A 57,671-nucleotide genomic window follows, 5' to 3' on the forward strand; every position below is an offset into this window, starting at 1 on the left:
GACTCATTTTATACTATATAATGCGATTTATTGTCTTGTAATTTTTGGTTTATACTTGAAGAGTAAAGGAGTTTTTAAAATTGATAAAAATGTATAATTGTTGGTGTAAAATTTTTTAATGAGTAAAAAAAATCATATTTAATTGTCATTTTAATTATTTGTTAACAGTATAACGTTGTAGTTGAGCTTTAAAAAAATGTAAGGTAATTTGATAACGTATTTTTTATATTTTTAAGAGAAATATGATATTTTGATATTTAACAGCCTGATTAATTTGTAGTTGCAAATGCGAATAAAAAGGCTGTAAAACTAGTTGCGCAACTAGGACCGAAATAGAAATTGATGTCTTAAAAATAGGATTTTGGAGAACAAAAAGCGGAAGCCGAAAAGCTAATGAGTAGGCTACTTTAACTCATTAAAAATGAAAAAAATTAGTTTGAAGAATATTCATGAAGGAATGAAAAGAGAAGAAATGCGAATGATACAAGGTGGATCTGGCTGCGGATGTGGTTTAGGTGGTCCTTGTATTACTGGAAGCCCGGTGTTTAATTGCGCTGCTCCTTTAAGATGCGTTTCTAAGCCATTATTTCCCGGAGATACATTTACAGCAGTTTGTTCTTAAATTATTGTTTTAAAGTAAACATGTGTTTTTAAATAACCAAAAAGCGGAAGTCGAAAAGCTAATGAGTAGACAAACAAAAAACTTAAAATTTATTAAAATGAAAAAGATTAGTTTAAAAAATATTAGTGAAGGTTTAAAAAGAGATGAAATGAGAATGATCCAAGGTGGTTCTGGTTGCGGAGCGCCAGCAGGAAGTCACTGTTATCTAAATCATGGAATTTTTAATTGTGCTCCGGCTTTAAGATGTGTTCCTAAACCAGAATATTCAGGAGATATTTATAACGGAATTTGCGTATAAACTATTCTTTGTTCAATAAAGAAAGTGTGTTTTGAATTGACAAAAAAAGACAGTTCAAAAAACTAATAAATTAAAGACTATGCTATAAGTGAAATTATAGTATAGTCTGTTTTTTAATCTCATCACATGAATAAAATAGTATTACTAAACTGTTATCTGGGAAAACTGCCGTGGTATTTTGATTTTTTCCTGAAATCCTGCGAATCCAATCCAAGTGTTGACTTTATTGTTTTCTCAAATGATGAAGAAAAGAGAGTGCTTCCGGGAAATGTGAAAATGATAAAATTTTCATTAGAAACTTTTAATTCTCTTGCCTCACAAAAGCTTAATCTGGAAGTGAAGATTACGAATGCCTATAAGATTTGTGATTTTAAACCAGCCTTTGGAGTAATTTTTCAGGAGGAAATTTCGAGCTATGATTTTTGGGGCGTTTGCGATATCGATCTTGTTTTTGGGAGAATCAGAGAGTTTATGACAGAAGATTTACTTGATAATTATGATGTGATCTCGGTCAAAGATTCTTTTCCGTCCGGATATTTTTTGCTTTTTAGAAACAACGAGATTATAAATAATCTGTTCAAAAAAAGTAAAGATCATAAACTCATTTTTACATCAAATGAGAATTATTGTTTTGATGAATGTGGAGGAGCTTATGACGAAGTAATTTCAGGAATAAATATTCTGGATGTGCCTACAAAAACAGAAAGTATTCATCATGTTTTAGCTAAAGAACAAAATAATATCAGAGTTCATTTTGATTTATTTATAATCGAAGGAACACCGGGAAAAATAAAATGGGAGAATGGGATTTTAAGTTATAAAAATGAGTACGAAGTTCTATTGTACCATTTTAGCAGTTATAAGAACAACGTTTTTTCGAATATGAAAAAATGGAAAAAAATACCGGATTGCTTTTACATTGATAAATACAATATAAGAAAATATTCAAATTACAATATCTCCGCCAAATGGACGGACAGTATAAAGCCAAATCTTAAAAAATTTCTTTTGAGATAGATATGTCTTGTTCTAAATTTTTGAATATAAAACCAATGCTAACTATAGAAAAAGGCAAATATTCATATATGAATAGAGATATTTTTATTGGCAAAAATGATAAAGAACAAAATTATGTATGTTATCAGGATAATGGTAATCAGTTTGATTTAATCAAAATGATTTTTCATGCTAAATATTTTTTTAATGCACATACCAAACAATATTATAAAGATGAAAAAAATAGTTTCTCCGAGGTATTGCTTGACGGAAACTTAATTAAATACTCCAAATCATAAATTTAATGAAAATAATTCAATCATTTTGGTCGCAAAATCTGACGGATCCATTAGCAGAAAATTATGGATGGCTTTCAGAACCCCATAATTGGCTAAGCTGGATATTGAGTGCTAATCAATTAGCTAAATTTTATAAAGTAGAATTATATACAGATCAAAAAGGATATGAAATATTAATAGATAAGCTACAATTGCCTTATCATAAAGTTCATGTTGTTTTGGATGAACTCAATCATTATCATAAAAGTCTTTGGGCAATGCCTAAAATTAAGACTTATAGTCTTCAAAATGAACCTTTTTTGCATGTTGACGGAGATGTATTTATTTGGAAAGAGTTTTCGGATGATTTATTAAGTGGTGATTTTATTACTCAGAATTTAGAAATTACAACCGAATACTATGAAGAAATGTGGAAGGATATCTATCCTAATTTAGTTTTCGTTCCCAATGAAATGAAAGATTATATTAATAATCATAATAATTATGCCTACAATATGGGTATAATAGGAGGTAATAATTATGATTATTTCAAGAAATATGCAGCCATTTCTTCTGATTTTGTGGATAATAATAAATCAGTTTGGAATTCGATTAACGGGTTTAATTTCAATATTTTTTTTGAACAAGTATTGTTTTATAACATGGTAAAAGAGTCTTCTGAGAAAGTTAATTGCTTGTTTTCGGACACTCCAAATGATAATAATTATATAGGATTTGGAGATTTTGACAAAGTGCCTAATCAAAAAAGCTATCTGCATTTATTAGGGACTTATAAAAAAAGTGTGAGTATTTGCAATAATCTGGAAACTTATGTGATCAAAGAATATCCGCAATATTTTGAACGCTTAAGAAAATTGTTTCCTTCTCATTTTTCGCATTATGATATGTCTTTTGATTCGTCTAAAAATCTGGATTTGAAAAATGAATTCAAATTGCAAAATGCGTTCAATACAAAACAAGAATTTTCAAGTGAGTATATTATAGGAAGAAATTTTATGGCGTTAGAATTTCCACAAGAATTTGATGATTTAATTGCTCAAAACAGAGCTTTTGAATTATTAAAATTATCGGAGGTTGTAATAGGAGATGTTTTCAACGAAGAATTAAATGAAAATTTAAGATCTGTTATTGTACCTGAATTGGGAGATCTGATGTCGCGTTTAAGCATAGACGAAATTGATGAATTGATTTTACAGGAATTAGACAAACCAATACTTTACGACAAGCTTATTGTTCATATGACTGCTTATTTAGAAGAGGATGTAGACGAACACGGAAGAAAGGATTTTATTGAATTGATTCAGAATCGAATCCGATTTTTTCTAGTGGAGAAAGTACTTTTTTTAAAAATAATGGTTGAAGAAACAGATTTAATTCCATCAAAATGACAGACTTTTTTTATTTAAAAAAATATCTTCAGGAACATAAATATTATCAATTCGAAGAGAAAATATTATTTGAATTAGAATCACATCCTGATTATCCAAGTTTAGTGGCAATTGTTGATGTATTCAATTATTATGATATCGAAAATATTGCGGCAAGAGTAGATCAAAGTGAGCTGATAAATTTGCCTGAAACGTTTCTTTCTGTTTTTTGCACCCATACGGGAAATGAAATTGTTTACACAAAAAAAAGAGGACAGAATTTTGAAATTCAATTTGCAAATGGTTTTATTCAAAAGCTTTCCAGAACGGAATATTTTGAAGGATGGAACGGAATGATTGTGGCTATTGAAGAAAATGAAAATAATGAGATAGAAAATAATGTCTTTTCTCAAAATATCCGTTTGTTTCTATTTGGTATTTGCATCATTGCGTTATTGCAGATTTACAGTATAAATTTATCAAACCTGGTTTTGTCAATCAGTTATGCCTTAACCTCTTTTGCGGGATTATTGATCAGCGTTTTTTTAGTTAGAGAAGATTTAGGTTTTAATGATGTGTCGGTTTCAAGAATATGTCAGGCGTCAAAAAAAACAAGTTGCAAAGAAGTACTGTCGTCTAAAGGAGCAAAAATATTTGGCAATTTAAAGCTAAGTGATGCATCACTAATTTACTTTTCTGTTTTAGCAGTTTTTTCTGTTTTTACAGTATTTACAGATAGTTTTGTTGTTTATAGCTGGTTAGCATTGTTTAGTATTCCCGTGTTGTTTTACTCCGTTTTTACTCAATATTTTATCGTAAAAAAATGGTGTGTTTTGTGTTTAGGTATTGCAATTGTATTAATACTTCAGATTTTATTAGTTTCAATTTACGGTTTTAATACAGCAATCTTAAGTTTGACAGTTTTAAAGAAAGTCGTTCCATTTTTGTTTGTTTTTGCATTGGCAAGTTTTGCTTTTTTAGAATTTAAAAGATTGATAAAACAAGGTTTGGTTAATAAAATTATCGAAGTAAAATACAACCAAATCAAACGAAAATATCCTGTTTTTAAAGCATTGGCAAATAATGACGAAAGTATAAATCAATATACTTTAGAAGAGATGGAAGCAATTGTAATAGGTCAGGATAATGCCCCAATTGAGCTCAATGCAGTTCTTAGTGCTTCTTGTATACATTGCCACAAAGTCTATCAAAACCTAATAAAATTGTGGAATAAAAATCCAGAGCAATTAAAAATAAAACTTGTTTTTAATATAAACGCAGAGAATGTAAACAATCCCTATAATATTATTTATAAGCAGGCGGTTGGCTATTATCTTTCCGGAGATCATGACAAAGTGATGGCGTTATTGCATGATTGGCACGTAGATAGAATAGATTTTGAAATGTGGAAATCACGATGGATAAATGATCAATCTGAAATAGGAACAGAAATAATACAACATCAATATCATTGGTGTCTTGAAAATAAAATTTTTCACACTCCTGCAATTATTTTAAACGGGCAACTGCTGCCAAACGAGTATGAAGTCCACGAACTCAATTTTTTTATTGATAATTTAATAAAAGAGAAAACCCCAGTACTTTGAAAATAAAACCATTCCCTTTTTATAAACAGCCCGATGCTAAGGATTGCGGCCCAACTTGTTTACGAATTATCGCAAAATATTATGGAAAAGTAATTGAACTTCAGCAAATACGTAATCTTTCTGAAACTACTCGTGAAGGCAGTAGTTTACTGGGATTAAGCGATGCTGGAGAAGCCTTAGGATTTAGAACTCTTGGCGTAAAAAACAATTTTGAAACTTTAAAAAATGAAATGCCTTTACCTTGTATTGTTCATTGGAATAACCAACATTTTGTGGTGGTTTATAAAATGAAACAAGACAAAGTTTATATATCTGATCCTAGTCATGGATTAATAGTATATTCTAAAGAAGAGTTTATTAAGTTCTGGATTGGCAAAAATGCACATGAAAAAACGGAAGAAGGTATTGCACTTTTATTAGAACCAACACCGGAGTTCTACAAAAACGAATGGGATGCCGAAAATTCTAAAAGAAGTTTTAGTTATTTAACAAAATATCTGTTTCGTTATAAAGGTTTAGTAATTCAGTTAATAGTTGGATTAGCGGCCGCAAGTTTATTTTCGTTATTGTTTCCGTTTCTTACCCAAAGTATTGTTGATGTAGGGATTCAAACTCAGGATTTAAACTTTATTTATTTAATTCTTTTAGCTCAATTAATGCTTTTTGCCGGTCAAACAGCGATCGAAGTCCTTCGTTCCTGGATAATGCTGCATTTGAGCACGAGAATTCATATTTCATTGGTTTCTGATTTTTTTATAAAACTCATGAAATTACCAATTAGTTACTTTGACAGCCGTATGACTGGCGATATAATGCAGCGAATAGGAGATAACCGCAGAATTGAACAATTGCTAACCGGCAGCTCACTCAACGTAATGTTTTCACTGCTAAATCTAGTGGTGTTTAGCTTCGTTCTGGTTTTTTATAATCTTCAATTGTTTTTGGTGTTTTTAGTAGGCAGTATCGTTTATCTGGCGTGGATTTTATTTTTTCTGAAAAAACGAAAAGAACTGGATTATAAGCGTTTTTCGCAAGTTTCAAACGAACAGTCAAAAGTCATGGAACTTATAAACGGAATGCAGGAAATTAAAATGCATAATGCCGAAAAACAAAAACGCTGGGGATGGGAATTTGTCCAGATACGTCTTTTTAAAGTCAACATGCAATCGCTTACGCTGGAACAATGGCAATCTGTAGGATCAAATTTTATTAATCATCTTAAAGATTTACTGATTACTTTTTTTTCGGCAACCTTAGTTGTCAAAGGAGAATTGACACTAGGAATGATGATGTCTGTTCAATACATTATTGGGCAGCTAAATAACCCGTTAATGCAAATGGTAAGTTTTGTACGCTCGCTTCAGGATGCCAAGATAAGTTTAGAGCGTCTGGGCGAAATTCATGATAAAGAAGATGAAGAAGATTTATTGAATCCTAAGATCCATGATTTAGGACATTCAAATATCAGTATTAAGAATTTATCTTTTAGATACACCGGAAATCCTAATTATGTTCTGGAAGATTTAAACTTATTTATACCCAAGCAAAAGACCACTGCTATTGTAGGAACCAGTGGAAGCGGGAAAACAACTTTGCTAAAACTTCTGATGAAATTTTATGAACCTAATATGGGTGAGATTCTTCTTGAGAATATGAAATTCAATACTATTTCGCCAAGTGCCTGGAGAGGAAAATGCGGAGTTGTAATGCAGGATGGATTTATTTTTAATGATACAATTGCCAATAATATTGCGGTAGGTGATGATTATGTAGATAAAAAAAGACTTCTACATGCTATTGAAACCGCCAATATTAAAGATTTTATCGAAAGTTTGCCATTGTCTTATAATACACAAATTGGAAACGAAGGAACCGGAATTTCCGGAGGACAAAAGCAGCGGCTTTTGATTGCCAGAGCAGTTTATAAAAACCCGGATTATTTGTTTTTTGATGAAGCAACTTCTTCTTTAGATGCAAATAATGAAAAGGTAATCATGGAAAATCTGAATCAATTTTTGGTTGGTAAAACGGCAATTATTATCGCGCATAGATTATCTACAGTAAAAAATGCAGACCAGATTGTGGTTCTTGAAAAAGGAAAAATCGTCGAAATAGGAACGCATAAAGAACTTGTTCAGGCTCAGAAAAACTACTACGAATTAGTTAAAAATCAATTAGAATTAGGGAATTAAAAGCTCCGTTAAATTAAATCAAATGGCATCAAAAAATGTTTTAGACGATATAGAATTACGCTCTGAATCAGTTCAGGAAGTACTGTCAAATCCGCCTGCGTGGATTGTTCGTTATGGGATTTCCATCATTTTTGTACTAATAGTAGTGTTTGTTATTGGTTGTTGGTTTGTAAAATATCCTGATATAATAGCAGCAAAAGCGGTAGTTACGTCAAATTATCCGCCGGAGCGATTGGAATCTAAAGTAAATTCCAGAATTGTCAAGCTATGTGTTTCTAACTCTTCAAAAGTTAAAAAAGAAACCATAGTCGCAATTTTAGAAAGTACAGCAAATTTTGAAGATGTTTTAAAACTGGACAAAATTGTAGCCTCAATTTCTTCTAATTATCAAACGTTTTATTTTCCCTTTAAGGAAATGAATAATTTAGAGTTAGGTGATATTCAATCTTCGTTTAGTCAGTTTCATAAAGCGTATATTGAGAATGAACTCAATCAGAAACTTCATCCTTATTCAGAAGAAATAAATGTGGGCAAAAGCTCGCAAACAGAAAACGCAAATAGATTAGCGTCTTTATATGAACAGCAAAAATTGGAAAAAATAAAGCTGAATTTAAGCGATGTTCAATACAAAAGATCTTTGCAATTATTTGAGAAAGGTGTGATTTCGAAATATGATTTAGACATTCAAAAAGGAAATAATCTGCAGGCTAAACAAAGTTATGATCAGACGAATTCGGCAATTTCACAACAAAAAGAAGCTATAAATCAAGCTAGAAAACAAGTTGTAGCAAGCCAGATTTCGCAAGAAAAAGCAGATGTTACTACTTTAAGTTCTTTGTTTCAGGCATTAGACGAATTGAAAAAAAGTATCCATGTTTGGAAACAAAACTATTTGTTTGTGGCAACTTACGACGGAACTTTTAGATTTCAGAATTCTTGGAAAGAAAATCAACTTATAAAAACCGGAGATTTATTTGCAACAATATTACCCGAAAATCAAGGAGAATACTTGGGAAATCTAAAAGTGCCTTTGCAGAATTCAGGTAAAATTCAGATCAATCAAAAAGTATTAATCAAGCTGGATAATTTCCCATATCAGGAATATGGAATGCTTGAAGGACGCGTTCAGTCGATGTCAACAATAACAGATAAAGACGGGAATTATTTTATCGAAGTCGCAATGCCAAAAGGACTAAAAACGACTTATGGCAAAGAGATAAAATTTGATAAAGAATTAACTGGTTCCGCAGATATTATCACTGAAGAAATGCGCTTGATTGAGCGAGTTTTTTATCAATTCAGAAAATTAGTTCAAAGATAAATAACTATTTTTCAAATAAACAGATGTAAAAGAGTGAATTTAGGAATTCGTTTTTGTCTGAAAAATATCCTTTTTTAAGTAATTATCCTATTTTTAGAATAAAGTTTTTAACACTACAACGTTTGCGAAATGTCATTTCGAAAACGCTATAGTAGATTTACGATTTATAGGATACCTTTATTAATTATGTCATTTTTTGCTTTAATATACATTACTTAAATTATGAAAAAAACTTTACTTTTATTTTTCCTTTTGTTATCCGCAATTACATTTGCGCAACAACAAACGGTTACTTACAGTGTAAGTCCATCAACTTTTGAAGAAACTACTGCAATTACCATTACAATTAATGGAAACAGTGTCAATGAAAGTGCTTGGGGAGTTACAGATAACTCACTTTATTTGTGGGCATGGGCTTTTGATACCAATGATACCACTCAAAAAGGTACTCCAAATAATGGTGGTTGGGATGCATCCAGCGATGCGAGTAAATTTACATACAACTCAGCTTCCGATACTTATACAAAAACAATTACGCCAACAACCTATTATAATATAACAGGAATTGGTAAAATTGGATTTTTGGTTAAAGCAAAAAATGGAACCGGCGATAAAAAGTCACAAGATATTCTGGTTGAAGTAGGATCTTTTCAAGTAACATTAACATCTCCGGCAGAAAATAGTACTACAATTGTAGCTTCGGGAGCAAGTTTTAATATTGCTGCAACAAATACAAACGGAGTTGCAAGTTATTCCTTGAAAGCTAACGGAACTGTTATCAATACAAATGCGAGTACAGCAAGTTATTCTTATTCAGCAACTAATATTACAGCCAATCAAAGTTATGAGTTAATTGCAACTCAGGGAACAACGACAATCTCAAAAAAGTTTTCGGTTGTTGTAAATCCAAATACAGTTTTAGAAAACATGCCTGCGGGTTTAGTTGACGGAATTAACTATAATGCTTCTGATGCTACAAAAGCAACTTTGGTTCTTGATGCACCATTAAAAGACTTTGTTTACGTTGCAGGAAGTTTTAACAATTGGCAGCCTTCATCGGCGTATGCCATGAAAAAAGATCCAACTTCGGGGAAATTCTGGTTAGAATTAACGGGTTTAGTTTCCGGCGTAAATAATACGTATCAATATTGGGTAGTTGAATCTACTCCAATTGCAAATTCACCTTCATTGGTAAAAACAGCAGATCCATATTCAACTTTAGTTTTATCTCCTTTTGATGATTCTGGGATTCCTGCAGCTTCATATCCAAATATACCGACTTATCCGGCAGGACAAAATTTTGAAGTTACGGTTTTGAAAACAGGACAAACTCCATACAATTGGAAAGTGACAAATTTCACAAAACCTGCAAAAGAAAAATTAGTAGTTTATGAAGTTTTGGTTCGTGATTTTGATGCCAATAAAAATTATCAAAGTCTGATTGACAGAATCGATTATTTTAAAAATCTTAAAATAAATGCAATCGAATTAATGCCGGTTATGGAGTTTGAAGGCAATGAAAGCTGGGGTTATAATACTTCATTTCATATGGCTTTGGATAAATTTTACGGAACTTCAGATAAGCTAAAAGAGTTTATTGATTTATGTCATGAAAATGGAATTGCGGTGATTCTTGACGTTGCTTTAAATCACGCTTTTGGTCGTAATCCTATGGTTAGAATGTGGATGAATGATCCTGATGGAGACGGTTTTGGTTCGCCAACAGCTGAGAATCCTTATTTTAATACCGTTGCAAAACATACTTATAGTGTTGGAGAAGATTTTAATCACCAATCACTAAAAACACAAAATTATGTAGATCGTGTAATCAAACAATGGATTGAAGAATACAAAATTGATGGTTTCCGTTGGGATTTAACCAAAGGATTTACACAAGCTTGTACAGCATCAGACGAAGCTTGTACGAACAGATATCAGCAAGACAGAGTAGATATCTTAAAGAAATATGCTGATTATTCCTGGAGTCTTGATCCTACACATTATACCATTTTTGAACATTTAGGAACTGATGCCGAAGAGAAAGAATGGGCAAATTACAGAGTTACAGAAACGCCTAGTAAGGGAGTTATGATGTGGGGAAAAATGACAAATCAATACAATCAATTGTCAATGGGATACGCAACTGATAGCGATATTTCCAGAATGGCAAGTGCTAGTCGTGGTTTTACTGCAAACAGATTAATGGGATATGCAGAAAGTCATGACGAAGAGCGTTTGATGTATAAAAATGTTCAATACGGAGCTACAAGCGGATCTTATAACGTGAAAACATTAAATACAGCTTTATCAAGAATGTCTGCAATTGGTGCCGTTTCGTTATTAGTTCCTGGTCCAAAAATGATTTGGCATTTTGGAGAACTAGGTTGGGACAGTTCTATTTTTACTTGTAATAATAACACCGTAAATACAGATAATGATGCTGCTGCCGGAGATTGTAAATTAGATACAAAACCACAACCTCAATGGGTTAATAATTGGTTAGGAAACACGAATAGAAGCAAGATTTATAATGATTGGGCAAAAATGATTAATCTTAAAACTACAGAACCTGTATTTTTAGGAACTCCAACTATTTCAAGTCCAAATTCATTAAGTATCAATATCAAAATCAAGAATGATAATCTGACTTCGGCACAATTAAAAGACGTTGTGATCTTGGCTAATTTTGATCTTACGGCAAAAAATATTGCGACAGGTTTTCCATATGCAGGAACTTGGGTTAACTTAATGGATAACACAACTATTGTCGTTACGGATGTAAATGCAACTATAAGTATTCCAGCTGGAGAATATAGAATTTACGGTAACAAACAAGCGAATTTAGCAATTGAAGATTTCGAAAAAGGAAATTTAGTTAGTCTGTATCCAAATCCGGTTGCGAACTACTTTACTTTAGATATTGCAACAACCAAAGTTCAGGTTTATGCAATTTCAGGTCAATTGGTAAAAAGCTTTGCAACACATGGAAATTTAGATTTTCAGTTTGGAGTAAGCGATTTGAAAACAGGAATATATATTGTAAAAGCTTTTGACGAGAACGATAATGTTCGAGTAGCAAAGTTTATTAAAAAATAACTTTTAGAGTATAATCTGTATAGTCTGAAAAGTCTAATGTTTGGTTTTGTTTAGTAATTAAAAAGGGTTGTCTGGAAACAGACAACCCTTTTGAGTTAAAGTGTATTTTAACTTATTTCTTTTTGTGATTGTACTCGCCAATTACAGCAAAATAGCCAAAAGTTCCTAATCCTAAAACAATTAACGGAGTAAGAATAAAAAGAATAATGATGCCAAATACCAGGTCATCTTGTTTGTCTGAGAGTAATTTTGGTAACCCAAATTCAAAAATGCAAAAGTAAGTCGCGGCAATTGCGAGGAGTATCCATAAAACACCTAAAATTTGCTTAATCGTATTCATATTGTATATAGTATTAAAGGTGATTCGTTTTATTTTTATTATCGATATAAATCATTCCAATTACAAAGCAAACAGAAGCTATAATGATTGGATACCAAAGTCCTTCGAGATAAAATTCTGGTTTTCCGGCGTCTTTTGCATGTGTTACAAAATAGGTTGAAATCGCAGGAAGTAAACCTCCAAAAATTCCGTTTCCAACGTGATAAGGCAATGACATTGATGTATATCTGATTTTTGCCGGGAACATTTCTACCAAAAAAGCAGCAATTGGTCCGTAAACCATCGTAACAAAAAGCACCTGAATAAAAACCAGTAAAATCAAAGTCCATTCATCATTTGAATTAATATTTATTGACGTGCTAACCTGAGCTTCTTTTTTATTTACTACATACGATCTTTTTTCGATTAAGGATGTTCCGTCTGTAAATTCTTTTTTAATAGTGACAATCGAATCGTTGCTTTTTGTGATTTCTGTCGTTTGCTTTGTTTTTTCTATGATTTCAGTTTTGTAACTGACATCAGTTGTATTGTACATCATTTTATAGATAGGTCTGTAAAAGAAAATGGCAAGCAACATTCCGCCCATCATAATATATTTGCGTCCTACTTTGTCGCTCAGCCATCCAAAAACTATAAAAAACGGCGTTCCAATTAAAAGTGCAATTCCCAATAATCCATCAACTTGAGACGAATCTATATTCATTACAGTTTTCATGAAACTCATAGCATAAAATTGTCCTGTGTACCAAACAACGCCTTGTCCCATTGTAGCGCCAAACAACGCGAGTAATACAAATTTAAGATTGTATCGATTTCCAAAACTTTCTTTTAGCGGATTTGTGCTCGTTTTTCCTTCTTTTTTTGCTTTGGCGAAGACAGGAGATTCATCCATGTTTTTCCGAATCAAATACGAGACACCAACCATTGCAATAGAAACCCAAAACGGAACACGCCATCCCCAGGAATCAAAAGCTTCGGCAGAAAGAATATTTTTAGTAGCGAGAATAACCATTAATGAAATAAAAAGACCAACTGTAGCGGTGGTTTGAATCCAGGAAGTCCAATATCCTTTTTGTCCAACCGGAGCATGTTCTGCAACATAAGTAGCTGCGCCGCCATATTCGCCACCAAGAGCAAGTCCTTGTAATAAACGTAGAATTAAAACGAGTAAAGGTGCAAGAAAACCAATAGTTTCATAACTGGGAATACAACCAATTAAAAATGTAGAGCCTCCCATTAATAATAAAGTTGCCATAAAAGTATATTTCCGACCAATAATATCACCAAGTCTTCCAAAAAATAATGCTCCAAAAGGACGGACTACAAATCCTGCAGCAAAAGTGGCTAACGTAGATAAAAAAGCCGCAGTTGGATTGTCGCTTGGAAAGAATTTAGTGGAAATTACAACAGCTAAACTTCCAAAAATATAGAAATCGTACCATTCAATCATCGTTCCCATTGACGAGGCTGAAATTACTTTCCAAATGCCTTTTGTAGAATTTTTACTCATAAAATATTTTGTGTTTTTGATAATTAATTGAATAATTAAGTAACATTTTACGAATATATGAGATATTTTTTTATTTGTTCAATACTTTTTTAACAAAATTAGTTCACTTATTGACTTTGTTTTTCTTCTATCAGTAAATGCCTAATAATTCGAAATAAATTATAGATTGAAGATTATAGTGAGGGCTTCTAAATATAAAGAAGTGTTGTTTTCTTAAGAAAGAAAACACTAGTTTTGCAGAACAATTTTAAAACAGAAAATGGTTGTCATATTGAATAAATATTGACATTAAAAGGGAATTTGGTGTAACTCCAAAACTGTCCCGCAGCTGTAAGCTCATTAACTGAAACCCTTTAATACGTCACTTTTCATTTTTTGAAAGGGAAGGCTGGGTGTAGGGAGCAAGTCAGAAGACCTGCCATTTTTATAGTAATAAATAGCTTTCGGGGATTGAAGCTTGAATTAAAACCAATACTTTTTCACTCTATGTGATAATGGTATTGTTTGGTTATTCTATTCTCGTAAGCCATAAAAAGAGTTTATGAGATTTTTTTTCTGCAAATATGATATCGTAAAAACAATTTCCTGTTGGGTGTTTTTCTTTTCGATACATACTTTTTCTTCATTAAAAAAATCATTAAAACGTATCGTTGTACAAGATGTTTTGCTTTTTAAATAAAGGCAGACAGAAGCTTATTTTATAAAGCTTTTGCTGAAGATAAATTGTACATCGATTTAAAGATTTAAGTAATATAATTTTAAATATTTAATGATGAAAAACCAATTTTTTTCCAAGCAGTTAATTGCAATTGCTTCTTTAATGATCCTAACAGTTTCGTGTAATAATGATGACAATTTTACAGCTCCTCCAGCAATAAAAGGTCAGCAACAATTAAAAGACACTTTAACTATAGGAAAAGTACTAAAATTAAGTTCAAAATTAACAGATAGAAACAATGTTTCTTTCGAATGGGCCGTAGACGGAAAAGTTGTAGGATCTGATTCTACTTATGTTTTCAAACCAGAAACAAGAGGTGATTTTAAAGTTACAATGACGGCAAAAAATGATGGAGGAAAAACGTCTCTAACCTATAATCTTCTTGCATTAGGAGCTTATGAAAACGGTTTTTTCATGATCAACGAAGGTTGGTATGGACACGGAACAGGAACAGTTGGGTTTTATAGATATGATACAAAAAAAATCGAAGACAGTGTTTTTGTAAAAGCAAATCCAGGTAAAGATTTAAAACCGGAATCGTCTACATTAGAATTCGGAACGATCTTTAATAAAAAACTATACTTAGTTTCTAAAGTTGGCGGACCTGTTGTTGTTACAGATGCTTATACACTTAAAGAAGAAAAAAGAATTCCGGCTCAAGGCGGAAACGACTGGCGTGCGTTAGTTGGTATTGATCAAAATCAAGCATTATTGACTTCTGGGAATGGTATCTATAAGCTTAATCTAAATACAATGGCATTAAACGGACAAGTTGCTGGTGTTACAGGTCAGGTTGGAGATATTGTTAAAGTGGGTAATTATGTTTTTGCATTATCTGCTTCACAAGGAGTTATTGTTCTTAATGCTTCAACATTTGCAGTTGTAAAAACGATTCCGGCTATGGTTCTAGGATTTGCCGTTACCGATGATAAAAAAGTTTGGGCAGCGGGAGGCACAAACCTTATAAGTATAGATTCAAGTACGCTTGCAGTAACAGAAATTCCGTTAGGTTTTCAAGCTTATGGAAGCTGGGGAGCATGGCATCCGGGATCTATTACAGCAGCCAAAAACAATGTTTTTATTGCTAAAAACGGAAGTTGGAGTGGTGGTAAACAAGTTTATAAATATACTGGTACGGCTGCATCTTTGGCAACACCTTTTATTACTTTGACACAATCTAATATATTATATGGTTCAGGAATTGGTTACGATCGTCTGAAAAATACTTTGGTTGTAAATACAGTAAATGAAGGATTTGGAGCAAATTTCGCAATAAATAATCTTTACTTATTCAATGCTGATTCTGGTGTTAAAACAGAAACGGTAAGTTTCTCAGGATATTATTTCCCTGCAGTTTCTGTATTTCAACAATAATTTTTTTATTTCTTAACCGCAAAGCGCGCTAAGATTTACGCAAAGGTTCGCAAAGTTTAATTTATGACTTTGCGAACCTTTTTGCATATAATATTGTAACATAGCCCGAGGTTTCAACCTTGGGATACAAAATATATGCGATCATATACTGCGTCCCAAGGTTGAAACCTTGGGCTATGTTTTAAATACGGTTATCATTTTAGGGATTAAAACTTAGCGAATCTTTGCGGTTAAATAGATCAAGAGGAAATATTGTGGAGAAATATATAACCACAAAGAACACAAAGATTTTTTAAGGTAGAGGTTTTATAAAAACACAAAGTTCGCAAAGCGTTGTGTTGATCTAGCTTTGCGAACTTTGTGTTTGTTAACCACAATCCAAGACAAAAAATCTTAGTGAACTTTGCGGTTAAATCCGATGCAATTAAGCTTTTCATGAAAATATTTAAAAACAAAAAACCCGAATATTTCTATTCGGGTTTTGTGGTACCTCCAGGGATCGAACCAGGGACACATGGATTTTCAGTCCATTGCTCTACCATCTGAGCTAAGGTACCTTTGTGTGCTTATTGCGGGTGCAAAGATAGAATCATTTTCCGTTTATCCAAAACATTTTTTTAAAAAAATCAATTCGTATCTTCGCAGAGGTAAAAAAATAAATATGGTTTTAGCAATCGATGTAGGTAATACAAGAATTAAAGCTTCTGTCTTTGAGGATAATAATGTTTTGGAAAGTTTTGTTTTTGATAAAAATGAGCTCGAAAAAAATATTGAAAAAATTTTAAAAAAATTTCCAAATTGCTCTGATTTGATCGTCGCTTCGGTTGGAAATATCGAAAAACAATCTTTTTTAGCTTTCGAAAAAACACTAAATATTCATTTTTTTACACACGAAGATCTTTTTCCTTTCACAAATAAGTACGCTACTCCAAAAACTTTAGGAATTGACAGAATGATTTTAGCTTCCGGAGCAACTTTACAGTTTCCGGAACAAAATAGATTAGTAATTGATGCAGGAACTTGTATTACCTATGATTTCATCGACGAAAATGACAATTATTTGGGCGGAGCAATTTCTCCGGGCCTACGTTTAAGGTATGAAGCACTCCACAATTTCACAGCCAGATTGCCGTTACTGACTTTAGAGGCACCTGAATCCTATATAGGAGACACGACTGCACAAGCCATTCATTCGGGAGTTGTCAATGGCTTCGTCTATGAGATTGATGGTTTTATCGATGAATATCGAGCAAACTTTTCAAATTTTATAATAATTTTAACGGGAGGTGATGCAGAATTTTTGGCTAAACGATTAAAAAATACCATATTTGCCAATTCAAATTTCTTACTGGAGAGTTTGAACCAAACATTTCAATATAAAATCGACAATGATTAAAAAAATTATAGTAAGCGCTTGTTTGCTTATCTCGTTCGTTTCATTCGCTCAACAAGGAACTGCTTCTCCTTATTCTTTCTACGGAATTGGGGATGTAAGGTTCAAAGGAACTCTTGAATTCAGATCTATGGCAGGAGTTGCAGTGGAGCAGGATAGTATTCACTTAAACATTGAGAATCCCGCGAGTTATGCCAGTTTAATTCAGACAACTTTTAGTGTTGGAGGAACTTTTGGAACTTCAAACTTAAAAACTAGTCAGGAAACTGCAAAAGCACAAAGAACTACTTTTGATTATTTGGCGATAGGAATTCCGATGGGGAAATTCGGTGCAGCATTTGGTCTGATCCCGGTATCTTCAGTTGGATATAAAATTAGAAACGACAGAACGGATACTGAAGGAGCTACAAGTTCTCAGCTTAGTGGAACCGGTGGAATTAATAAAGTGTTTTTTGGTTTAGGTTATAAAATCAGACCAAATTGGAATATTGGTGCAGATGCTCAATATAACTTCGGAAAAATCACAACAACAAGTGTAGAACTTCTTACAGGCGTTCAAAACTCAACTGCAGAAACAAATGCAGCAGAGTTGTCAGGTCTTAGTTTTAATATTGGTACAATGTATCAAACTAAGCTTACTCAAAAATTACAGTTATTTACTAGCTTGAATTATACTTTTGCAACTAATTTAAGTTCAAATACAACAAGAACTATTTCTGTTGATGGAGATTCTACTCCAATAGTATTTGATCCGCACGGTGATGATTTGAAATTGCCAAACAAAGTGACATTTGGTGCAGGTATTGGTCAGGCAAGAAAATGGTTAGTTGGTACTACAATGGCTTTTCAAGGCGATGGACAATTTGCGAATTACTATAATTCAGAGCAAAATGTACGTTATGAAAAATATCAAAAATATGCAGTAGGAGGATATTATATTCCAAATTATACTTCTTTCTCAAATTATTTTAGCAGAATTACTTATAGAGCAGGATTGAAATACGAGAAAATTGGTTTAATAATCAATAATGAATCTATAAAAGATGTTGGTATGACTTTAGGAGCAGGAGTTCCAATTCCTGGATCTTTTTCGAATGTAAACTTTGGTGTTGAATTTGGAAAAAGAGGTACTGTTTCTTCAAACCTGGTTCAGGAAAATTATGTAAACTTTAGCGTAAGTTTCTCTTTTAATGACAGATGGTTTATTAAGAGTAAATATAATTAAACATAAAATCTTATGTTTTTTTAAGCACATACAATTTACTACATTTGGCAAATGAATTTACCAAAGAGATATATTATAAATACTGTCACAGTTCTCGCTGTGACACTGTTTTTTGGATGCGAAAGTAACTTTAAGGATGTTCAGAAAATTAACTTCTCTGAATTCGTTCCGGGCAGTGATGCTGATACGGTTAATATTAAATACACGGATTCAGGTCGTATAACAGGGGTTTTGATAAGCAGGAAGATGTTGGATTATTCTAATCTGGATTTTCCATTTACAGAATTTCCTTTAGGTTTGGATGTTACTCTATACGACAAAAAACAAAAACGTACCTTTATACGATCAAATTATGCAGTTTCATATAAAACTACTGGTATAATAGATTTGCAGGGAAAAGTAAAAATCACATCAGAAACTGGTCAGATGCTGGAAACAGAACAACTGTATTTTGATCAGAAAAACGAATGGTTTTATACCGAAAGAAAATTCAAGCTTACAGACGCTAAAGGAGTTTCATACGGACAAGGAATAGATTTTAGTAAAGATTTTAAAGTGATTAATTCGCAACGAGTAAGTGGCGAAATTGAATCATCAGAAGAATAAAAAAAAGACATTATGGGTTACATGAAATATACGCAATACGTTTATATTGCTTTTGCAGTTTACTTTATCTATGACGGAATTACAAAGTTAAATGAAGGAAACGACACTTCGACTTTGAGTTTTATAATTGCAGGAATGGCTGTATTTATGTTTTTCTTCAGAAGGAAGTTTGTGAAGAAATTTGATGATCGTAACAAAAAACAGTAAAAATGGAAATTAGTATTATAATACTATGTTTAATACTATCAGCCTTTTTCTCAGGAATGGAAATAGCTTTTATTTCCTCGAATAAGATTTATCTTGAAATTGAAAAAAAACAAGATAATTTTCTTTCTCAGATTCTAACAAAACTTACCGAAAACCCTTCAAAGTTTATCGCTGCAATGTTAATTGGTAACAACGTGGCTTTAGTTGTTTACGGGTTCTTTATGGGAGATTTAATTCTAAGATGCATCATAAGTTTAGGATTTCATTTTTCTGATTTTAGCAGTTTGCTGATTCAAACAATAACTTCGACTTTTATAGTTTTAATAACGGCAGAATTTCTTCCGAAAGTGTTTTTTCAGATTTATGCCAATACGTTGATTAAAGCTTTTGCGCTTCCTGCGTATTTGTTTTATCGATTGTTCTATTATATTTCAACTTTCTTTATTTGGATATCAGATTTTGTCTTGAGGAAATTCTTTAAAACAGAAGGAGATCAGACGCAGCTTTATTTTAGTAAAATAGAACTCGGAAATTACATTACGGAACAAATGAATTCTGTTGAAGACGATGAAGAAGTAGATTCTGAGATTCAGATTTTTCAAAATGCCTTAGAATTTTCCGGTGTAAAAGCGCGCGATATTATGACGCCGCGTACAGAAATTGTAGATGTAGATTTATTTGACAGCATAACAGATCTTAAGGAATTATTTATTGAGACCGGATATTCTAAAATTGTAGTCAGTCAAAACTCTCTGGATGATATTGTGGGTTATGTGCATTCTTTTGACTTGTTTAAGAAGCCAAAAACGATCAAATCAGTTTTGATGACGGTTGAGTTTGTTCCGGAAACAATTTTGATAAAAGACGCTTTGGATTTGCTGATTAAAAAGCGAAAAAATGTCGCAGTAGTTTTAGATGAATACGGAGGAACTTCGGGAATTATTACAATCGAAGATATTGTAGAGGAACTTTTTGGAGAAATCGAAGACGAACATGATTCAGAAGAAGAAGAACTGATCGAAGAAGAGTTAGGTGAAGGGAAATATTTGTTTTCGACACGTTTGGATGTGGAGTATTTAAATGAAACTTACAAGTTAATGATTCCAGAAGAAGATTCTTACGGGACTTTAGGTGGTTTTATTGTGAATCATACCAAAGAAATCCCTCAAAAGGGCGATGAAATCGTGATTGACAACTTTTATTTTGTGATTGAAGAGGCGACAAATAAGAAAATTGAATTAGTCAAAATGACAATAAAAGACTGATTTTTTAAATTAATAAAAAAAATTGTTGAAAATAAAACGCTAGTTGTATTGTTATTAACTAGATAATTGTATTTTCGCAAACTGAATATAAAATTAACGATAATAAAAATGGCAGTTTTAGCAAAAATTAGACAGCGTTCCGCTTTATTGATAGGAGTTATTGCACTTGCATTATTTGCATTTATAATACAAGATCTTTTCACTAGAGGAAGTTTCGGTCAAAGTTCAAAAGATGTAGGAAGCATCGATGGAAAAGATATTTCATTTGAAGACTTTAGAGTTAAAGTTAGTAATGTTGAAAAAAGTGGTCAAGGAATTACTTCCACTGAAGCTGCAAACAGAGTTTGGGATCAAGAAGTTTCAATCGCATTGTTATCTGCTCAGTTTGATAAATTGGGATTAAGAGTTGGTGAAAAACACTTACTTGAAGTTTTAAAAGCAGATCCAAATATTGGTAAAAACCCAATGTTCTTAAATGCAGCTGGATTATTTGATGTAGCTAAATTTAAAGAGTACTTCAAAACAAATCCTGAAGCAGCTCAATATCTTTCTCAAAAAGAGGATGATGCTGAATTGAACGCAAAATATCAAATCTACAATACACTTGTAAAAGCTGGACTTTATACAACTGTTAGCGAAGGAAAGTTGAAATATGAAATGGAAGCTAACAAAGTAAACTTTGCTTATGCTGCTGCATTATATTCTTCTATTAAAGATAGCGATGTTAAAATTTCTGATGATGAAATTGTTGCTTATATGAAGAAAAACGAGAAAAAATTCAAAGCTGATGAAACTCGTGAAATTCAATACGTTTTAGTAGAAGACAAAGCTTCAAAAGAAGACGAAGCTGAAATTAAAGCTAAAATCACTGCATTATTAAACGGTAGAGTTGAGTACAATACAAAAACTGGTAAAAACGATACATTACCTGGTTTTAAAAGCGCAACAAACATTGCTGAATTCGTAAACTCAAATTCTGACGTTCCTTACGATTCTACATATGTTCCTAAAAATGCTTTACCAGCAATCGATGCTGATAAATTATTTAGTTTACCTGCAGGAGCAATTTACGGTCCTTATGTATACGGAAAATATTATGCTATCTCTAAATCTTTAGGATTTAAAGCTGGTGTTAACGCAAAAGCAAGTCATATCTTAATTGCTTATGAAGGATCTCAAACTCCAAATGCTAAAGAAAAAAGAACTAAAGAAGAAGCTAAAGCTAAAGCTGAAGAAATTTTAGCACAAGTTCAGGCTAATCCGGATAGTTTCATGATGTTGGCATTTACAAGTTCTGATGACTCATCTGCACAACAAGGTGGAGATTTAGGATATTTTGGTCCAAATCAAATGGTAAAACCATTCAATGATTTTGTATTCAATAACGGAATTGGAAAAATTGGTTTAGTTGAAACTCCTTTCGGATTTCACATTATCAAAATTACAGATAAACAAGACGGAATTCGTTTAGCTACAATTGCTCAAAAAATTGAGCCATCTGAAGCTACTTCTGATAAAGTATTTACATTGGCAACTAAATTTGAAATGGACGCTGCTAATAAAGATTTCAATGCTACTGCAAAAGAATTAGGTTTAAAAGTAGCTGCTCCGGTAACTGCAAAAGCTTTAGATGAGCAATTTGGTCCTTTAGGAAACCAACGTAACATCATCAGATGGGCATATGACAAAGAAACAAGCAAAGGAGATGTAAAACGTTTTGAAATTGCTAATATTGGGCACGTAATTGCACAATACAAAAGCGAAAACAAATCTGGTTTAGTATCTGTTACTTTAGCTAGACCTTATGTTGAGCCAATCTTGAAAAACAAGAAAAAAGCTGAAATGTTAAAAGCTAAAATGACAGGATCTAGCCTTGAAGCTATTGCTAAAAGCGCTGGTGTAGCTGTTCAACAAGCTGCTGACGTAACTATGGATAACCCGGTATTACCTGGTGGAGTTGGACAAGAGCCAAGAGTTGTAGGTAATGCATTTGCTTTAGCTGCAAACAAAATCTCTGCTCCAATTGAAGGAAACACTGGAGTTTATGTAGTGAAAAACATTAGTACTGTTAAAGCTCCTGCTGCTGCTAATCACGCAGAATATGTAGCTAAAGTTAAAGCTCAAAGCGCATCTGATGCAAGCAGAATTTTGCCAGCATTGAAAGCTAACGCTAAAATTGAAGATAACAGATTGCAATTTAACTACTAGTATTTAGTAATTAAATTATCAAAATAAGAAACCCGAAATATTCAAATGAATATTTCGGGTTTTTCTTTGCGCTACATTGTGTTTTTTGTAGTATTTATTAGCCGCTTTTCTTAATGTATATAGGAATAATAGAAATAAAATTTTAAATATTTGTGATATTCAAATTATTACAGTTAATTTGCTGCGATTTAACGAAGTAACTTCCGCCCCTAAGGTATTAGCTAAATTATAATTAACGGAGTAACAATCGAGTACTGTGGATAAACAAAAATTTTATATTTTTTTATGTTTAATTTGTTAAGAAGAAAGCCTAGGGTGTATACCAAAATTGAAAATCATATTTTGGGGATAATTACGGAACTTTTAAAACTTAGTAATACTGATATCAATTGTGATGAATTGGGTGGGAAGTATTATTTAAGTAACGAAGAACAGCATTTTAAAGTTACGGTATTAAGCAATGACTATGTTATTAGGCTGACTAATACTCGTGATTCTGTTGCTGAAAAATATGAAAAAACTTTTGTTGAAGATGTTTTGAAAGCTATAAAAGAAGAGAAACATCGAAGAATGGAAGTCGTTTATGATTCCATAAATAATAGTATAGAAAAAATGGCGGAGCGTTTGCATAATACGCTTATCGAAACTAATGAGCTCGAAACCCAAAAAGTGAGAAGACTTGAAACGAAACATATAAAAACAAAAAAAGCGAACTATTAGTTCGCTTTTTTGTTTTATGTCAGATTGTATTGATGATTTAATTTTGTAGAATCATTTCGTCATAAGTCAGGATTGTTTCGTATCCTTTTGAGGTGAAATATTCCGTTGGATTTTCTTTTGAAACAACCATTACAAAATCCCCGCCCCAAGCACCAAGACTTTTTACTACTCCGGAAAAATCAGGAAAAGCAATTTCTTTAATAGTTTCCAGTTCTAGTATATTGCTTAAATGAATTTCGTGTTTTTCTAAAGCAAAGGCAAATTCTTTCAAGTTTTCTGCTTTTAAAACAGCTTCCGTTATTTTATCGTTGTCGATTATGTTGTGAGCCAGATTTTGATTCTTGTTGTTGTAATAAGCGTTTATTGCAGCTTTACTATTTTGTTTTTTATTGAGGTAAACGAAGTAAATATTTTTAGTAAAATCTGGACTAAAATTAATTGCTTCTACAGTTGGTAAATTTTGCTGATCCAGACGATATATAATTGGTGTATTATTTTGAGCGCAGGCAATATCGTAACCACTTCCGCCAAAACTATTTTTAAGAAGCGTAAATGCATCAATATTAGTCCATTGAGCAATGTTATTCAATAAGGTTGACGATGTGCCTAATCCCCAGTTTTTTGGAAATGTAAGTTGTGTGCTTATTTTATAACCTTCTGCATTATTAATAAAATCAGGATTTAAAAGATATGCTTCGTGCAAAATGTTTACTAAAGTACTTTTAACTGTTTCGATTTGAACCGGAATATTGGCTATAATTTCAGAGAATAAAATAGTGTTTTGAAACCAAAGATTTTCATCAAAATCATAGCTTTGCCATTCAATTTCTTTATTTGAACCATTTTCTACAATTAAATTCTGTCCAAATTTTGTGGGTAACGCAAAAGCTTTGGCGCCATCTAAAACTAAATATTCACCTGTAATAAGGAGTTTTCCGTTACTGTAAAAGGTTGTTTTCATTCTGTGTTTTTTAGCCCCGATAGTAGTGAAAATCCTTTTTTGTTCGCCGCGGCGAATAAAAAAGATTGCAACGGATAGCGGGAATAGCTCCTTATCCTTCAACTAGTTTTAGAGCAGCTAATTATTTTCTTATATTTTCAATAAATTCTACAACAGCACTGTGTGAAACGGCATTTTTCTTAAAATGAGTTTTAATTAAATGGCGTTCTTCGTCTGTTGCTTCAAATTGGTTGATGATGTTGTTTAAATGCATTTTCATGTGGCCTTCCTGGATTCCTGTTGTTGTTAATGAGCGCAAAGCAGCAAAATTTTGTGCCAGACCTGCAACTGCAACAATCTCCATTAATTCTCTGGCAGATGGTTTTTCGAGTATTTCTAAGCTTAATTTTACTAACGGATGCAAAGATGTTAATCCGCCAACGGTTCCGATTGCTAATGGAATTTCTAACCAAAAAGTGAAGATTCCGTTCTCAATTTTAGCGTGTGATAAACTTGAATATTGACCGTTTTTTGAAGCGTATGCATGAACTCCAGCTTCTACAGCTCTAAAATCATTTCCGGTTGCGAGAATTACGGCATCGACACCGTTCATGATTCCTTTGTTGTGCGTAACGGCTCTGAATGGCTCAACTTCGGCAATTTGAACTGCCTGAACAAAACGCTCGGCAAATTCTTGCGGATTAGGAATATGTTTTTCTGTTAAATCTTCAATCGGGCAAGAAACTTCGGCTCTGACAAGACAATTTGGAACATAATTAGACAAAATGCTCATAATTACTTCAAGCGTTTCATTATTCGAAAATAAATCTGAATTTTGAAATTCTTCTTTTAATGTAGTAGCAAATTGCTCTAAACAAGAATTTATAAAATTTGCACCCATACTATCTTTTGTCTCAAAAGTAGCGTGAAGCTGAAAGTAGTTTTCAAGTAAACTTCTTTTGTCTTTTAATTTTATATCTAAAATTCCGCCACCACGTTGTTGCATGTTTTTAGTAATGCTTTGGGTTTCAGAAAAGAATTTTGGTTTGATTTGATCGAAAAAGGATTGTAGTTTTTGTGCATCTCCACGGAAAGTAAAATGTACTTGTCCAATTTTTTCGGTATCAATTACTGTGGCTTTAAAACCTCCGCGGGTTGCCCAATATTTGGCTGCTTTTGAGGCAGCTGCAACTACAGAACTTTCCTCAATTGCCATTGTGATTGTTTTGTATTTATTGTTTATTAAAAAATTTGGAGCGACTCCTAACGGAATGTATAGGTTGGTTATTGTGTTTTCGATGAATTCGTCATGCAATTGTTGCAGCTTTTCGTCTGAATTCCAGTAATTTCTTATAATATTTAAGGCTTCTTGGGGCTCTGTGAAGTAGGTATTGGCGATCCAGTTTATTTTTTCTTTTTTGGATAATTTAGAAAATCCGGCAACTGCGTTGTTCATTCTCAGTGTATTAAATAATATTGTTGCGACAAAGATACCAATTTAAGAGTTTTGTTTGAAATCTATTTAAAATTTGAAAGTACGCAATCGTTATTTTTTCTAACATTTAACACATGAAATGTGTATTATGTTTATTTTTTTTACTAAAATTGGGCTCTTTTTTATATTTAAAATAATTCAAATGAATACAAGTAAAATTACGGTTATACTTTTGTTATTAGTTGCTACTGTTTTTGGGCAACAAAAAATTACAGTTGAGAATATTTATGGTGGAGCTTTTCGGGCCAAAGGAATGGATGAATTGAAATCTTTGAAAAATACAGACCAATATACTGTATTGAATGTGGACAACGCCAGCAGAAGTATGCAGATAGATTTATACGATTTTGCAACTTTAAAAAAAGTATCTAATCTAATCGATACAAAAAATCATAAAGAATTAGCAAGCGGAATTAATAGTTACACTTTTGACGCTTCTGAAAAAAAGATTTTAATTGCTTGTAATTCTAATAAAATCTTCCGTCACTCTTTTACTGCAGATTATTATTTATATGATATCGCATCTAAATCACTAACAAAACTTTTCGATTTTCAGATTCAGGAACCAACTTTCTCGCCTGATGGAACTAAAATCGCTTATGCTAAAGAAAATAACCTTTATGTATATGATGTAGCTTCAAAAAAATCGACCGCTGTTACTACTGATGGAAAGAAAAACGCAATCATCAATGGTATTACGGATTGGGTTTACGAAGAAGAGTTTGCTTTTGTTAAGGCTTTTGACTGGAGTAAAGACAGTAAAAAACTAGCTTATATTCGTTTTGACGAAAGTGCCGTTCCGGAATTTTCAATGTCAATGTATCATAAAGATTTATATCCAACAATTGAAACGTTTAAATATCCTAAAGCAGGAGAGAAAAATTCAGTGGTTTCGTTACATATATATGATGCCGCTGCAAATGCTACTAAAAAAGTTGATTTAGGAAATTATAACGACTTTTATATTGCAAGATTAAAATGGACAAACGATAGTAATATATTATCGGCTCAGGTTTTGAACCGTCACCAGGATAATCTTGATTTACTTTTTGTTGATGGAACTACAGCTGCTGCAAAAGTGGTTTTGAACGAAAAAGACAAAGCATATGTTGATGTTACAGATAACTTGACTTTCTTAAAAGATAATAGTTTTATCTGGACTAGCGAAAAAGATGGTTTTAATCATATTTATCTTTATGATAAAACCGGAAAACTTAAAAATCAGGTTACTAAAGGTAACTGGGAAGTAGTGAATTACTACGGTTTTGACGAAAAAACAAAAACTATTTTCTACCAATCTACAGAAAATGGTTCTATCAATAGAGATATTTACAGAATTGGTTTAGACGGAAAAAGTAAAGTACGTTTAACTTCTAAAGTTGGAACAAGTGCGGCGACTTTTAGTCCAAATTTCCTATTCTTCATTAATACATTCTCAAGTGCTTCTCAACCTACGACTTATACTTTGAATGAAGCAAAAACCGGAAAAGAAGTTCAGGTTATCGAAAACAATCAGGCTCTTTCTGATAAATTGAAAGCTTATAACTTACCAACTAAAGAATTCTTTGTTTTAAAAACTGCAAAAGGAAATGAACTTAATGCCTGGATTTTGAAACCAAAAGATTTTGATCCTTCAAAGAAATATCCTGTTTTTATGTACCAATATTCTGGTCCGGGATCGCAACAAGTAAATAACGATTGGAATAGTACTGACGATTATTGGTTTATTTCGCTAACACAACAAGGTTATATTGTAGCTTGCGTTGATGGTAGAGGAACTGGTTTTAAAGGTGCTGATTTCAAAAAAGTAACTCAAAAAGAATTAGGAAAATTCGAAGTTGAAGACCAGATTGATGCTGCAAAAGTAATTGGAGCTTATCCGTATGTTGATGCTTCAAGAATTGGAATCTTCGGATGGAGTTATGGTGGTTTTATGGCTTCAAACTGTATTTTTCAAGGAAATGATGTTTTCAAAATGGCAATTGCAGTTGCTCCTGTAACAAACTGGCGTTTTTATGATTCTGTTTACACAGAAAGATACATGCAGACTCCACAAGAAAATGCTAGTGGATATGACCAAAATTCTCCAATAAATCACGTTGATAAATTAAAAGGTAAATTTTTATTGATTCACGGTTCAGGTGATGACAATGTTCATCTACAAAATTCAATGCAAATGATGGACGCTTTGATTCAGGCGAATAAACAATTTGATTCTCAGATATATCCGGATAAAGATCATCATATTCTTGGTGGTAAAACGAGAATTAACCTTTATAATAAAATGACTAACTTTATCAAAGAAAATTTATAATTTAAACATAATTAACAGTAAATAAATAATGAATAATATGGGAGAAACTCAAGTAAAAACTGCGCATCCAAAAGGACTTTGGGTATTATTTGGAACGGAGATGTGGGAGCGATTCAATTTCTATGGAATGCGAGCTTTATTGACATTATTTCTTGTGAACTCATTATTGATGAAAGAAGAAGAAGCTTCTCTTATTTATGGAGGTTTTCTTGGACTTTGTTATTTAACACCAATGTTAGGTGGTTTTGTAGCCGATCGTTTTTTAGGTAATAGAAATTGTATTCTTTTAGGAGGATTATTAATGGCGATTGGTCAAATGTTGTTGTTTACCAGTGGAACTATTTTCGAAGGAAATTTACCATTGGCTAAAATCATCATGTATTCTGCATTAGGAGTAATTGTTTTTGGTAACGGATTCTTCAAACCGAATATTTCGAGTATGGTTGGAAGTTTGTATCCAAAACAAGAGAAAACAAAATTAGATAGTGCTTTCACTATTTTCTATATGGGAATTAACATCGGAGCTTTCTTAGGTCAATCTATTTGTCCTTTGTTAGGAGATGTTAAAGATGCTGGTGGAATTAGAGATATTCACGCTTTTAGATGGGGATTCATGGCGGCTTCTGTAGCAATGCTTTTGGGAACAATTCTTTTCTATTTCTTGAAAAACAAATATGTGGTTTCTCCTGAAGGAAGACCATTAGGAGGTTTGCCTTCTAAAAATATTGCTTCTGACTTTGAAGAAGGTGAAGCACAAAAAGCGAATTTTTCTAGCAAAGCTTTAGTACTTGCAGGAGTTGCATTCATCGCTTTAGGGTTCTTTTTTCACTATGCTGTAGGTCAGAATTTAATTTATACTTTGATTTATTCTAGTGGATTGTCATTGGCAGGATTAATTATTTCTGATACTTCTTTGACTAAAATCGAAAGAGACAGAATTATTGTAATTTACATTGTTTCGTTCTTTATTATTTTCTTCTGGGCGGCGTTTGAGCAAGCAGGTTCATCATTGACTTTTATTGCAGATAATCAAACAGATAGAAACTTCTTTGGATTTTTAATGCCACCATCTATGGTTCAGATCTTTAACGGACTATTTGTAGTTGTATTAGCAGTGCCTTTTAGTATTCTTTGGGATACATTAAGAGCTAAAGGTAAAGAACCAATTTCTCCGGTAAAATTAGCGGTTGGTTTAGTGGTTATTTCTATTAGTTTCTTTATGATAGCAACTCAGGTTTCTTATATCGGAACTTCTGGATTGCTATTGGTTAAATGGCTTATCTTATTATATTTCTTAAATACTTGCGCTGAGTTATGTTTATCTCCAATTGGATTATCATTGGTAGGTAAATTATCTCCAAAGCGTTTTGCTTCATTACTTTACGGCGTATTCTTTTTATCTAATGCATCAGGTTATGCTTTAGGAGGAACTTTAGGTTCTATCTTGCCGGCAACTGGTGATAAATTTGCAAAAGCAAAAGAATTAGGAATCGATCTTCAAGGTGTTTTAGATAATAAAATTACACCAACGGCTGAGCAATTAGCTTTATTGGATCAACACCAAATTAGTGCTCACAATCACTTTTTTGCAGGATTCGAAATCCATAACTTATACGAATTCTTTATGGTTTTTGTTGTTCTTACAGGTCTTGCGGCAATTATATTATTTGCTTTGACACCATTCTTGAAAAAAATGATGCACGGAGTACGATAACATGGAAAACAAAATCACATTAGAAGAAATTCAAAATTTTAAAGGCACTTATCCAAAACAATTGTGGTATTTGTTTTTTGTTGAAATGTGGGAACGTTTTTGCTTCTACGGAATGCGTGGTGTACTTACTTTTTTTATGGTAGATCAGCTTTTATTAAAAGATGAACATGCCAATTTGCAATACGGAGCTATTCAGGCTTTTGTTTATGCTTTTACTTTTATTGGAGGTATTTTTGCTGATAAAGTATTGGGCTTTAAAAAATCATTATTTTTTGGAGGAATCGTAATGATTCTTGGAAATCTATTGATTGCTTTTTCGCCTCAGACAATGTTTTATTATGGTATTGCTTTCTCGATTATTGGAACAGGTTTTTTTAAGCCAAACGTTTCGTCAATGGTTGGAGAATTATATCATGAAGATGATGGTAGAAGAGATGCTGGTTACGGAATGTTTTATGCCGGAATAAATGTTGGAGGACTTCTTGGGGGTGCTTTGTGTATTTATTTAGGGAAATACTATTCTTGGCAATTGTGCTTTTTATCAGCAGCAGTAGTAATGTTTTTAGGATTGGTTACCTTTTTGTTTACTAAAAAATATTTAGGTCCAATTGGAGATTCTCCATTATTGGATTTAGAACCTAGTAAAAGAAGAATTCGTGAAATTGCAGTTTATGCGATCTCAATATTAAGTTTGCCATTTATTTTTATAATGGTAAAAAATACAGACTACACAGATTATTTCATGTACACTATTGGAATAGTTGCAGTGTTGTATTTTACTTATGAATTGATAAGATTGGGCGATGTAAAAATGCAGAAAAAGCTCTTCGCAGCCTTTTTGTTCGTATTCTTTTATTTGTTGTTTAATGCAATTTATGAGCAAAGTGGTGGTTCATTATCGCTTTTTGCAAAAGATAATCTAAGTAATAATTTACTTGGTTTTACTATTGATCCCAATGTAGTAAACAACAGTTCGAATACATTCTTTGTTGTGGCGTTAAGTCCGCTAATTGGTTTGTTGTGGATTTGGCTTGGTAAAAGAAGAATTGAACCAAATACCCTGATTAAGTTCGGAATTGGATTCTTGTTTCTTGGAGCTTCATTCTATATTTTCTATTTAACAAAGTTTTTTGCAAATTCAGAAGGTATAGCATCTTTAAACGTGTTTACTTTTGCTTATTTGGTAACGACAATTGGAGAACTTTGTTTAGGTCCAATCGGAATGTCGATTATTACGAAATTGTCTCCAAAAAGATTATTCGGAATGATGATGGGATTATGGTTTTTAGCAAGTGCTTTTGGGCAATTATTTGCTGGAAAATTAGGTGCCGAAATATCAAGATCAAATACAGGAGATACGTTGCTTTCTAAGCTTCAGTCTTATACGGAAGGATATTATCAATTGGCAATTTATTCGCTTGTAGCAGGAGTTATTTTAATTGCGATTTCGCCAATTATTAGAAAATTAATGCAAGAAGTAAAGTAGACGACATTTAGCAATTCTTTTTTTGCTTAAATTTGTAGAAAATAATAAGGATATGAAAAAAATAATACTAGTAACATTGTTTTTTGTTGGCGCATTTGCAACGCAAGCGCAAGAGCTAAAATGGTATACAGACGTAAAAGAAGCAATTACTGAAAGTAATAAAGCGCAAAAGCCAATGCTTATGTTTTTTACAGGAAGTGACTGGTGTGGATGGTGTATTCGTTTGCAGAACGAAGTTTTGAAAACTCCTGAGTTTAAAAAATGGGCTGCAGACAATGTTGTTTTAGTGGAGTTAGATTATCCTAGAGCTGTGCCTCAAACGCCGGAGCTTAAAAACCAAAATAATGAATTGCAACAAGCTTTTGGAATTCAGGGTTTTCCAACAGTGTATTTTACAAGTGCAGAATCAAAGGATGGAAAAGTCAATTTTAAAGGTTTAGGTAAAACTGGTTATGTTGCTGGTGGTCCATCTGCTTGGTTGACAGTTGCAGAAGAAATTGTGCATCCAAAAAAATCTTAATTAAAGTAAATTCTATTTTAATAATATAAAAACTCCTTACAGGTTTGTAAGGAGTTTTTTTTGTTTAGTAAGAAAAAGTATTCACTATTTTAGTTGGTTTTATGGTTTTGTTATTTTATTACAAATAAAAAAATATATAATGTATTTTTTATATTAATAAAAATTGGAAAATTAAAATATTATGTTAATTTCGTCATGCTATACTAACCAAAACCAATTATACTATGACCAAAAAACTACTTATCCTACTGTTTTTTTTAGGTTCATTTTTTCTGCATTCGCAAAATTTAGTTTGGAGAACAAACATGACAGATGCTATTGCAATAAGTAATGAACAGAGAAAGCCAATGCTAATTTTATTCACTGCCTCAGGTGTACCGGAAAATCTTCAAAACGAAATCTTTAAAACTCCTGATTTTGCCGTTTGGTCACGCGACAATGTGATTTTGGTAAAACTGGATTTATCTGATTCTACAACGGCAGATGGAGACAGAGAACAAAATCTTAAATTGAAAAGCGCTTTTGGCGTCGAAGATTTGCCAGAGGTTTGTTTTGCAAGCGCTTCTATTCGAAAAAACAAAACAACTTTTAGCGCCTTAGGGAAACTTGCGTATAAACCCGGTGGAGCTAAAGCCTGGATTGCGGAATCAAATGCAATTCTGCATCCAAGCGAATAAAATAAAATTTAAATTAAGTTTCTTAGTTTAATTTGTAGAATCCCTTTTCAGCTTCGGTATGAAAAGGGATATTTTTTTGGAGTGGAATGCGATATCAGTAGTTTTAGTTTTTTTTAGGGCTTAAATTTTCATTTTGTTTAAAATTTAAGGTTTAAATAGTAAAATTCATTATAATGTAACTTTTTAGAAGTATTTATGATGGAAGTGTTTGTTAACTGCTCATTTTTGTGTTAATTTGGTTTTTATAACCCCCAATAAAACCTGCAAGATTATGACCCGAAAACTACTTACCCTACTATTATTTTTAGGTTCATTTTTTTTGCATTCGCAAAATTTAGTTTGGAATACTGATTTAAGCGATGCATTTGTAAAGAGTGATACGGAAAGGAAACCATTGTTAATATTTTTTACTGCGGCTAGCGCTGGACAGAAAATGCAGAATGAGATTTTTGCAAGCCCTGATTTTGCAGAATGGTCACGTGATAATGTTATTTTATTAAGACTTGATTTATCTGACTCATCATTAACGGATCAGGATAAAGAACAAAATCTTAAAATGAAAAATGCTTTAGGGGTCGAAGAATTACCTCAAGTTTGCCTGGTAACGATCACAATAAGGAAAAACAAACCAACTATTGATAAACTGGGGCTCCTTGGGTATAAACCTGGTGGAGTACAGCAATGGATAAAAGAAGCCAAAGCGATTTTGCGACCATAACAAAATTGCTTTCTATTATTTTAATTTGTAGAATCCCTTTTCGCTTGTTGCGTGAAAAGGGATATTTTTTTTGATACAAGTTAGTTTCCAATTCTGAACTATAGAATTGGAATTTGAAGCGTCTGCAATTATTATTTTCGGACGTAAATCCTTCAAAAGCCTATCTAAGTTTACTTTTGGAGATTGTGTAAGAAGTAGTATATCAGGTTGGATTTTGTTTTCGTAAATTCCTGTGCTGTCTAAAACCAAGATTTTTTTTCCGTTAAAGAATAATGTATTCTTAATTTTATTGGTGCTTTTTAAAACACCGAAATTTCCAACTAAATAAGAAGTTGAAACATTGTTTTTGGTCAGAGTATCGCTTGTGATAAAGCTTATGTTTTTTCCAATTCTTTCAGATATTAGTGTGTTTTTCTTTGTGTGATAAACGATTAATTCCTGCTGACTTTCGGTTTCCTTTTTAGTATAGATAAAAGAAATCTGAACAATAACAATACTAAGTAAAAGTGAAATCGTTTTGTTGAAATTTGGCTTGCCCATCCAAATTGTTCCTGTAATTATCAATAAGTAAATAGTTACCAGATAATAAAAATTGAAACCTATATCCCGAATCACAAACGATTCAAATGTTGCAACAAAGTGAATCATTAGATTTAAAAGATAAACACTCTTTTCAAAAATAACCACAAAAATTACTGGCGGACTATAAAAAACGGCAATAATCATAACTATAATTCCGGCAATCATTATAAAGGATAGTACAGGGAGAATGATAATATTAGTAACAAAAAATAGTCCCGGAAATTGATGGAAATAATACAGACAAACGGGTAAAGTGCCTATTTGTGCAGCAAAAGAAACTGTTAAAGCGTTCCAGATGTAAATTGTTATTTTGTGTTTTGGAGTCCAAAGATTTTTTAAAATAGGTTGTAACCAAACAATGAAAAACAATGCTAAATAACTTAGCTGAAAACCAACGTCAAATAAAAAATAAGGTTCAAATAATAGTATCAATAAAATAGAAACTAATAAAGTGTGGTAGATGTTTCCGCTTCTGCGCAAATGGTTTCCTATAGCAAGGAAAGAAAACATGACAACTGAGCGTAAAACAGGCGGAGATAAACCTGAAATTATAGCGAAAATTGCCAATGATATTAAAATGGAAATCAATTTTATAAAAGAGCCTTTTCGATTGTTTGGAATTGGTTTTAGAATGAAATTTATAAACAGCATTATAAAGCCAACGTGCAGTCCGGAAACAGATAATACGTGCGTAGTTCCGGAATATTGGTAATCTTTTATGATCTCTGACGAAATCTCTTGCTGTTGTCCTAAAATTAGAGCCAGGGCAACGTTCATTTCGTCTTTGCTGAAATGCGCTTTCTCCAGATTATTTATTATTCTGGAATGCAAACGACCGGAATAATACCAAATGTCCTTTTTAATATTTTTATTAATGGCTATTTCGGATTTTCTGCAATAAACCTGTCCATAGATTTGTTTGTTTTCTAAATACTTGGCATAATCAAATTGATTGGGATTTTTGCTTGAAGTATTCCCTTGTAAAATTGTTTTTACCCGAATTGTATTTCCTAAAATAACATTGTTTTTTGTACTGTCTTTTTGGATGTTTACAATGATTCTTCCTGTTTGAGTTTTGTTTTCAATTTGGTTTATAATGGCAATATAGCGATCATTGAAATCATTGCTTTTTAATTTTTCACGTAAAGTGAAAGTTATAAACTCGGGTTTTTCAAATGCTATTTTAGCATGTATGTAATTCGATTCCTGATAAGAATCTGTTTGTAGTTGCAGCGTAATTAAACCAATGAAAAAAGAAACTATAGAAGTGATTATTCCAAAAAGAATATTTAATTTTTTGTTTTTAGCAATAAAGAAATATAGAACAAAGAATATTGTGGCGATTGAAATAAGTATTATTCCGGCAGTTGCTATTGAAGGCTTTGCGTAGTAAGAAACAATAATGCCAAGAATAAAGCTAATTGTAATTTTAGCCAGAGGAAAATCTAATACTTTCATGGCTTAAAAGTATTAAAATTTTTGTAAGAAAAAGAATATATTTTGTTTGTTTCAGATTATTCGATTACTCTGTTGATTTGAGCAAAAGAATTTCCGTAATAAGCCTCTTTTGTAGACGAAATTATTACTCCTTTGGATGTTGAAGAATGTACAAATTTTATTTCGCTCGAATTTACTTCAAGAATAAGTCCAACGTGATTAATTTGCTTGCTTTTGTTTGTTTTAAAGAAGATTAAATCACCTTTTCGAGCGTCATCAAATTTGATTATTGTGCCTATTTTAGATTGCTCAAAAGAGCTTCTTGGTAGTTTTATATTTTCAGATTCAAATGTAGTATATACCAATCCGGAGCAATCGAATCCGCTTTTTGTGGTTCCTCCGGCTTTATATCGAACACCAACATTATCTGTCGCTTTATCGATTAATTTATTGACTGTATATCGGTTTTCTTTTTTCGACTCATTTTTGCCCACGGTAGTAGACGTCGATTTACACGAAGTAAAAGCAATCGCCAGAAGAAGGAAAATGAGTATTTTTTTCAAATCAAAAAACTTTTAAACCTGTTTTAAATCAGCTACAATTAATTTTGCGGTTTTTTTACTTGCACCAACTCCGCCTAATTTTTGTTCCAGAATATCATAATTCTTCAGTAGTTTTTCGCGATATTGAGGTTCAAGTAATTTTTGTAATTCTTCCTTAATGCGTTTCGTATTGCAATCACTTTGAATTAATTCTGTTACAACTTCCTGATCCATAATTAAATTGACAAGCGAGATGTATTTTAGCGTAATAATGCGCTTTGCAATTTGGTAAGAAATCGAACTTCCTTTATAACATACCACTTCCGGAACTTTAAAAAGTGCCGTTTCAAGAGTTGCAGTTCCCGAAGTTACCAAAGCCGCAGTTGACGAACGAAGTAAATCGTAGGTTTTATTCGAAACAAACGCGATGTTTTTGTTTTTTATAAACTGCTGATAAAATTCATAATCCTGACTTGGAGCGCCGGCAATCACAAACTCATAATCCTGAAAATCATCAACAACACTTAGCATAACACTTAGCATTTTGGTAATTTCCTGTTGGCGACTTCCTGGCAAAACAGCGATAATTGGTTTGTCTCCTAATTTATGTTCTTCTCTAAAAGTCTTTTCGTCAAACGGAGGTTGATTCTGAATCGCATCGATTAATGGATGTCCAACAAAATCTACCGGAAAATGATGTTTGTCTTCGTAGAAACTTTTCTCAAAAGGCAAAATCACAAACATCTTGTCGACATCTTGTTTTATAGCTTTGATTCTGTTTTCTTTCCAAGCCCAAATTTGAGGAGAAATATAATAATGTGTTTTATAATTTAACTCTTTGGCCCATTTTGCAATACGCATATTGAAGCCCGGATAGTCGATAAAAATCAAAACATCAGGTTTGAATTCAGAGATGTCTTTTTTGCAAATCTTTATGTTATTTAAGATGGTTTTCAAATTGAAAATAACTTCAACAAATCCCATAAAGGCCAATTCACGATAGTGTTTTACTAATGTTCCGCCAGCTTTTTGCATTAAATCTCCGCCCCAGAATCTAATTTCTGCTTGAGGATCTTCTTCATACAATGCCTTCATTAAATTTGAACCGTGTAAATCTCCGGAGGCTTCGCCAGCTATTATGTAATACTTCATATAGATTTCTTTGAAAGTGTTTCTCGATTTTTAAACACAATATTTTTTTTGCAGTGCAAAGATAAGATTTAAATAAATAAGGTAGAAATTGCTAAAACAATCACTGCCAGAACCACGCCTCTTGCCATAAGTTCTTTGTTTCTTTTTAGAAGAATTAAAAAAACAGCAAGATCTAAAATAGTTCCCAGCGTAATTACTTTTCCCAGATATCCTTGTTTTCTTATGGTTTCAAGTCCTGTTGAAACATCAAAAGTGGTAAAAAAGGTGATAAATAAATAACTTCCAAGAATCGAAGTAAAAATACCGATCATAAATCCGATAAGAATGTCTGCTTTATTCATTTAAATTCCAAGTATTAAGTTGTTGTATAGAGTGATGTGCTGTTAAGTCAAATTGTACCGGAACTACAGAAATGTATCCATTTTCTAAAGCCCATTCGTCAGTATCTTCACCTTTATCTTCGTTGGTGAATTTTCCGGTTAACCAATAATAATCTTTCCCGAAAGGAGTTTGTCGTTTGTCAAATTTCTGCGCGTAATAAGCTTTCGCCTGACGACAAATTTTAATTCCTTTAATTTCGTTTTCTTTTAATTTTGGGAAATTGACATTTAAAACGACACCTGCGGGTAATTTATTGGCAAGGGTTTCTAAAGTAATTTTTTTTACGAATGATTTTATTTGCTCAAAATCGGCATTCCAGTCAAAGTCTAATAATGAAAATCCAATTGATTGAATTCCTTCAATTCCTGCTTCAACAGCGGCGCTCATAGTTCCCGAATAAATTACATTTATAGAAGAGTTTGAACCGTGATTGATTCCGGAAACACAGAGATCCGGTTTTCGTTTTAAGATTTCATTTACTGCCAGCTTCACGCAATCTACCGGAGTTCCTGAGCAGCTATACTCGGTTATAATGTCATCTTCTTTTGAGATTTTGTCCAAAAACAAAGTATTATTAATGGTTATAGCATGTCCCATCGCACTTTGAGGTTTGTCCGGAGCTACGACGACAACTTCGCCAATAGTTTCCATAACGCTTATTAATGCTCTGATTCCGGGAGCCAAAATACCGTCATCGTTGGTAACTAATATTAAAGGTTTTTCGCTTTTCATTTACGAATTATGGTTTTAAATGTAGGATTTTAAAACAAATGTAGTGACAGATTTTGGTTGAATAGTCACAAATAAAGTAAAATTTGTCAACTAAATTGAAGAAGATTTTAGCGCATCAAACATTTTTATATCTTTAACAAAAAATTATAGTGGACTGGGCTTTGTTGGCACAGTTTTTACCGTAACTTAGATTAAAAAATTTGATGAATGCTATTATTAAGTTTATGAAAAGAAATTATAAAATACTTATAGCCGTATTATGCTTGTCATTGACCTTGTTTGCTTTTAAAATTAATGCAGATAAGACGGTAGATCCGGACCCAAATAGAGATAAAACGCTTTTAGAATTGCTTGCTTTTGTTATTGAAAAAGGACATTACAGCCCTGCAGAAATAAATGATGAGTTTTCTAAAGGAATTTTTAAAGATTATATCGAAGCGCTGGATCCTTCAAAGAGATTCTTCCTTCAGTCTGATATCGACGAATTCAAACAATATGAATTGCAGTTAGACGATCAGTTCTTGAATAAAGACTTAACGTTTTTCAATCTTACTTATACAAGATTGATGAAACGTATGGAAGAAAGCAAAAAACGTTATAAGACTATTTTAGCGCAACCTTTCAACTATACTGTTGATGAGAGTTTTAATGCCGATTATGAGCATATTCCGTATGCGAAAAATTTGACAGAAATCAACGAAAGATGGAGAAAACAAATCAAGTTATCTACACTTTCTTCGCTTGTTGCTAAACAAAAATTAGAAGAGGATAAAAAGAAAAAAGATCCTGCTTACAAAGAAAAATCTTTTGAAACATTAGAGAAAGAAACTCGTGATAGTTCTTTAAAATCATTAGACGACAATTTTGGTGTAATTAAAGATTTGAACAAAGAAGATTGGTTTTCTGTATATGTAAACTCAATCATGACACGTTTTGACCCACACACAAGCTATTTTGCACCTGAAGAAAAAGATCGTTTTGATGTTAATATCAGTGGAAAACTAGAAGGAATTGGAGCAAGATTAGTGAAGAAAAATGACTTTACTCAAATTGACGAATTGATTTCCGGAGGTCCTGCATGGAAAGGTAAAGAACTTGAAGCTGGAGATTTAATTTTGAAAGTAGCACAAGGAAACGAAGAGCCAGTTGATGTAGTTGGAATGCGTTTGGATGATGTTGTGAAAAAAATTAAAGGTCACAAAGGAACTGAAGTTAAGCTTACAGTTAAAAAAGTTGACGGAACAATTAAAGTAATTTCAATTACAAGAGACGTTGTCGAAATCGAAGAAACTTATGCTAAATCTAGTATTGTAGAAAGAAATGGATTGAAATACGGTGTAATTTATTTGCCTAAATTCTACATTGATTTTGAAAATAAAGATGGTCGTGATGCCGGAAAAGATATTGCGCTTGAAGTAGAAAGACTGAAAAAAGAAGATATCAACGGTATCGTACTTGATGTACGTGATGATGGTGGTGGATCTTTGTCTACAGTTGTTGACATTGCAGGTTTATTTATCGAAGAAGGACCAATTGTTCAGGTGAAATCTGCAGGTAAAAAGAAAGAAGTTTTATACGATAAAGATAAAAAAATCGAGTGGGACGGACCATTAGTAATTATGGTTAATAGCTTCTCGGCTTCTGCATCAGAGATTTTGGCTGCTGCAATTCAGGATTACAAACGTGGAGTTATCATTGGTAGTAAACAAACTTATGGTAAAGGAACGGTACAAAATGTACTTGATTTGAACCAATTTGTTCGTAATGCAAATTATGGAGATTTAGGAGCTTTGAAAATTACAGGGCAAAAATTCTACAGAATCAACGGAGGTTCAACTCAGTTAGAAGGTGTTCATAGTGATGTTGTTATGCCAGATCGTTATGCTTATTTAAAAATGGGTGAGCGTGATATTGACAATGCAATGCCTTGGGATAAAATTGATCCGGCTGATTACAGCACTTGGACTTCAAACGAGAATTTTGCGAAAGCAATTGATAATAGTAAAAACAGAATCGCTCAAAATGCACAATTCAAATTGATTGAAGATAATGCAAAATGGATCGATGTTAAAAATAAAGAGAATACTTATAGCTTGAATATCACTAGCTTTAAAGCTACTCAGGAACAAGTTGAAAATGAAGGTAAAAAATACAAACCTATTTCAGATTATAAAAATAGCTTGACTTTTAAATCATTGCCTTACGAAGAACTTGAAATGAAAAATGACGCTACATTAAAAGAAAAGAGAGATGCTTGGCACCAGGCTTTATCTAAAGACGTTTATGTAGAAGAGGCTTTGAATGTACTAGATGATTTACAGTCTAAAGGTTATGTAAAAAACACTGTTTCTCCTAAAATGAAAAAGGATAAATTGGTAAAATCTTAGATCTTTATAGAACTAATTTGTTATTAAAACGCTCCAAAAAGCTTAATTTTTGGAGCGTTTTTTTTGTAAGTTTATATTGTAGTGCAAGAAGTAATTTGTAATCCGTTAGAAAGGCTCACTAAGTGTTGAATATTGAAAAAAAACTGTTGTATGAAGAATTGTATTGTTTTAGGTTTGATTGGGTTTTTGTTTTTGTCTTGTAAAAATGAAATCACCGAAAAAGAAAATTTAGCACAAGAACAGGAATCCGGTTTTGTTTCAGATCAAAATAGTACGGGCTCAGGATTTTCTGTTTCGTATTTACCTACATCTACAACGAAACAAATTGTTAAACATAAATATTATACACTTTCTTATAATGAAAAATATGAGCAGGCCGAATGGGTTGCTTATGAATTAAAGAAAGAATATCTGAAAAACGGAAATTACAAACGTCCGTATTTTATTGAAGATCCAAGTGTGACAACAGGTTCTGCGGATTGGAGAAACTATAAAAAATCAGGTTATGATAAAGGACATCTTTGTCCTGCCGGAGATATGGAATTTGATCAAAGCGCTTATAACGATACTTTTTATACGTCTAATATTTCTCCTCAAAAACATGATTTTAATAGCGGAATCTGGAATAGATTAGAGCAAAAGACACGTTATTGGGCAGAAAAATACAATGACATTTATGTTATAACCGGCGGAATTTTGAAAGATTCGGATAAAACAATAGGGACAGAAAATGTTGCCGTCCCTAAATATTTTTATAAAATTGTTCTAACTAAATCGGGTAAAGAACACAAAGCAATTGCTTTTTTGGTTCCAAATGAAGATAGTAATAAGTCACTTTATGATTTTGTAGTTCCTATTGAAACTCTTGAAAAAATGACAGGAATTGACTTTTTTTCAAATCTGAAAAACCTGAAAAGCAGTAAGGATTTTTAAGTTACTAAAAAAACAGGTTTATAAATGTTAATCAAAAGTTGAGATGTGCCTTTAGGCACTTAATATTGGTAGAAAACAGGAATAGGAATAAATTTAGCGTGCCGTAGGTACGCAACAAAACGCTAACTATTGCGTACCTACGGCACGCCAGCACATTACGAACTTAGTTTTTACCAATATTAAGTGCCTAACGGCACAAATTGTAGACTTTTAACCTTATAACTTATTTTGTCTTTTTTTCGGATTAAATAATATAAAACTTAGAAGAGCTAATATCCAAACACCAATTCCTCCGTAAAGCAATATTATTTCAAAACCATGAGCGAGAGCTTTATGGAAGATTGCATTTGAAGAATTTAATAGACTTAATTCCTGAAAGTCTCTGTTAAGAGATGAAAAGTTTCCTGCAGCTATTTTTTCTGATATAGAATGTAATATTTTTGAATCTATGGTTTTGGAAAAAGCGGTATTTAAGTATGAAAAAATCCCTTCGACTAATAGATATCCCATCAAAGCAATATTGATAGACAAAGTAATTAATCTCGCACTCATGTCTATTCCGGAAGCCATTCCCGAACGATTGGAAGAAACTGATCCTGTAGTTGTATTGGTTACTGGTGTATTGGTTAATCCTAATCCAATTCCTGCGAGTAAAGAACCCGGAAGCATCGTTAACCAACTGGCGTGTTCAGCAATACTGCCATATCTCATAACAATAAAACCTAGTCCAATTACGAACAAACCTAACGGAATTACAATTCCTGAGCGATATTTAACTGTGAGATATTCGGCAAAAGGTGGAATTATTAAAGTTGGAAGGGTGTAAGCGAGCAAAGACAAGCCAACGGTTACTACATCATATTCTAAATAACTTTGGAAATAAATGGGCAAATATATTATAAAAGGCCAAAAGCTAAAATTCATACCAATCGATCCAAGAATTGCACCCGAAAAATTCCGAATTTTGAATACCGAAAAATTAAACATTGGATAAGGATTTGTTTTTTCAACGCCTATAAATATTATAAAACTGATAATTGTTGTGATTATAATACCCAAAGCAATTGGACTGCTAAAACCAAGATCCGGACCTTGTGTAATGTAATAAGTTAATCCAAATACTGATAAAGACAAGGTGATTGCGCCCCAAATATCTATTTTTTTAGCATCAGAATCTTTGGATTCGTCTACGTAAAAATGAACGAGAATAATAGCTAAGAAGGCGAGAGGAACATGAATTAAAAACACCCATTTCCAAGATAAAATGGCTATGATTGATCCGCCTATTATTGGACCAAAACCTAATCCGACGCCAAGAATAATTCCCCAGATTCCAAATGCTTTACTGCGCTCTTTTCCTTCTTGAAATTGGTGTGATAAAGTGGCTATTTGACAAATTAGCATTGCGCCGCCACTTATTCCCTGGAAGAAACGGCTGATTATCAACAAGACTATGTTTTCGGCTAAACCGCAGATTAATGAAGAAATGCCAAATAGAGTTAAGGTTATTATAAGAATACGTTTTCTGCCATATCGATCTGCAAGTGTTCCGGCAGCCATCAAAACTGTAGTGCAGCCTATTGTATAAATATTCATAATCCATTGCATGTCTTTGAGATTGGCATTTAGTAATTTTTCGAGAGTTGGAAGTATAACCGGCACACTTGAAATTTCGAGAGAGAACATTAATGTAGCCAGACAAATTGCAATTAAAACGATGGTGTTTTTGTATGAGTAAAAATTTTGTTTCATTTTTTAAATTGTTTTTAGCAAAAATAAACTGAATTTCGACTATTTATCAGTACAATTAAATGATAAAGAAGTACTTTTGCAAGATGAGAAAAGAGAACATGCATCAGTCTGTTGAAGTGATTTATAAAAAAGTAGATGAATGTCCGCTTATAAATTCACAGCTTAGTTTTTTTCAGTTGGTTTATGTTGTCTCAGGTACAGGATTTCTCCATATTAATGGAAATGCAATATCATATCAAACGGGAAATCTAATGTTGCTTACGCCAAATGATTATCACACATTTGATATTACTACGACAACGGAGTTTTTATTGGTTAAGCTTAATACGGAATATGTAAAAGAATATCGCTCAAAAAGTATTGATCATATTGAATGCTTACTGCATTATGCCTCGCATTTATCAGGTTGTATTTTGAAAAGAAAAGCAGACGAATTTTTGGTGAGATCAATCGCAGAATCATTAATTTATGCGATTGATAACAAAGATATTTATGATGAAGATTTAATTACTCATTATGTAAATGCTCTGATAGTAATTGCTGCGAGAAATATTGCAGTAATAAAACCATCAGGCGTAAAAGAAAGTGCTGATAAAAGAATTCTGGAGATTATCAATTATATTCAGGGGAATATTTTATTTCCTCAAAAACTAAAAGCTTCTGCTATTGCAGAGAAATTTGATATATCTGAGACTTATCTCGGAAGTTATTTTAAGAATCATTGTGGAGAAACGATTCAGTCTTTTGTTTCCAATTATAAAATACGACTGATAGAACATCGCTTAAGTTTTAGCGATATGAGAATTAACGAAATTGTAGCTGAATTTGGTTTTTCTGACGAAAGTCACTTGAATAAGTTTTTCAAGAAACATAGAAATATTAGCTTGACGGGATATCGAAAAGCTAAGGTTTTGCCGAATTGATTTTTTACAGATTAAGTATAAAAAAAGCCGAAGAGAAATCTTCGGCTTCTATTTTTGTATGTTTTTGAAACTTACAAATTAGTCAAAGTTTTTAGATCGACTATTGTTTGAGTTGGGTTTTCGGCTTTAAACACAAAGCTTCCGGCAACTAAAACATCAGCTCCGGCTTCTACTAATTGTTTTGCATTTTTGCTTGTTACACCGCCGTCAATTTCAATTAATGTTGAAGCATTTTTGCGTGTAATTAAAGCTTTTAATTTCTGAACTTTAGCATAAGTGTTTTCGATGAAAGACTGTCCTCCAAAACCTGGATTCACGCTCATAATACAAACTAAGTCAATATCATTGATTACATCTTCTAATAAATCAATGTTAGTATGTGGATTTATTGCAACTCCAGCTTTCATTCCTTCGGCTTTAATTGCTTGTAATGTTCTGTGAAGATGTGTGCAAGCTTCATAATGTACCGTTAATCCATTAGCGCCTAAATCAGCGAAAGTTTTAATGTATCTGTCCGGATCAATAATCATTAAATGGACATCAATATATTTTTTTGCATGTTTAGAAATTGCTTCTAAAACTGGCATTCCAAAAGAAATATTCGGAACAAAAACTCCGTCCATAATATCAATATGAAACCAATCAGCCTGACTGTTATTGATCATTTCGACATCACGTTGTAAATTGGCAAAATCAGCCGCAAGAACAGAAGGAGCAATAAGTGTATTTTTCATTGTGTGTAGTTGTGTGTTGTTTTTATTACAAAGATAAATTAAAGTTCTTTTGTAATGAAAATTTTACCGCAAAGTCCGCAAAGATTTACGCAAAGCTCGCAAAGTTTTTATCCTGATTTTTTGATGAATTTATGAAGTTCACAAAGCTTTGCGAACTTTGTGTTTTTACAAGATTCCAAAAGATAAAAAAACCTTGCGAGCTTTGCGGTAAAAAATAAAAATAAAAAACTCCGGTAATCAGCCGGAGTTTCAATCATCAATCAAAAAACGAACAGTCAATCAAACTGTTGTTTGCTTTAAAGTCCAATATAAGCACTTTCGCAATAAATTCCAAATCCCAATAAAATAATTGAAATTTGGAATTTAAAATATTGGACTTATATTTTAATATTAACCTAAATAGGTTTTAAGAATTTTACTTCTAGAAGTGTGTTTTAATCTACGGATTGCTTTTTCTTTAATCTGACGAACACGCTCACGAGTTAGGTCGAAAGTTTCTCCAATTTCTTCTAAAGTCATTGGGTGTTGATCGCCAAGACCAAAATACAAACGAACAACATCTGCCTCTCTGGGAGTTAATGTTTCTAAAGAACGTTCGATTTCAGTACGCAATGATTCGTGAATTAACTCTCTGTCCGGGTTTGGAGATTCTCCAGAACGTAAAACGTCATAAAGGTTAGAATCTTCACCTTCAACAAGTGGAGCATCCATAGATAAGTGACGACCAGAGTTTTTCATAGACTCTTTTACGTCATTTACAGTCATGTCAAGTTCTTTTGCAATTTCTTCAGCAGAAGGTGGACGCTCGTTAGATTGCTCTAATAAAGCATACATTTTGTTGATTTTATTGATAGAACCAATTTTGTTTAATGGTAAACGAACAATACGAGATTGTTCTGCCAAAGCCTGAAGAATCGATTGACGAATCCACCATACGGCATAAGAGATGAATTTGAAACCACGAGTTTCATCAAAACGTTGAGCCGCTTTAATTAAACCTAAGTTTCCTTCATTAATTAAATCTGGAAGAGTTAATCCTTGATTTTGATATTGTTTAGCAACCGATACAACGAAACGTAGGTTGGCTTTTGTTAATTTTTCTAAAGCTCTTTGATCACCAGCCTTTATTCTTTGTGCTAATTCTACCTCTTCATCAGCGGTAATTAGGTCAACTTTTCCAATTTCTTGTAGGTATTTGTCTAACGATGCAGTTTCACGATTGGTTACCTGCTTGGTGATTTTAAGTTGTCTCATGTTTTTTGTCTCCTCAATTTTTAAGTGTACAAATAGTTATACGTAAGAGGATACAAAAAAGTTACAACGATATGTAAAATATTTTTTAAAATGAAAAACACTCCGTCTTAAAAGTTTAATTAGGAGTGTTTTATCGAGCTGGGGCAAACTTATATTTATTCTGAAAAATCATCAGATGTGTCTAAAATTTCGTCAAATATCTTTTTAAGTGATCTTATATAGATCGGAAATGAGATTACTAATAATATATATTCTCTTCTAAGAACTGTAATGTCATCCAGAATTTCATATAAACAAGGAATTATGACTGCTAATGAGACAATAACTCCAACCCAGGGATTATTAATTATTTTTTTCATGATTGATAAAGGCCTCATATCAGGTTGGTTGGTTAATGCAATTCTCATTTGTAGGTTTTTTGTTGTTTACAAGTGTAAAAGTAATTTTGATTTTGCCGTTATAGCTGAGAAATGTCATGAAAGCTAGTTTTCTTGTCATAAAAGCATTCTGGAAGATTGCAAGACAGAAATCGGTGCACTAAAAATGACAAATCCCCTTTGTTTCAAAGAGGATTTGTGTTTTTATATTGTAAGAAAGAATTTTTTTAAGATAAAATATTCATCTTCTTTATAAAGTCTTTATAAGTATCGCTTAAGTTTATTTTGTGGTTTCCTTTTAAGATCACAAGATTATCAGCGAGAATAATTTCTTCGATTTTGTCTGTATTGACAATAGTATTTCGGTGCGTTTTTATAAATTTATTTTTGTCTAATAAATTACTGATTTTGGTAAGGGAGATTTGAATGACAAATTTTTCTTTTTCGGTAATAATATTGCAATATCGTTCTTCGACTTCAATATACAGAATTTCACTTATGGCAACTTTTTTTAGTGAGTTTTTCTTCTTTATAAATAAATAATCATTGCTGATTACCGTGTCTTGTTCTTCGCTTAAGAAGACATTTGTTTGTTCGTAGAACTTTTCTACCGCCATTTCTATAGCATACAGAATTTCTAACTCATTAAAAGGCTTCATCAAGAAGCTGAAAGGTTTTGTAAGTTTTGCACGTTCAAAAATCTGGCGATCTTGCGAACTAGTCAAAAAGACAAAAGGTTTTGAAGCATTTGGAATAATATTTATAGATTCAGCAAACGTAATTCCGTCTGGTTTTCCGTCAAGAAACACATCGATGATGATAACATCAACGGTGTTTTCGTAAAAAAGCTTTATAGCATCTGTAAAGCTTGTGGCGACTCCGGCAATGGTATAATTGTTTTCAAGCAATACTTTGGTAAGCGCATCGCTTTGTTCTGGAGTATCTTCTATTATTAAAACATTGATATTGTCCATTATTTATTGTTTTTGGGAAAGCAAGTATTGTTAATAAGGTTTTTGGTGGAGTAAAGTAAAGAATTATTATAGAAAAAAGGATTATTTAAAGCTTATTTTTTGAAGAGCTTTATTAAAACAAAGATGTTATTTATGATTTATAAAATGTAATAAAATAAAATCCCAATCTTTTTATTAAAAAAGATTGGGATTCTAAAAAATCTTCAATTTGATTAATATTTATTTTTCTAAACGGATTACACTTACTTATAGATTAAATTCCTATGCTTGTCTTTGTTCCTCTAGATGTTGTTGGATCATCTCCTCCTGAAATAGTTTGTAATTGTTTTCTGGAAAGAGAAGTGAAGTTTTTAAGGTTTGATGTTTTATCCGCGTTTATGGTTGTTTTATTTTTCATATTTTTTTTGTTTTAAATTTTTGGATCTAACGAAGTACTTGCTTTTGAATTAAACTGCTGCACTTGTCTTTGTACCTCTAGAGGTTTTTGGATCGTCTCCTCCTGAAATCGTTTGTAATTGTTTTCTAGAAAGAGAAGTGAAGTTTTTCAAGTTTGATGTTTTCTCCGTGTTTGTGGTTACTTTATTTTTCATGGTTTTTTGGATTAATCAGGAATACTTGTTCTTGTACCTCTAGATATTGTTGGATCTGTTCCTCCTAAAATAGTTTGTAATTGTTTTCTGGAAAGAGCAGTAAAGTTTTTTAAGTTTGATATTTCTGCCGTGTTTGTGATTGCTTTATTTTTCATGGTTTTTTGGATTAATCAGGAATACTTGTTTTTGTGCCTCTAGATAATGTTGGATCTTCTCCTCCTGAAACAGTTTGTAATTGCTTTCTGGAAAGAGAAGTGAAGTTTTTAAGGTTTGATGTTTCTACCGTGTTTGTAGTTTGCAGTGCTTTGTTTTTCATGTTGTTTTATCTTTTGGTTAGATTATAAAAATAAACAAAAAAATAAAACAGCGTAAAAAAAATATAGGATAATTCGGAAATCGTTGAGTTTTTTAGCGTGTGTAATAAGTAGTTAAAAAGAACTGTTAAGAATTGCTCTATTTCAAATGAATGTATTAAACAATTGTTTTTGGAAAACTCAAAATCATTTTTGTTCCTTTATTGAGCTCGCTTTCTATGGCTAAGGTTCCGCTATTTTTTTTAATCATTTGTTTACACAATTGTAAGCCTAACCCAGTTCCTATAATTTCGGAGTTATCTTTCTTAGACAGCAATTCACTATCTGAAAGCAATTCCTGAATAGTGCTTTCTTTCATTCCAATACCTGAATCCTCGATGATAAGTTTACAAAAATCAGTATTTGTATCTTCGGAGTAAAAGCTGATTTTTCCGTTTTCATTAGAAAATTTAATGGCATTGTCTAATAGATTTCGAAGTACAATTTTTAACGAATCAAGATCAACGAAAATAAAGATGTTTTTTGAAACCGAATTTTCAAAAGTAATGGTTTTATCAAGAAGTAATGGTTTATAATTATACTCAATTTGCTGTACGACAGAGTATAAATGAACAGATTCTTTATGAAAATACAATTGTTTGGTTTGCAGCATTGCCCAATGCAATAAATTATCCAATAAACTATAAGCGCCATTGGCAATCGTACTATTTTGTATAATGAGTTGGTTTAGTTGATCGTAATTTTTAGTCTCCAGAGTTGCAGATAATTTGGCGTTACTAGTCTTGAGTGCATTTACAGAAGATCTTAAATCGTGACTTACAATCGAGAATAATTGATCTTTAGTTGCATTGAGTTCGTCGAGTTTGTTTTTTTGGAGTAATATAATTTTGGCATTTTTTATTTTTTGAGCATAAAAATAAACACCGGTGGTTAGAAGTAATAATAAACCAATTGCGGCAAAAAAGAAAGCATTACGCTCTGCATTTTTTAGCTTGTTTTGGACTTCAAGTACTTTAATTTGTTTTTGTTTTTGAGCTACAGCAAATTTTTTCTCGTAATCAGCAACTGCCCAAATTTTGTTTTGATTGTTTACCGAATCGCTCCATTGCTCTGATTCTTTTCTGTATTCTAAAGATTTCTTGAAATTGCCTCGATTTTCTTCGACAATAGCCATGTTGAATGTTGCATCTTTTTTTAAGTTGAAGTCTTTTACACTTTTAGATAATGTATAGGCTTTTTTAAAATAGTATACGGCTTGTTGATCTTTGTATTGTGCGTAGTAAAAGTTTGCAATATTTATATTAGATCGAATTATACTTTTTGTAGCTCGTTTAGGATTTATAAGAACATCTTTTTTAAAATAATATTCAGCTTTATCAAATTGTTCAAGGTGTACATAACATATTCCAATTTTTGTATATAAAGTAGCTATTTCATCTTCATCTTTATGATTCAATATTTCTTTTTCAGCCTTCAAAAAATAAATAATAGCTTTTTTAAATTTTTTTTCTAAAAGAAATAAATGCCCGATATTATTATCGATCAAATAATAATATTGGAAAGATTTGTTTACTAGGCTTAATTCAATAAATGATTGTTTGTATAGTTCTTTCTTTTTTAAGGAATAACCTCTAAAATAATGACAATAGTTTTTTGTTTCTAAGTCAGACTTAGAATTCAATTGTTTCATTGAATATACCAATGTTGAATCCCATTCTTTTTTTAAGAAAAAATATTGGGCTTTGTTAAAGTTGATTTGACTCTTATCCGACTTTGCTTTTTTTTGAATGGCAATCTCAAAATAATTCAAACTTTTATATTGCTGTGCTAAAGCTATTGTACAAAAAAAAAGAAGTAGAACAAGAAAGTGATGTGTTTTTTGATTCATCATTGGTATTTTGAAAAATTACTAGATCTAATAATAGTATTGATGATTAGTGAATTGCAAATATAGGTGTAGTTAAATGCCTATTAACAAAACGATAATCATCAATACATAATGGTGGGAATCTGTAAATTTAGCGTAGCACCGTTTTTTGGGATTAATCTCCTGAACTTGTCCTAGTGCCTCTAGAAATAGTCGGATCTGATCCGTCGCCAGGGCCTACAACAGTTGTTGAAGGAGTATATTTTAAGTAAGTGATAACTTCTGTGATATCTCCAATAGTGTCAGAGGTATAATCTGTTTCTATGTAATAGACATTATAAGTCTCTGGAGAGATCTCGTCCCATTCGTAGTCATAATAAATTGTTAAAGTGTTATCGTCCTGTGTTGTTCTTTGTACTGTAGGTTTTTCTGTTCCTTTAGAATTGATATATACAGTAGAACAAACTTTTAAGGTTTTTACTCCGTCATTGTTATAAAAGTTTGCCGAAGCCAGGGGAGGAATTGGAAAAGTTATATTTTGTATGTCTTTAAATATAAAATCTTCGGTGTTGATTTTGGTAATCTGGATAACTTGATCGTCCATAATAGGGTTTTTAGGGTTAATATCTTTATTTTTGGTAGGCTAAAGGTATTTTTTTTCTTTGAATAAAAAATGAAATACCTTTAGTTTTTCTTCATTAACTCTAAATTTATTGACTATTTGTTAAATATCGATCCCAATTTGGTTCGTTTTGTGGTTTAAATCCATCAAACAAACCATTGTTAGTCGACACTAATCGTTTTAGAAAGATAAACAGGTTGTCCTTTTTCTGTAAAACCTTCTAATACAACTTCAAAGCTTCCTTTAATATCAGAAGTATAAAAAGGAATGATCATGTCGGTATTTTGCAATTTTATATTTGGTTTCCAAAGTAATTGATATCGATAATCAGGAATTCGACTATTTGTGTTAGATTCATATTTTGGTTCATAATATGATTTTGCAGCTTCCGGTCTTAGAATTGTTGTTTTTAGGATATTTTTATCCGAGTAAATCGATGCAAAATCATTGTTTTTTGTTATGATACTTACAATTCCGTTAAACAGTTTTGGACCATAATAATATGGTGATGCCACTACGCTAATACTTTGAATTTGATAAGCATTGTAATTGTATAAAGCGTTCATGTCCTGAATTTGCAATCCATCAACCAGAACCAGACAAGGTTCAGCAGATTGTATTACGTTGTATCTGATATCTGATAAATATAAAGACGGAACTTGCTTGTAATCTTTAAAACTAAGCTCCGTAACAATTTCTATAATTGTTTCTTTAAAGGTTCGGAATCTGTCAAAATCATCAAGATTGTATTTTTTTTCATTCGACTGAAAAAAAACTGCAGTATCGCTTGATTCAATTATACTGTCTTTTTTTTGCGAAAAATAAACATTTTCGATTTGCGTTGCCAATGAACGTTCCTGAATCGCTTTCAGATTTTTACTTGAAATAGTGGTTTTGTCTAAGAAAACCAGATTTGATAAATCCGGACTTGGTTCTTTATCAATCGCAATCGAATAGTTTTCTCTTTCAGATTCTGATAACTGAAAATAACTGTCAGATACATTTGTTTGTTTATCAATTATAAAAATAAACTTGCCGTTTTGATTAGTTTTTGTGGTTTTGAAAATGAAATTTTTCCCCGGAATTGACAACGTAACTACTTTATAAGCTAAGTCAGTGTTTGCAATTTTCGAACTAATATGTCCAGTAATAATTTCGCCTCTTGTTTCAGGAAGAGCCGTTAAATCTTGCTTTAAACGTAAATCACTATTATCTGTTTTAGTATTTGACAAAATGGTAAGACTATCTATTTTTCGGATATTTAAAAAGTAATTTCCGCTTTCTAATGTCTTCGGGATTATAATAGAAGCTTTTTCTCGTTTAGAATATTTTTCTTTATTAATGCCCAGAACAATGTTGTTTGTAGTTTCGTTTGTAGAAGAACTCAGACCTTTGCTTACAACATTTTCGATAGTCATATTTATATTCTCCTGAAATGGATTTATAATCGTAATATCCATTTCAAAAAAGTTGTTTTGCGTGTTATTTAACATCCACGAAGTATAGGCGATAATTTTGTAATTTCCTGTTGGCAATGTTGTGGGAATAAAACAATCTCCAGATCCTAAACCGTTTTTTAAGCTAATTTTGTTTTTAAAAACACTTTCTTTCTGACTATTAATTATTTCTATATAAGCGACCTCACTTACGTCCGAAAGTGTTTTGTTTTTGTTTAAGCAATATAATTGATAATAAAGGGTTTCGCCTGTAAGCAGAACCGTTGTATTGGTTTTAACCAATATAGATTCTGTACTCAAATTGGTGTTTTTTTGAGCAATAATAGTAGGAGTAATGCTTATCAGTAAAAAAAGCAATACTATTGTTTTGATTAATTTTCCCAAAATGAAGGTATTACGTTAGAAGAAAATGATGTACAATCTCCGCATTCTTTATCGACCATCCAGTATGATGTGGGCGACATACCGGGACCACCGCCTATATAAACATGCGTAGTAAGAACTTTGTAATTCTCATTTGGTATTTCGCTAAATTCGATTAGTTCAGGTGTACATTGTCTAAAATATTTTGCCGGATCTACTGAAGGAAATAAGTCAGCAAAATTGAAGAAGATTCGTTTTTTAGTAACCGAAGCAACGTCAAAAAAACCAACAACTTTTTCAGATGAGTTATCTGTCGATTTTATGTTTCCAACAATAAATCCCGGTTGGTTTGGTGATAACACATCTCCTGAATCGGACATTTTCTTTGATGTGAAATAATAGTCGTACGCAAAACGGTTTTGTGTATACTGAGAAACCAGAATGCTGTAGCGATTTGCTATTATATAATCTGATTCACTTATAAAACGAACAGGGAAATTTACTCTGTCTTCAGATAAATCAGTTGTATTGGTTTGTATAATTCCCGTAGATTTTTTGGTGCTGTAACAAATGTGTGTATTTGGCTCTGCAGGCACAATTTCCATTTTAAAAGTCCCTTGATAAGGAACTAATTTTATACGTTCTGTTGTTGTATATACAGTTACGACCTTATAAGTCTCTTCGTATTCGTAGCGATAATATTTGGAAGTATTTGTTGGATCAAAGCTTTTAACATTTATCTGAGCACCTTTTTGACCTTCTCTTTCCCCGGCAACAGCCTCCAGATCAATCGTGTTTTGTGTAGTCAATGTTTCTTTTGATGACGTATATGATTTTCCTGAAGCCGCAATAATTTTTAGTTGATAATCTTTATTTGGCTCTGCTTTAAATTCATTTTCAGAAATATATTTTCCGTCTTTTTCCTTAAACGAAAACTCATTATTATCACTATCAACAACCGTAACTTTTGCTCCTGATTCTATTTTTGTTATTGTATCATTAAGAAGTCTTGTTCTTGAGATCTTTATTTCCTGATGTTTTAACTCATTTGTTATTGTGGCTTCAACAATCAGTGCGTTTTCAAGATTTTGATCCTGAAAAGCATATTGTTCTGTACAACTCGACAAAATAACACATGAAAAAACAAGTAGTGCCGATTTTTTAAATATTGATAAATTCATATTGATACGATAAATGAATTAAAATTTTATGTTATAAGTTATTGTCGGAATTGGAACAGAAAAAATAGAGGTTTTATAGGCCTTGATTTTTTTGTCCTCTGTAACAAAGTAAACATTGTACGGATTGTTTCGGCCAAGAACGTTATAAACAGAAACATTCCAGAAACTATGTGCGAGTTTTTTTATCTTGTGATTTCCTTCGATATTCACGCCAATATCCAATCTGTAATAATCCGGAATTCTATATTTATTACGATCACTATATAATGTAAATTGTTCACCAGCAAAATCATAAGATCCAATTGGATACGTGACAGGTCTTCCGGTTTGATAAACAAAATTTGTCGATAAGCTATATCTTTTTGTGAATTTATAATTTAAAATAGCACTAAAATCATGCGGTTTGTCATAATTCGTAGGGAAGTATTCTCCGTTATTTACTTTCTCAGAATCAAATTTACTGTCAAGTTTTATTAGCGCTCTGGAATAAGTATAACTCAGCCAGCCATTAAAATTTCCTTTTTCTTTCTTGATCAAAAACTCAACTCCATATGCTTTTCCTTCACCTTGTAAAAGTTCTGTTTCTATGTTTTTGTTTAATAATAATTCGGCACCAACTTTATAATCCAAAATGTTTTGCGACTTTTTGTAGTAACCTTCAATGCTTAATTCCAGTGAGTTTTTGATTATATTTTTGAAAATTCCTAAAGAAAATTGATTCGAAGATTGTGGCTCCGTATTTAAATCAGAAAGTTTCCACATATCTATTGGAGATTGCGTTGTATTGCTTGAAAGCAAGTGTACATATTGATATGTTCTGTCAAAACTTGCCTTAATTGATAAATCCGGAAGTATAAAATAACGTGCAGAAACCCTTGGCTCAAAGCCACCATAAGTTTTTATAACATCATTATTCGAATAGGTTTTGGTTTCTAAAACAGTTCTGTCTGATTTTGGAAAGTCAGTTTCGTAGACGTTTTGAGAAGCAGGCCCAAGTGCAGAAAACATAGAATATCGCAATCCTAAATTGATTAATAATTCATCATTTACCTTATAATTCTCAGTAAAAAACAATGCCGATTCCAGACCCTTTTCATTTTGCAAATCAATACTTTTAATTTGAGAAGAACTATTTGTAGGGGCAAGATAACCAGGATTTACATTGTATAACTTGCTGCTGATACCATAATTAAATACATGCTTTTCATTCAGAATGTATTTCATTTTAAAGATAAATTGAGTCTCGTTGATTCTGTAGCCATAATCAAAAGATCTTTCAGGTTGAGAATCGTAGTTGATATTAAACTTATATTGACTATTGGTTATGATAAATGAAGATTTATTTTTCTCATTAAAATCATGATCCCATTTTACAGTCGCTAATTGATTATTGTATTTATAAACGGAGTCCGAAGAAATGCTGTACTTGTCATGACTATAATAAAATGAAGTTTCAAGATTATCTTTTTTCGTAAGTTGATGGTTGTATTTTAGAAGAATATCATAAAAAGAAGCCTGACTATTTTCTAAGTTTGAATCTTTGATAGTTTTCAAAATCCAATCGGAGTAACTTGCCCGACCACCAAATAGCAAACTCGATTTGCCTTTTACAATCGGAACTTCGAGCGTGACATTACTCATTACTGGTCCAATTCCTGCTTCTCCGGAAAGTTTTTCAGTATTTCCGCTTTTAGATTTAATGTCAAAAACAGACGAAAGGCGACCTCCAAATTCGGCAGGAATACTTCCTTTATAGATATCTGCTTTTTTTGTTGTAAAAGGATTTACCGAAGAAAAGAATCCTAAAAAGTGAGACGGATTGTATAAAACTGCATTGTCTAGTAAAAATAAGTTTTGGTCATCTTTTCCTCCTCGAACATTAAAACCTGCAGATCCTTCGCCCGTAGTTTTTATTCCCGGAAGCGTTGTTGCTACTTTAAAAATATCTCTTTCGCCCAATATCAAAGGAACATTTTTGATATTCTCAACATCTATACTCGTAAGCCCTGTAATGGCCGAATTTACAGTTCTTGTTTTTTTATTTTCAATGACAATTTCTTTAAGAGCATTTACATTTTCGTCCAGATTAAAATCTACTTTTCCATTACTGTAAAGTACAATTTTCTTGACCTTTGTTTCGTGATTAAGAGATTGTGTTTCAATTGTGTTAATTCCCGCTGGTACTTTAAAACTGTAGTAACCATTTGCATCACTTGTTGTGCTAAAATCTTTGTCTTTTACCTTAATAGTAACATTATATTCGGGTTTTCCTGAAGTCCGATTTTTGATATAACCAGATAAAGTATGCATTTGCGAATTATCTATCAAAGATTGTTTTCCTAGCATTATAATAGAATCGGAATCTCTTTTTGTGCCATTTATATACTGTTTGTTATAAATAGGAGCGACTAATAATTTGTCATTTTTAGAAGGCGTACTTTTAAAATAACTCTCTGATATTGTATTCGATATTAAAAGAACATTACTTAAAATAATACTATTTTGATCAATGTAATAGTTTATCGTGGTATTATTAAAAATATCATCCAGAACAACTACAATAGATGTATTCTGAAATTTTCCAGAAATAAGTTCGTCGTTAGATAACCATTGATCCTCAAAATAAAAGTGAAAAGAGCTATTTTTTTCAATTATTTCGATGGCTTTTTTTCGCGTTACATTAGAATATTCGATAGAAATATTTTTTTCCTGAGAAAAAAGATAAACGGGCAGTAAAAAGAATAAGAAACCTAAGAGATGTTTTTTCATTAATTTTTTGAACTAAGACTTTGTAAATTGTTATCAATAAATTTTATTAAATCTGCTTTAAATTGATCGGGGTTATTTTCTTCCAGGAATTTATTTTTTCTGTAGTAATCTTTAATCTCAGATTTTAATTGAGGGAATATTGATAAAAGCTCTTTTTGAGTATTTATCGTTCTAAATTTTGATTCGAAAAGGAGCTCGAAATTGCGGTGTTCTTTAAATTCTGTATATACTGCGTTTTCAGTAATATCTTCTTTTGAGGTTTTAAAATGCTTGATATATAAGGTGATATTTTTTCCCAGATATTTTTCTTCAAAAAAGCCAGTTATGTCTTTTGGATATTTGTATTTAGTGTCAATATTGACAAATTTTTTATCTCCAATTATAAAGTAATCTGTTTTCTCGCTGATTAAGTCAATTGCTAATGAAGTCGTATTTCCAAATGATTTTACAAGTAGGTCTTTGTAAATGTCATACTTAATAAGAATGTTTTCGTATAACTGATTGTCGTAATAAATAGTACCTGTAACAAAATTTTTGTTTAAATAGTAATTGTGATCATTTTTAAGATTATAGCGATCGATGTGAATTTTACCGTTATTACTATTTAAAATTTCTTCCCCGACAGTTTTATCAAAATAATTGGAGATTTCTTTTTTTGCACTCGATTGGCAAAAACAAGAATTGGAGTAGCTTATAAGGATAGAAATTATTATTGCGTAATTTATCGGTTTCAGCATTTAGGATTTTTTTTGTAAGGGAATTTAAATGTAACGCAATTTAATCGAATAAATATTACAATTTTGCAATAAAATTGCAGTTTTTTGCAATTTTATTGATTTGTAACAAAAAAACCTGTTTCGGTTAAATGAAACAGGTTTTTTCTCTAAATAAACTTTAGTAAACTAAAGAGGGGAATATTTCTTTTTAAAATAATAAGTCGACTTGAGAATTAATTTTTTCAATATAATAATCTATTTTTCGAATGGCTCGATTAAAGAATAGATTTTGTTCCTTAATTCCGGATTGTCCTAACGGTTTTGAGTTTATGATTTGTTGTTTAAAAAATTGATGAACATTATTACAACTTTCCTCATTATCAGTAATAAAGTAACCTAAAAGC

Annotated in this window: 51 protein-coding genes, 1 tRNA gene and 1 riboswitch (1 of these 53 running past the window's edge); of the genes, 26 read left to right on the plus strand and 26 right to left on the minus strand. The window is 32.0% G+C overall.

Annotation, left to right across the window (positions count from 1 at the left end):
* Window positions 1–421 precede the first annotated feature (421 nt).
* The 9 genes from CLU81_RS14765 to CLU81_RS14805 all read left to right on the plus strand — a co-directional run bounded on the left by CLU81_RS14765 (window position 422) and on the right by CLU81_RS14805 (window position 11,798).
* On the plus strand, window positions 422–622 hold the full coding sequence (locus tag CLU81_RS14765; RefSeq protein WP_099710506.1) for a hypothetical protein: 201 nt from the start codon (window positions 422–424) through the stop codon (window positions 620–622).
* Between the two features lie 97 nt (window positions 623–719).
* A complete protein-coding gene (locus tag CLU81_RS14770; protein WP_121327290.1) occupies window positions 720–920 on the plus strand; it encodes a hypothetical protein in 201 nt (66 codons plus the stop codon).
* Between the two features lie 126 nt (window positions 921–1,046).
* Window positions 1,047–1,937, plus strand: a complete 891-nt coding sequence (locus CLU81_RS14775; RefSeq protein ID WP_099710508.1) for a DUF6625 family protein — start codon at window positions 1,047–1,049, stop codon at window positions 1,935–1,937.
* A gap of 35 nt (window positions 1,938–1,972) precedes the next feature.
* Window positions 1,973–2,215, plus strand: coding sequence for a hypothetical protein (locus tag CLU81_RS14780; protein ID WP_144444506.1), 243 nt, complete (start codon window positions 1,973–1,975; stop codon window positions 2,213–2,215).
* 5 nt (window positions 2,216–2,220) lie between these two features.
* Complete coding sequence (locus CLU81_RS14785) at window positions 2,221–3,603, plus strand: DUF6734 family protein (RefSeq protein ID WP_099710510.1); 1,383 nt, start codon at window positions 2,221–2,223, stop codon at window positions 3,601–3,603.
* On the plus strand, window positions 3,600–5,189 hold the full coding sequence (locus CLU81_RS14790; protein ID WP_099710511.1) for a vitamin K epoxide reductase family protein: 1,590 nt from the start codon (window positions 3,600–3,602) through the stop codon (window positions 5,187–5,189). The genes CLU81_RS14785 and CLU81_RS14790 overlap by 4 nt, the downstream gene beginning before the upstream one ends.
* Window positions 5,190–5,191: 2 nt before the next feature.
* Complete coding sequence (locus CLU81_RS14795) at window positions 5,192–7,381, plus strand: peptidase domain-containing ABC transporter (protein ID WP_099712771.1); 2,190 nt, start codon at window positions 5,192–5,194, stop codon at window positions 7,379–7,381.
* A gap of 22 nt (window positions 7,382–7,403) precedes the next feature.
* Window positions 7,404–8,702, plus strand: coding sequence for an HlyD family secretion protein (locus tag CLU81_RS14800; RefSeq protein WP_099710512.1), 1,299 nt, complete (start codon window positions 7,404–7,406; stop codon window positions 8,700–8,702).
* Window positions 8,703–8,924: 222 nt separating this feature from the next.
* A complete protein-coding gene (locus CLU81_RS14805; protein ID WP_099710513.1) occupies window positions 8,925–11,798 on the plus strand; it encodes an alpha-amylase family glycosyl hydrolase in 2,874 nt (957 codons plus the stop codon).
* A 112-nt stretch (window positions 11,799–11,910) separates the two neighbouring features.
* On the opposite strand, the gene CLU81_RS14810 is transcribed toward CLU81_RS14805, so the two are convergent.
* Both CLU81_RS14810 and CLU81_RS14815 read right to left on the minus strand, forming a co-directional pair.
* Window positions 11,911–12,138, minus strand: a complete 228-nt coding sequence (locus tag CLU81_RS14810; RefSeq protein WP_099710514.1) for a DUF6814 family protein — start codon at window positions 12,136–12,138, stop codon at window positions 11,911–11,913.
* Window positions 12,139–12,151: 13 nt separating this feature from the next.
* A complete protein-coding gene (locus tag CLU81_RS14815) occupies window positions 12,152–13,648 on the minus strand; it encodes an MFS transporter (protein ID WP_099710515.1) in 1,497 nt (498 codons plus the stop codon).
* Between the two features lie 243 nt (window positions 13,649–13,891).
* A riboswitch (cobalamin riboswitch) is annotated at window positions 13,892–14,086 on the plus strand.
* A 334-nt stretch (window positions 14,087–14,420) separates the two neighbouring features.
* Between CLU81_RS14815 and CLU81_RS14820 the strand changes: the two genes are divergently transcribed.
* A complete protein-coding gene (locus tag CLU81_RS14820) occupies window positions 14,421–15,740 on the plus strand; it encodes a DUF5074 domain-containing protein (RefSeq protein WP_099710516.1) in 1,320 nt (439 codons plus the stop codon).
* A 484-nt stretch (window positions 15,741–16,224) separates the two neighbouring features.
* Here CLU81_RS14820 and CLU81_RS14825 read toward each other — a convergent pair.
* Window positions 16,225–16,297, minus strand: a tRNA-Phe gene (locus tag CLU81_RS14825).
* 104 nt (window positions 16,298–16,401) lie between these two features.
* On the opposite strand from CLU81_RS14825, the gene CLU81_RS14830 reads away from it, so the two are divergent.
* The 7 genes from CLU81_RS14830 to CLU81_RS14860 all read left to right on the plus strand — a co-directional run bounded on the left by CLU81_RS14830 (window position 16,402) and on the right by CLU81_RS14860 (window position 23,364).
* Window positions 16,402–17,136, plus strand: coding sequence for a type III pantothenate kinase (locus CLU81_RS14830; RefSeq protein ID WP_099712772.1), 735 nt, complete (start codon window positions 16,402–16,404; stop codon window positions 17,134–17,136).
* The gene (locus tag CLU81_RS14835) at window positions 17,129–18,358 is read left to right on the plus strand and encodes a hypothetical protein (RefSeq protein WP_099710517.1); all 1,230 of its coding nucleotides are present in this window, start codon (window positions 17,129–17,131) and stop codon (window positions 18,356–18,358) included. Before CLU81_RS14830 ends, CLU81_RS14835 begins: the two co-directional genes overlap by 8 nt.
* A 51-nt stretch (window positions 18,359–18,409) precedes the next feature.
* Complete coding sequence (gene lptC / locus CLU81_RS14840) at window positions 18,410–18,964, plus strand: LPS export ABC transporter periplasmic protein LptC (RefSeq protein WP_099710518.1); 555 nt, start codon at window positions 18,410–18,412, stop codon at window positions 18,962–18,964.
* Window positions 18,965–18,976: 12 nt separating this feature from the next.
* Window positions 18,977–19,171, plus strand: a complete 195-nt coding sequence (locus CLU81_RS14845; RefSeq protein ID WP_099710519.1) for a hypothetical protein — start codon at window positions 18,977–18,979, stop codon at window positions 19,169–19,171.
* Between the two features lie 2 nt (window positions 19,172–19,173).
* On the plus strand, window positions 19,174–20,436 hold the full coding sequence (locus CLU81_RS14850; RefSeq protein ID WP_099710520.1) for a hemolysin family protein: 1,263 nt from the start codon (window positions 19,174–19,176) through the stop codon (window positions 20,434–20,436).
* A 108-nt stretch (window positions 20,437–20,544) separates the two neighbouring features.
* Window positions 20,545–22,644, plus strand: coding sequence for a peptidylprolyl isomerase (locus CLU81_RS14855; RefSeq protein WP_099710521.1), 2,100 nt, complete (start codon window positions 20,545–20,547; stop codon window positions 22,642–22,644).
* A gap of 342 nt (window positions 22,645–22,986) precedes the next feature.
* A complete protein-coding gene (locus CLU81_RS14860; protein WP_233209715.1) occupies window positions 22,987–23,364 on the plus strand; it encodes a hypothetical protein in 378 nt (125 codons plus the stop codon).
* 37 nt (window positions 23,365–23,401) lie between these two features.
* On the opposite strand, the gene CLU81_RS14865 is transcribed toward CLU81_RS14860, so the two are convergent.
* Complete coding sequence (locus CLU81_RS14865) at window positions 23,402–24,325, minus strand: GYDIA family GHMP kinase (protein ID WP_099710523.1); 924 nt, start codon at window positions 24,323–24,325, stop codon at window positions 23,402–23,404.
* Window positions 24,326–24,446: 121 nt separating this feature from the next.
* Window positions 24,447–25,760, minus strand: coding sequence for a hydroxymethylglutaryl-CoA reductase, degradative (locus tag CLU81_RS14870; protein WP_099710524.1), 1,314 nt, complete (start codon window positions 25,758–25,760; stop codon window positions 24,447–24,449).
* Window positions 25,761–25,941: 181 nt separating this feature from the next.
* On the opposite strand from CLU81_RS14870, the gene CLU81_RS14875 reads away from it, so the two are divergent.
* The 6 genes from CLU81_RS14875 (at window position 25,942) to CLU81_RS14900 (ending at window position 33,228) form a co-directional block, all read left to right on the plus strand.
* Window positions 25,942–28,113, plus strand: coding sequence for a S9 family peptidase (locus CLU81_RS14875; RefSeq protein WP_099712773.1), 2,172 nt, complete (start codon window positions 25,942–25,944; stop codon window positions 28,111–28,113).
* A 37-nt stretch (window positions 28,114–28,150) separates the two neighbouring features.
* A complete protein-coding gene (locus CLU81_RS14880) occupies window positions 28,151–29,827 on the plus strand; it encodes a peptide MFS transporter (RefSeq protein ID WP_099712774.1) in 1,677 nt (558 codons plus the stop codon).
* A 1-nt stretch (window position 29,828) separates the two neighbouring features.
* Window positions 29,829–31,313 carry a peptide MFS transporter gene (locus CLU81_RS14885; protein WP_099710525.1) on the plus strand — a complete coding sequence of 495 codons (1,485 nt, stop codon included), beginning with the start codon at window positions 29,829–29,831 and terminating at the stop codon, window positions 31,311–31,313.
* Window positions 31,314–31,365: 52 nt separating this feature from the next.
* The gene (locus CLU81_RS14890) at window positions 31,366–31,833 is read left to right on the plus strand and encodes a thioredoxin family protein (RefSeq protein ID WP_099710526.1); all 468 of its coding nucleotides are present in this window, start codon (window positions 31,366–31,368) and stop codon (window positions 31,831–31,833) included.
* Between the two features lie 224 nt (window positions 31,834–32,057).
* Entirely contained in the window at window positions 32,058–32,510 is a 453-nt protein-coding gene (locus CLU81_RS14895) for a hypothetical protein (RefSeq protein WP_099710527.1), read from the plus strand.
* Window positions 32,511–32,781: 271 nt separating this feature from the next.
* Window positions 32,782–33,228 carry a hypothetical protein gene (locus CLU81_RS14900; RefSeq protein ID WP_099710528.1) on the plus strand — a complete coding sequence of 149 codons (447 nt, stop codon included), beginning with the start codon at window positions 32,782–32,784 and terminating at the stop codon, window positions 33,226–33,228.
* Between the two features lie 15 nt (window positions 33,229–33,243).
* On the opposite strand, the gene CLU81_RS14905 is transcribed toward CLU81_RS14900, so the two are convergent.
* From CLU81_RS14905 to surE, 5 genes are all read right to left on the minus strand, one after another.
* Window positions 33,244–35,268 (minus strand): ComEC/Rec2 family competence protein, encoded by a 2,025-nt coding sequence (locus CLU81_RS14905; RefSeq protein WP_099710529.1) that lies wholly within the window; start codon window positions 35,266–35,268, stop codon window positions 33,244–33,246.
* A 56-nt stretch (window positions 35,269–35,324) separates the two neighbouring features.
* A complete protein-coding gene (locus CLU81_RS14910; protein WP_099710530.1) occupies window positions 35,325–35,810 on the minus strand; it encodes a C40 family peptidase in 486 nt (161 codons plus the stop codon).
* 12 nt (window positions 35,811–35,822) lie between these two features.
* Window positions 35,823–36,941: a lipid-A-disaccharide synthase gene (gene lpxB / locus CLU81_RS14915; RefSeq protein WP_099710531.1), complete on the minus strand. Its 1,119-nt coding sequence runs from the start codon at window positions 36,939–36,941 to the stop codon at window positions 35,823–35,825.
* Window positions 36,942–37,009: 68 nt separating this feature from the next.
* Window positions 37,010–37,282, minus strand: a complete 273-nt coding sequence (locus CLU81_RS14920) for a hypothetical protein (RefSeq protein WP_099710532.1) — start codon at window positions 37,280–37,282, stop codon at window positions 37,010–37,012.
* Window positions 37,275–38,054: a 5'/3'-nucleotidase SurE gene (gene surE / locus CLU81_RS14925; RefSeq protein ID WP_099710533.1), complete on the minus strand. Its 780-nt coding sequence runs from the start codon at window positions 38,052–38,054 to the stop codon at window positions 37,275–37,277. Before surE ends, CLU81_RS14920 begins: the two co-directional genes overlap by 8 nt.
* Window positions 38,055–38,257: 203 nt before the next feature.
* Here surE and CLU81_RS14930 point away from each other — a divergent pair, with 203 nt between their 5' ends.
* Both CLU81_RS14930 and CLU81_RS14935 read left to right on the plus strand, forming a co-directional pair.
* Window positions 38,258–40,441 (plus strand): carboxy terminal-processing peptidase, encoded by a 2,184-nt coding sequence (locus CLU81_RS14930; protein ID WP_099710534.1) that lies wholly within the window; start codon window positions 38,258–38,260, stop codon window positions 40,439–40,441.
* A gap of 150 nt (window positions 40,442–40,591) precedes the next feature.
* Window positions 40,592–41,374 carry a DNA/RNA non-specific endonuclease gene (locus CLU81_RS14935; RefSeq protein WP_099710535.1) on the plus strand — a complete coding sequence of 261 codons (783 nt, stop codon included), beginning with the start codon at window positions 40,592–40,594 and terminating at the stop codon, window positions 41,372–41,374.
* Window positions 41,375–41,590: 216 nt separating this feature from the next.
* On the opposite strand, the gene CLU81_RS14940 is transcribed toward CLU81_RS14935, so the two are convergent.
* Window positions 41,591–43,126, minus strand: a complete 1,536-nt coding sequence (locus CLU81_RS14940; protein WP_099710536.1) for an MFS transporter — start codon at window positions 43,124–43,126, stop codon at window positions 41,591–41,593.
* A gap of 83 nt (window positions 43,127–43,209) precedes the next feature.
* Between CLU81_RS14940 and CLU81_RS14945 the strand changes: the two genes are divergently transcribed.
* Complete coding sequence (locus CLU81_RS14945) at window positions 43,210–44,049, plus strand: AraC family transcriptional regulator (protein WP_199174570.1); 840 nt, start codon at window positions 43,210–43,212, stop codon at window positions 44,047–44,049.
* 71 nt (window positions 44,050–44,120) lie between these two features.
* Here CLU81_RS14945 and rpe read toward each other — a convergent pair whose 3' ends face one another.
* The 15 genes from rpe to CLU81_RS15000 all read right to left on the minus strand — a co-directional run.
* Window positions 44,121–44,783, minus strand: coding sequence for a ribulose-phosphate 3-epimerase (gene rpe, locus CLU81_RS14950; RefSeq protein ID WP_099710537.1), 663 nt, complete (start codon window positions 44,781–44,783; stop codon window positions 44,121–44,123).
* A 390-nt stretch (window positions 44,784–45,173) separates the two neighbouring features.
* Window positions 45,174–46,037, minus strand: coding sequence for an RNA polymerase sigma factor RpoD/SigA (locus CLU81_RS14955; RefSeq protein WP_007804760.1), 864 nt, complete (start codon window positions 46,035–46,037; stop codon window positions 45,174–45,176).
* A gap of 155 nt (window positions 46,038–46,192) precedes the next feature.
* Complete coding sequence (locus tag CLU81_RS14960; RefSeq protein WP_099710538.1) at window positions 46,193–46,444, minus strand: hypothetical protein; 252 nt, start codon at window positions 46,442–46,444, stop codon at window positions 46,193–46,195.
* Window positions 46,445–46,641: 197 nt separating this feature from the next.
* Window positions 46,642–47,388: a LytTR family DNA-binding domain-containing protein gene (locus CLU81_RS14965; RefSeq protein WP_099710539.1), complete on the minus strand. Its 747-nt coding sequence runs from the start codon at window positions 47,386–47,388 to the stop codon at window positions 46,642–46,644.
* Window positions 47,389–47,641: 253 nt separating this feature from the next.
* Entirely contained in the window at window positions 47,642–47,785 is a 144-nt protein-coding gene (locus CLU81_RS26815) for a hypothetical protein (RefSeq protein WP_158235336.1), read from the minus strand.
* Window positions 47,786–47,834: 49 nt separating this feature from the next.
* A complete protein-coding gene (locus tag CLU81_RS26820; RefSeq protein ID WP_158235337.1) occupies window positions 47,835–47,978 on the minus strand; it encodes a hypothetical protein in 144 nt (47 codons plus the stop codon).
* 11 nt (window positions 47,979–47,989) lie between these two features.
* Entirely contained in the window at window positions 47,990–48,133 is a 144-nt protein-coding gene (locus CLU81_RS26825) for a hypothetical protein (protein ID WP_158235338.1), read from the minus strand.
* 11 nt (window positions 48,134–48,144) lie between these two features.
* On the minus strand, window positions 48,145–48,294 hold the full coding sequence (locus CLU81_RS26830; protein ID WP_158235339.1) for a hypothetical protein: 150 nt from the start codon (window positions 48,292–48,294) through the stop codon (window positions 48,145–48,147).
* Between the two features lie 155 nt (window positions 48,295–48,449).
* Window positions 48,450–50,183 carry an ATP-binding protein gene (locus tag CLU81_RS14970; protein ID WP_233209716.1) on the minus strand — a complete coding sequence of 578 codons (1,734 nt, stop codon included), beginning with the start codon at window positions 50,181–50,183 and terminating at the stop codon, window positions 48,450–48,452.
* A gap of 151 nt (window positions 50,184–50,334) precedes the next feature.
* Window positions 50,335–50,763: a hypothetical protein gene (locus tag CLU81_RS14975; protein WP_099710540.1), complete on the minus strand. Its 429-nt coding sequence runs from the start codon at window positions 50,761–50,763 to the stop codon at window positions 50,335–50,337.
* A 179-nt stretch (window positions 50,764–50,942) separates the two neighbouring features.
* On the minus strand, window positions 50,943–52,538 hold the full coding sequence (locus CLU81_RS14980) for a hypothetical protein (protein WP_144444507.1): 1,596 nt from the start codon (window positions 52,536–52,538) through the stop codon (window positions 50,943–50,945).
* A gap of 71 nt (window positions 52,539–52,609) precedes the next feature.
* Entirely contained in the window at window positions 52,610–53,782 is a 1,173-nt protein-coding gene (locus CLU81_RS14985; protein WP_099710542.1) for a DUF4249 domain-containing protein, read from the minus strand.
* Between the two features lie 18 nt (window positions 53,783–53,800).
* Complete coding sequence (locus tag CLU81_RS14990; RefSeq protein ID WP_099710543.1) at window positions 53,801–56,551, minus strand: carboxypeptidase-like regulatory domain-containing protein; 2,751 nt, start codon at window positions 56,549–56,551, stop codon at window positions 53,801–53,803.
* Window positions 56,551–57,288 (minus strand): hypothetical protein, encoded by a 738-nt coding sequence (locus CLU81_RS14995; RefSeq protein WP_099710544.1) that lies wholly within the window; start codon window positions 57,286–57,288, stop codon window positions 56,551–56,553. Before CLU81_RS14995 ends, CLU81_RS14990 begins: the two co-directional genes overlap by 1 nt.
* Window positions 57,289–57,475: 187 nt before the next feature.
* Window positions 57,476–57,671, minus strand: the final stretch of a protein-coding gene (locus tag CLU81_RS15000) for a hypothetical protein (RefSeq protein ID WP_099710545.1). It continues 767 nt past the right edge of the window; 196 of the gene's 963 nt are visible here — the last part of the coding sequence; its start codon lies off the right edge, out of view; it ends in the stop codon at window positions 57,476–57,478.

The organism is Flavobacterium sp. 9 (assembly GCF_002754195.1).
In the GTDB taxonomy this organism is placed as follows: domain Bacteria; phylum Bacteroidota; class Bacteroidia; order Flavobacteriales; family Flavobacteriaceae; genus Flavobacterium.

What these genes read in the sequence shown, in the direction of transcription:
- CLU81_RS14765 (WP_099710506.1), top strand. Translation starts at nt 422, where the DNA reads ATGAAAAAAATTAGTTTGAAGAATATTCATGAAGGAATGAAAAGAGAA.
- CLU81_RS14770 (WP_121327290.1), top strand. Translation starts at nt 720, where the DNA reads ATGAAAAAGATTAGTTTAAAAAATATTAGTGAAGGTTTAAAAAGAGAT.
- CLU81_RS14775 (WP_099710508.1), top strand. Translation starts at nt 1,047, where the DNA reads ATGAATAAAATAGTATTACTAAACTGTTATCTGGGAAAACTGCCGTGG.
- CLU81_RS14780 (WP_144444506.1), top strand. Translation starts at nt 1,973, where the DNA reads ATGCTAACTATAGAAAAAGGCAAATATTCATATATGAATAGAGATATT.
- CLU81_RS14785 (WP_099710510.1), top strand. Translation starts at nt 2,221, where the DNA reads ATGAAAATAATTCAATCATTTTGGTCGCAAAATCTGACGGATCCATTA.
- CLU81_RS14790 (WP_099710511.1), top strand. Translation starts at nt 3,600, where the DNA reads ATGACAGACTTTTTTTATTTAAAAAAATATCTTCAGGAACATAAATAT.
- CLU81_RS14800 (WP_099710512.1), top strand. Translation starts at nt 7,404, where the DNA reads ATGGCATCAAAAAATGTTTTAGACGATATAGAATTACGCTCTGAATCA.
- CLU81_RS14805 (WP_099710513.1), top strand. Translation starts at nt 8,925, where the DNA reads ATGAAAAAAACTTTACTTTTATTTTTCCTTTTGTTATCCGCAATTACA.
- CLU81_RS14810 (WP_099710514.1), bottom strand. Translation starts at nt 12,138, where the DNA reads ATGAATACGATTAAGCAAATTTTAGGTGTTTTATGGATACTCCTCGCA.
- CLU81_RS14815 (WP_099710515.1), bottom strand. Translation starts at nt 13,648, where the DNA reads ATGAGTAAAAATTCTACAAAAGGCATTTGGAAAGTAATTTCAGCCTCG.
- CLU81_RS14820 (WP_099710516.1), top strand. Translation starts at nt 14,421, where the DNA reads ATGAAAAACCAATTTTTTTCCAAGCAGTTAATTGCAATTGCTTCTTTA.
- CLU81_RS14830 (WP_099712772.1), top strand. Translation starts at nt 16,402, where the DNA reads ATGGTTTTAGCAATCGATGTAGGTAATACAAGAATTAAAGCTTCTGTC.
- CLU81_RS14835 (WP_099710517.1), top strand. Translation starts at nt 17,129, where the DNA reads ATGATTAAAAAAATTATAGTAAGCGCTTGTTTGCTTATCTCGTTCGTT.
- lptC (WP_099710518.1), top strand. Translation starts at nt 18,410, where the DNA reads ATGAATTTACCAAAGAGATATATTATAAATACTGTCACAGTTCTCGCT.
- CLU81_RS14845 (WP_099710519.1), top strand. Translation starts at nt 18,977, where the DNA reads ATGGGTTACATGAAATATACGCAATACGTTTATATTGCTTTTGCAGTT.
- CLU81_RS14850 (WP_099710520.1), top strand. Translation starts at nt 19,174, where the DNA reads ATGGAAATTAGTATTATAATACTATGTTTAATACTATCAGCCTTTTTC.
- CLU81_RS14855 (WP_099710521.1), top strand. Translation starts at nt 20,545, where the DNA reads ATGGCAGTTTTAGCAAAAATTAGACAGCGTTCCGCTTTATTGATAGGA.
- CLU81_RS14865 (WP_099710523.1), bottom strand. Translation starts at nt 24,325, where the DNA reads ATGAAAACAACCTTTTACAGTAACGGAAAACTCCTTATTACAGGTGAA.
- CLU81_RS14870 (WP_099710524.1), bottom strand. Translation starts at nt 25,760, where the DNA reads ATGAACAACGCAGTTGCCGGATTTTCTAAATTATCCAAAAAAGAAAAA.
- CLU81_RS14875 (WP_099712773.1), top strand. Translation starts at nt 25,942, where the DNA reads ATGAATACAAGTAAAATTACGGTTATACTTTTGTTATTAGTTGCTACT.
- CLU81_RS14880 (WP_099712774.1), top strand. Translation starts at nt 28,151, where the DNA reads ATGGGAGAAACTCAAGTAAAAACTGCGCATCCAAAAGGACTTTGGGTA.
- CLU81_RS14885 (WP_099710525.1), top strand. Translation starts at nt 29,829, where the DNA reads ATGGAAAACAAAATCACATTAGAAGAAATTCAAAATTTTAAAGGCACT.
- CLU81_RS14890 (WP_099710526.1), top strand. Translation starts at nt 31,366, where the DNA reads ATGAAAAAAATAATACTAGTAACATTGTTTTTTGTTGGCGCATTTGCA.
- CLU81_RS14895 (WP_099710527.1), top strand. Translation starts at nt 32,058, where the DNA reads ATGACCAAAAAACTACTTATCCTACTGTTTTTTTTAGGTTCATTTTTT.
- CLU81_RS14900 (WP_099710528.1), top strand. Translation starts at nt 32,782, where the DNA reads ATGACCCGAAAACTACTTACCCTACTATTATTTTTAGGTTCATTTTTT.
- CLU81_RS14905 (WP_099710529.1), bottom strand. Translation starts at nt 35,268, where the DNA reads ATGAAAGTATTAGATTTTCCTCTGGCTAAAATTACAATTAGCTTTATT.
- lpxB (WP_099710531.1), bottom strand. Translation starts at nt 36,941, where the DNA reads ATGAAGTATTACATAATAGCTGGCGAAGCCTCCGGAGATTTACACGGT.
- CLU81_RS14920 (WP_099710532.1), bottom strand. Translation starts at nt 37,282, where the DNA reads ATGAATAAAGCAGACATTCTTATCGGATTTATGATCGGTATTTTTACT.
- surE (WP_099710533.1), bottom strand. Translation starts at nt 38,054, where the DNA reads ATGAAAAGCGAAAAACCTTTAATATTAGTTACCAACGATGACGGTATT.
- CLU81_RS14930 (WP_099710534.1), top strand. Translation starts at nt 38,258, where the DNA reads ATGAATGCTATTATTAAGTTTATGAAAAGAAATTATAAAATACTTATA.
- CLU81_RS14935 (WP_099710535.1), top strand. Translation starts at nt 40,592, where the DNA reads ATGAAGAATTGTATTGTTTTAGGTTTGATTGGGTTTTTGTTTTTGTCT.
- CLU81_RS14940 (WP_099710536.1), bottom strand. Translation starts at nt 43,126, where the DNA reads ATGAAACAAAATTTTTACTCATACAAAAACACCATCGTTTTAATTGCA.
- CLU81_RS14945 (WP_199174570.1), top strand. Translation starts at nt 43,210, where the DNA reads ATGAGAAAAGAGAACATGCATCAGTCTGTTGAAGTGATTTATAAAAAA.
- rpe (WP_099710537.1), bottom strand. Translation starts at nt 44,783, where the DNA reads ATGAAAAATACACTTATTGCTCCTTCTGTTCTTGCGGCTGATTTTGCC.
- CLU81_RS14955 (WP_007804760.1), bottom strand. Translation starts at nt 46,037, where the DNA reads ATGAGACAACTTAAAATCACCAAGCAGGTAACCAATCGTGAAACTGCA.
- CLU81_RS14960 (WP_099710538.1), bottom strand. Translation starts at nt 46,444, where the DNA reads ATGAGAATTGCATTAACCAACCAACCTGATATGAGGCCTTTATCAATC.
- CLU81_RS14965 (WP_099710539.1), bottom strand. Translation starts at nt 47,388, where the DNA reads ATGGACAATATCAATGTTTTAATAATAGAAGATACTCCAGAACAAAGC.
- CLU81_RS26815 (WP_158235336.1), bottom strand. Translation starts at nt 47,785, where the DNA reads ATGAAAAATAAAACAACCATAAACGCGGATAAAACATCAAACCTTAAA.
- CLU81_RS26820 (WP_158235337.1), bottom strand. Translation starts at nt 47,978, where the DNA reads ATGAAAAATAAAGTAACCACAAACACGGAGAAAACATCAAACTTGAAA.
- CLU81_RS26825 (WP_158235338.1), bottom strand. Translation starts at nt 48,133, where the DNA reads ATGAAAAATAAAGCAATCACAAACACGGCAGAAATATCAAACTTAAAA.
- CLU81_RS26830 (WP_158235339.1), bottom strand. Translation starts at nt 48,294, where the DNA reads ATGAAAAACAAAGCACTGCAAACTACAAACACGGTAGAAACATCAAAC.
- CLU81_RS14970 (WP_233209716.1), bottom strand. Translation starts at nt 50,183, where the DNA reads ATGATGAATCAAAAAACACATCACTTTCTTGTTCTACTTCTTTTTTTT.
- CLU81_RS14975 (WP_099710540.1), bottom strand. Translation starts at nt 50,763, where the DNA reads ATGGACGATCAAGTTATCCAGATTACCAAAATCAACACCGAAGATTTT.
- CLU81_RS14985 (WP_099710542.1), bottom strand. Translation starts at nt 53,782, where the DNA reads ATGAATTTATCAATATTTAAAAAATCGGCACTACTTGTTTTTTCATGT.
- CLU81_RS14990 (WP_099710543.1), bottom strand. Translation starts at nt 56,551, where the DNA reads ATGAAAAAACATCTCTTAGGTTTCTTATTCTTTTTACTGCCCGTTTAT.
- CLU81_RS14995 (WP_099710544.1), bottom strand. Translation starts at nt 57,288, where the DNA reads ATGCTGAAACCGATAAATTACGCAATAATAATTTCTATCCTTATAAGC.